The organism is Isoptericola sp. NPDC056618, assembly GCF_042792715.1.
GTDB classification, from domain to species: domain Bacteria; phylum Actinomycetota; class Actinomycetes; order Actinomycetales; family Cellulomonadaceae; genus Isoptericola; species Isoptericola nanjingensis.
The window spans coordinates 1-57671 of the sequence record NZ_JBHTVZ010000005.1 but is presented as its reverse complement, the minus strand read 5'-3'; the positions used below and the strand labels follow the sequence as shown (position 1 = coordinate 57671).

45 protein-coding genes and 1 tRNA gene (1 of these 46 running past the window's edge) are annotated in these 57671 nt (G+C 73.1%); 39 read left to right on the top strand and 7 right to left on the bottom strand.

Annotation, left to right across the window (positions count from 1 at the left end; translation table 11 throughout):
• The 20 genes from dop to pyk all read left to right on the top strand — a co-directional run.
• A protein-coding gene (gene dop / locus ACFQ8T_RS08905) for a depupylase/deamidase Dop (RefSeq protein WP_430546342.1) crosses the window boundary here: on the top strand, window positions 1-293 show its final stretch. The gene continues 1450 nt to the left of window position 1, outside the view; the window shows 293 of its 1743 coding nt (coding positions 1451-1743); the start codon falls outside the window, past its left edge; the stop codon is at window positions 291-293.
• A gap of 185 nt (window positions 294-478) precedes the next feature.
• Window positions 479-676 carry a ubiquitin-like protein Pup gene (locus ACFQ8T_RS08900; protein ID WP_079575068.1) on the top strand — a complete coding sequence of 66 codons (198 nt, stop codon included), beginning with the start codon at window positions 479-481 and terminating at the stop codon, window positions 674-676.
• 6 nt (window positions 677-682) lie between these two features.
• Window positions 683-1582 carry a proteasome subunit beta gene (gene prcB, locus ACFQ8T_RS08895; RefSeq protein WP_430546180.1) on the top strand — a complete coding sequence of 300 codons (900 nt, stop codon included), beginning with the start codon at window positions 683-685 and terminating at the stop codon, window positions 1580-1582.
• Window positions 1579-2301, top strand: coding sequence for a proteasome subunit alpha (gene prcA / locus ACFQ8T_RS08890; RefSeq protein WP_430546179.1), 723 nt, complete (start codon window positions 1579-1581; stop codon window positions 2299-2301). Before prcB ends, prcA begins: the two co-directional genes overlap by 4 nt.
• Before the next feature lie 94 nt (window positions 2302-2395).
• Window positions 2396-3757, top strand: coding sequence for a Pup--protein ligase (pafA, locus tag ACFQ8T_RS08885; protein WP_430546178.1), 1362 nt, complete (start codon window positions 2396-2398; stop codon window positions 3755-3757).
• Between the two features lie 81 nt (window positions 3758-3838).
• Window positions 3839-4852: an FKBP-type peptidyl-prolyl cis-trans isomerase gene (locus ACFQ8T_RS08880; protein WP_430546177.1), complete on the top strand. Its 1014-nt coding sequence runs from the start codon at window positions 3839-3841 to the stop codon at window positions 4850-4852.
• Window positions 4853-4859: 7 nt separating this feature from the next.
• Window positions 4860-5633, top strand: a complete 774-nt coding sequence (hisF, locus tag ACFQ8T_RS08875) for an imidazole glycerol phosphate synthase subunit HisF (protein WP_430546176.1) — start codon at window positions 4860-4862, stop codon at window positions 5631-5633.
• A gap of 106 nt (window positions 5634-5739) precedes the next feature.
• A complete protein-coding gene (locus ACFQ8T_RS08870) occupies window positions 5740-7569 on the top strand; it encodes an ABC transporter ATP-binding protein (protein WP_430546341.1) in 1830 nt (609 codons plus the stop codon).
• On the top strand, window positions 7566-9365 hold the full coding sequence (locus ACFQ8T_RS08865; protein ID WP_430546175.1) for an ABC transporter ATP-binding protein: 1800 nt from the start codon (window positions 7566-7568) through the stop codon (window positions 9363-9365). Before ACFQ8T_RS08870 ends, ACFQ8T_RS08865 begins: the two co-directional genes overlap by 4 nt.
• Before the next feature lie 69 nt (window positions 9366-9434).
• Entirely contained in the window at window positions 9435-9830 is a 396-nt protein-coding gene (gene hisI, locus ACFQ8T_RS08860) for a phosphoribosyl-AMP cyclohydrolase (protein ID WP_430546174.1), read from the top strand.
• 149 nt (window positions 9831-9979) lie between these two features.
• The gene (locus ACFQ8T_RS08855; protein ID WP_430546340.1) at window positions 9980-11533 is read left to right on the top strand and encodes an anthranilate synthase component I; all 1554 of its coding nucleotides are present in this window, start codon (window positions 9980-9982) and stop codon (window positions 11531-11533) included.
• A 37-nt stretch (window positions 11534-11570) separates the two neighbouring features.
• Entirely contained in the window at window positions 11571-12266 is a 696-nt protein-coding gene (locus tag ACFQ8T_RS08850) for a Trp biosynthesis-associated membrane protein (protein WP_430546173.1), read from the top strand.
• Window positions 12267-12307: 41 nt separating this feature from the next.
• Entirely contained in the window at window positions 12308-12586 is a 279-nt protein-coding gene (locus tag ACFQ8T_RS08845; protein WP_430546172.1) for an HGxxPAAW family protein, read from the top strand.
• 171 nt (window positions 12587-12757) lie between these two features.
• Entirely contained in the window at window positions 12758-13582 is an 825-nt protein-coding gene (gene trpC, locus ACFQ8T_RS08840) for an indole-3-glycerol phosphate synthase TrpC (protein WP_429763379.1), read from the top strand.
• A 155-nt stretch (window positions 13583-13737) separates the two neighbouring features.
• The gene (trpB, locus tag ACFQ8T_RS08835) at window positions 13738-15048 is read left to right on the top strand and encodes a tryptophan synthase subunit beta (RefSeq protein ID WP_430546171.1); all 1311 of its coding nucleotides are present in this window, start codon (window positions 13738-13740) and stop codon (window positions 15046-15048) included.
• Complete coding sequence (trpA, locus tag ACFQ8T_RS08830) at window positions 15045-15920, top strand: tryptophan synthase subunit alpha (RefSeq protein ID WP_430546170.1); 876 nt, start codon at window positions 15045-15047, stop codon at window positions 15918-15920. Before trpB ends, trpA begins: the two co-directional genes overlap by 4 nt.
• A complete protein-coding gene (gene lgt / locus ACFQ8T_RS08825) occupies window positions 15917-16996 on the top strand; it encodes a prolipoprotein diacylglyceryl transferase (RefSeq protein ID WP_430546169.1) in 1080 nt (359 codons plus the stop codon). The genes trpA and lgt overlap by 4 nt, the downstream gene beginning before the upstream one ends.
• Before the next feature lie 120 nt (window positions 16997-17116).
• Window positions 17117-21685 carry a glutamate synthase large subunit gene (gltB, locus tag ACFQ8T_RS08820; protein ID WP_430546168.1) on the top strand — a complete coding sequence of 1523 codons (4569 nt, stop codon included), beginning with the start codon at window positions 17117-17119 and terminating at the stop codon, window positions 21683-21685.
• Window positions 21678-23144: a glutamate synthase subunit beta gene (locus ACFQ8T_RS08815; protein WP_430546167.1), complete on the top strand. Its 1467-nt coding sequence runs from the start codon at window positions 21678-21680 to the stop codon at window positions 23142-23144. The genes gltB and ACFQ8T_RS08815 overlap by 8 nt, the downstream gene beginning before the upstream one ends.
• Window positions 23145-23238: 94 nt before the next feature.
• Window positions 23239-24663, top strand: coding sequence for a pyruvate kinase (gene pyk, locus ACFQ8T_RS08810; RefSeq protein ID WP_429763383.1), 1425 nt, complete (start codon window positions 23239-23241; stop codon window positions 24661-24663).
• 112 nt (window positions 24664-24775) lie between these two features.
• Here pyk and ACFQ8T_RS08805 read toward each other — a convergent pair whose 3' ends face one another.
• From ACFQ8T_RS08805 to ACFQ8T_RS08795, 3 genes are all read right to left on the bottom strand, one after another.
• Window positions 24776-26521 (bottom strand): serine hydrolase, encoded by a 1746-nt coding sequence (locus ACFQ8T_RS08805; RefSeq protein ID WP_430546166.1) that lies wholly within the window; start codon window positions 26519-26521, stop codon window positions 24776-24778.
• Complete coding sequence (locus tag ACFQ8T_RS08800; RefSeq protein WP_430546165.1) at window positions 26518-27891, bottom strand: exo-beta-N-acetylmuramidase NamZ domain-containing protein; 1374 nt, start codon at window positions 27889-27891, stop codon at window positions 26518-26520. Before ACFQ8T_RS08800 ends, ACFQ8T_RS08805 begins: the two co-directional genes overlap by 4 nt.
• Window positions 27892-28192: 301 nt before the next feature.
• Window positions 28193-28266, bottom strand: a tRNA-Leu gene (locus ACFQ8T_RS08795).
• A gap of 185 nt (window positions 28267-28451) precedes the next feature.
• On the opposite strand from ACFQ8T_RS08795, the gene ACFQ8T_RS08790 reads away from it, so the two are divergent.
• Both ACFQ8T_RS08790 and ACFQ8T_RS08785 read left to right on the top strand, forming a co-directional pair.
• Window positions 28452-29078 (top strand): ANTAR domain-containing response regulator, encoded by a 627-nt coding sequence (locus ACFQ8T_RS08790; RefSeq protein WP_429729957.1) that lies wholly within the window; start codon window positions 28452-28454, stop codon window positions 29076-29078.
• Between the two features lie 225 nt (window positions 29079-29303).
• Window positions 29304-30071 carry a GNAT family N-acetyltransferase gene (locus ACFQ8T_RS08785; protein WP_430546164.1) on the top strand — a complete coding sequence of 256 codons (768 nt, stop codon included), beginning with the start codon at window positions 29304-29306 and terminating at the stop codon, window positions 30069-30071.
• Between the two features lie 44 nt (window positions 30072-30115).
• Here the strand turns inward: ACFQ8T_RS08785 and ACFQ8T_RS08780 are convergent, their stop codons facing one another.
• Window positions 30116-30550, bottom strand: a complete 435-nt coding sequence (locus ACFQ8T_RS08780; RefSeq protein WP_430546163.1) for a hotdog fold thioesterase — start codon at window positions 30548-30550, stop codon at window positions 30116-30118.
• Here ACFQ8T_RS08780 and polA point away from each other — a divergent pair.
• Both polA and ACFQ8T_RS08770 read left to right on the top strand, forming a co-directional pair.
• Window positions 30549-33290 (top strand): DNA polymerase I, encoded by a 2742-nt coding sequence (polA, locus tag ACFQ8T_RS08775; RefSeq protein WP_430546162.1) that lies wholly within the window; start codon window positions 30549-30551, stop codon window positions 33288-33290. The genes ACFQ8T_RS08780 and polA overlap by 2 nt on opposite strands.
• 14 nt (window positions 33291-33304) lie before the next feature.
• Window positions 33305-33655: an SH3 domain-containing protein gene (locus ACFQ8T_RS08770; RefSeq protein WP_430546161.1), complete on the top strand. Its 351-nt coding sequence runs from the start codon at window positions 33305-33307 to the stop codon at window positions 33653-33655.
• An 18-nt stretch (window positions 33656-33673) separates the two neighbouring features.
• Here the strand turns inward: ACFQ8T_RS08770 and ACFQ8T_RS08765 are convergent, their stop codons facing one another.
• Window positions 33674-34495 (bottom strand): class I SAM-dependent methyltransferase, encoded by an 822-nt coding sequence (locus tag ACFQ8T_RS08765; protein ID WP_430546160.1) that lies wholly within the window; start codon window positions 34493-34495, stop codon window positions 33674-33676.
• Between the two features lie 194 nt (window positions 34496-34689).
• Here ACFQ8T_RS08765 and rpsA point away from each other — a divergent pair, with 194 nt between their 5' ends.
• On the top strand, window positions 34690-36171 hold the full coding sequence (gene rpsA / locus ACFQ8T_RS08760; RefSeq protein WP_429763389.1) for a 30S ribosomal protein S1: 1482 nt from the start codon (window positions 34690-34692) through the stop codon (window positions 36169-36171).
• Between the two features lie 104 nt (window positions 36172-36275).
• Here rpsA and ACFQ8T_RS08755 read toward each other — a convergent pair whose 3' ends face one another.
• Entirely contained in the window at window positions 36276-38159 is a 1884-nt protein-coding gene (locus ACFQ8T_RS08755; RefSeq protein ID WP_430546159.1) for an ABC transporter ATP-binding protein, read from the bottom strand.
• Between the two features lie 78 nt (window positions 38160-38237).
• Here ACFQ8T_RS08755 and coaE point away from each other — a divergent pair, with 78 nt between their 5' ends.
• The 4 genes from coaE (at window position 38238) to ACFQ8T_RS08735 (ending at window position 43415) form a co-directional block, all read left to right on the top strand.
• Entirely contained in the window at window positions 38238-38870 is a 633-nt protein-coding gene (gene coaE, locus ACFQ8T_RS08750) for a dephospho-CoA kinase (protein ID WP_430546158.1), read from the top strand.
• 78 nt (window positions 38871-38948) lie between these two features.
• Entirely contained in the window at window positions 38949-41063 is a 2115-nt protein-coding gene (gene uvrB, locus ACFQ8T_RS08745; RefSeq protein ID WP_430546157.1) for an excinuclease ABC subunit UvrB, read from the top strand.
• Between the two features lie 214 nt (window positions 41064-41277).
• Window positions 41278-42297, top strand: a complete 1020-nt coding sequence (locus tag ACFQ8T_RS08740; protein WP_430546156.1) for a TerC family protein — start codon at window positions 41278-41280, stop codon at window positions 42295-42297.
• Window positions 42294-43415: a TerC family protein gene (locus tag ACFQ8T_RS08735; RefSeq protein WP_430546155.1), complete on the top strand. Its 1122-nt coding sequence runs from the start codon at window positions 42294-42296 to the stop codon at window positions 43413-43415. The genes ACFQ8T_RS08740 and ACFQ8T_RS08735 overlap by 4 nt, the downstream gene beginning before the upstream one ends.
• 61 nt (window positions 43416-43476) lie before the next feature.
• Here the strand turns inward: ACFQ8T_RS08735 and ACFQ8T_RS08730 are convergent, their stop codons facing one another.
• On the bottom strand, window positions 43477-43773 hold the full coding sequence (locus tag ACFQ8T_RS08730) for a YciI family protein (protein WP_429763395.1): 297 nt from the start codon (window positions 43771-43773) through the stop codon (window positions 43477-43479).
• Between the two features lie 149 nt (window positions 43774-43922).
• On the opposite strand from ACFQ8T_RS08730, the gene uvrA reads away from it, so the two are divergent.
• The 10 genes from uvrA (at window position 43923) to gap (ending at window position 57606) form a co-directional block, all read left to right on the top strand.
• Window positions 43923-46937, top strand: coding sequence for an excinuclease ABC subunit UvrA (uvrA, locus tag ACFQ8T_RS08725; RefSeq protein WP_430546154.1), 3015 nt, complete (start codon window positions 43923-43925; stop codon window positions 46935-46937).
• Between the two features lie 17 nt (window positions 46938-46954).
• The gene (locus ACFQ8T_RS08720) at window positions 46955-47473 is read left to right on the top strand and encodes an OsmC family protein (RefSeq protein WP_430546153.1); all 519 of its coding nucleotides are present in this window, start codon (window positions 46955-46957) and stop codon (window positions 47471-47473) included.
• 258 nt (window positions 47474-47731) lie between these two features.
• Complete coding sequence (gene ngcE, locus ACFQ8T_RS08715) at window positions 47732-49177, top strand: N-acetylglucosamine/diacetylchitobiose ABC transporter substrate-binding protein (protein WP_430546152.1); 1446 nt, start codon at window positions 47732-47734, stop codon at window positions 49175-49177.
• The gene (locus ACFQ8T_RS08710; RefSeq protein WP_430546151.1) at window positions 49174-50196 is read left to right on the top strand and encodes a carbohydrate ABC transporter permease; all 1023 of its coding nucleotides are present in this window, start codon (window positions 49174-49176) and stop codon (window positions 50194-50196) included. The genes ngcE and ACFQ8T_RS08710 overlap by 4 nt, the downstream gene beginning before the upstream one ends.
• Entirely contained in the window at window positions 50193-51092 is a 900-nt protein-coding gene (locus ACFQ8T_RS08705) for a carbohydrate ABC transporter permease (RefSeq protein ID WP_430546150.1), read from the top strand. The genes ACFQ8T_RS08710 and ACFQ8T_RS08705 overlap by 4 nt, the downstream gene beginning before the upstream one ends.
• A gap of 69 nt (window positions 51093-51161) precedes the next feature.
• On the top strand, window positions 51162-53357 hold the full coding sequence (gene uvrC, locus ACFQ8T_RS08700) for an excinuclease ABC subunit UvrC (protein WP_430546149.1): 2196 nt from the start codon (window positions 51162-51164) through the stop codon (window positions 53355-53357).
• Complete coding sequence (gene rapZ, locus ACFQ8T_RS08695; RefSeq protein WP_430546148.1) at window positions 53354-54289, top strand: RNase adapter RapZ; 936 nt, start codon at window positions 53354-53356, stop codon at window positions 54287-54289. The genes uvrC and rapZ overlap by 4 nt, the downstream gene beginning before the upstream one ends.
• Window positions 54286-55254: a uridine diphosphate-N-acetylglucosamine-binding protein YvcK gene (gene yvcK, locus ACFQ8T_RS08690; protein ID WP_430546147.1), complete on the top strand. Its 969-nt coding sequence runs from the start codon at window positions 54286-54288 to the stop codon at window positions 55252-55254. The genes rapZ and yvcK overlap by 4 nt, the downstream gene beginning before the upstream one ends.
• 62 nt (window positions 55255-55316) lie before the next feature.
• Window positions 55317-56297 carry a DNA-binding protein WhiA gene (whiA, locus tag ACFQ8T_RS08685; protein ID WP_430546146.1) on the top strand — a complete coding sequence of 327 codons (981 nt, stop codon included), beginning with the start codon at window positions 55317-55319 and terminating at the stop codon, window positions 56295-56297.
• Between the two features lie 304 nt (window positions 56298-56601).
• A complete protein-coding gene (gene gap, locus ACFQ8T_RS08680; protein ID WP_430546145.1) occupies window positions 56602-57606 on the top strand; it encodes a type I glyceraldehyde-3-phosphate dehydrogenase in 1005 nt (334 codons plus the stop codon).
• Window positions 57607-57671 lie beyond the last annotated feature (65 nt).

Below are 57671 nucleotides of genomic sequence, written 5' to 3'. Positions count from 1 at the left end.
TCGCCTCGGGCGCCGTGGAGCGGCTCGTGGACGACGAGCGGGTCGCGGACGCGGTGCACCACGCCCCGGCGGACACGCGGGCCTGGTTCCGCGGCGAGGTGATGGCCCGGTACGCCGACCAGGTGTCGGCGGCGAGCTGGGACTCGGTGATCTTCGACGTCCCGGGGGCCGCGGCCCTGCAGCGGGTGCCGATGCTCGATCCCTCCCGCGGCACCCGCGCGCACATCGGCGCGCTCCTGGACGCCAGCCCGGACGCGGCGGCGCTGCTCAAGGGGCTGCGCGGCGACGGGTGACCGCCTGACCGGCGACGACGTCGTCCGGACCGTGCCCGGTCCGTGCACGGGGTGGAGTCGTTCAGCCCTGGGCGCAACCGGCGTGGACGTCGCCGCGCGGTGTCGGTCGCAGCGCATAGGCTGGCGTCGCGAGACTCTCCCGGAGCTCCTTGTCGGGGGCTCCGCAGCAGCGAAGGAGGCGGACCATGGCCGGTCAGGAACGGATCAACCCGCAGCACGAGGACCGCACGCCCGACGACGACGCGGACACCCCCGCCCCGGTCGCCCCGGCGGCGACCGAGCGCGACGCCGAGGTGGACGCCCTGCTGGAGGAGATCGACGAGGTCCTCGAGACGAACGCCGAGTCGTTCGTGCGGGGCTTCGTGCAGAAGGGCGGTCAGTGAGCGCCCATGACCCACGCTGACACCTCGGGACGGCTGCCGGACGCGTTCCTGCGCCCCGGCTCGTCCTCGTTCGTGGACTTCCTCGCGGGCCACGCGCCCGATCTGCTGCCCGGGCGTCGCGACGTCGGCGGCGCGAGCGCCGACGGGCTCGCCCCGCACGCCACCACCATCGTCGCGCTGACCTTCGGCACCGACGACGGCGGCCGCGGCGTGATCATGGCCGGCGACCGCCGGGCCACGGCGGGCAACCTCATCGCCAGCCGCGAGATGGAGAAGGTCTTCGCCGCCGACGCGTACTCGGTGGTCGGCATCGCGGGGTCCGCGGGCGTGGCGATCGAGCTCGTGCGGCTCTTCCAGCTCGAGCTGGAGCACTACGAGAAGATCGAGGGCTCCCTGCTCTCCCTCGACGGCAAGGCCAACCGCCTGTCGACGATGATCCGCGGCAACCTGCCCCTCGCCCTGCAAGGCCTGGCCGTCGTGCCGCTGTTCGCGGGCTACGACCTCGACCGCGGGTACGGGCGGCTGTTCAGCTACGACGTCACCGGCGGCCGGTACGAGGAGCACGACCACCACACGGTCGGCTCCGGCTCGGTGTTCGCGCGCGGCGCGCTGAAGAAGCTGTGGCGGCCCGGGCTCGACGCCGACGCGGCGGTCGGTGTCGCGGTCGAGGCGCTCTACGACGCGGCCGACGACGACAGCGCGACCGGCGGCCCCGACCCCGTGCGCCAGATCTGGCCCGTGGTGAACGTCGTGACCGCCGACGGCGTGCGCCGGGTGGCGGACGAAGAGCTCTCCGCGACGGTCGAGAGGATCGTCGACGAGCGCGGGGCCGCCCACCGGGCCGCCCACGGCGACCGCCCCGCCGGCGGTCCCCGGACCGGCAACCAGGGGGGTGCGCGCGCATGACGATGCCGTTCTACGTCTCGCCCGAGCAGCTGATGAAGGACCGGGCGGACTTCGCCCGCAAGGGCATCGCCCGTGGCCGGTCCGTCGTCGTGCTCGCGTACGAGGGCGGGATCGCGTTCGCCACGGAGAACCCGTCGCGAGCGCTGCACAAGATCTCGGAGATCTACGACCGCATCGCGTTCGCCGCGGTGGGCAAGTACAACGAGTTCGAGAACCTGCGGGTCGCCGGGGTCCGCTACGCCGACCTGCGCGGGTACTCCTACGACCGCACCGACGTCACCGCGCGCGGGCTGGCCAACGCCTACGCGCAGACGCTGGGCACGGTGTTCACCACCGAGTCCAAGCCGCTGGAGGTCGAGCTGGTCGTGGCGGAGGTGGGGGACAGCCCGGCTGCCGACCAGATCTACCGGCTGTCCTACGACGGCTCCGTCGCGGACGAGCACGGGCACGTCGTGATGGGCGGCCAGGCGGAGCAGCTGGGCGCGCGCGTCGGCGAGGCCTGGCACGAGGGGATGACGCTGCCGCAGGTGCTCGCGCTCGCGGTGCGCACCCTCGGCGCCGTGGGGTCGGACGGTTCCGTCGCCGCCGAGGGGGAGGAGCGCGAGATCGCGCCCGCCGGCCTCGAGGTGGCGGTGCTGGAGCGCGCGGGCCGGCGGCGGGCGTTCCGCCGGCTGCAGGGCGCGACGCTGGCCGGGCTGCTCGAGCAGCCCGGTGAGTGAGACTGGCGACTGAGACGGGCGAGCAGGTCGCACCGTAGTCGGGCACCAGGTGGGGCAGCAGGTCGGGCAGCAGGGCCGAGCGAGGGGAGACGTCGTGGACCGCAGGATCTTCGGTCTGGAGACCGAGTACGGGGTGACGTGCGCGGCGGACGACGGGCGCGGCCTGTCCGCGGACGAGGTGGCCCGCTACCTGTTCCGCAAGGTCGTGGCATGGGGGCGGAGCTCGAACGTCTTCCTGCGCAACGGCTCGCGCCTCTACCTCGACGTGGGGTCGCACCCCGAGTACGCGACGGCGGAGTGCGACGACGTGCACCAGCTCGTGGCGTACGACCGGGGCGGCGAGCGCATCCTCGAGGGGCTGGTGGCCGACGCGCAGCAGCGGCTGGAGCACGAGGGCCTGTCCGGCAAGGTGCACCTGTTCAAGAACAACACCGACTCCGCGGGCAACTCCTACGGCTGCCACGAGAACTACCTCGTGCGCCGGCAGGGCGACTTCTCGCGCCTCTCCGAGGTGCTCGTGCCGTTCCTCATCACCCGCCAGGTGCTCACGGGTGCGGGGAAGGTGCTCGCCACCCCGCGCGGCGCCGTCTACTGCCTGTCCCAGCGCGCCGACCACATCTGGGAGGCCGTCTCCAGCGCCACCACCCGCTCCCGGCCGATCATCAACACGCGCGACGAGCCGCACGCCGACGCGGAGAGCTACCGCCGCCTGCACGTCATCGTCGGTGACTCGTCGATGGCCGAGCCGACCACGATGCTCAAGGTGGGCGCCACGGACCTCGTGCTGCGCCTCGTCGAGGCGGGCGTGCCGATGCGCGACCTCACCCTCGAGAACCCCATCCGCGCGATCCGCGAGATCAGCCACGACCGCACAGGCCTGCACCCCGTCCAGCTCGCCAACGGCCGCACCGCCACCGCCGTCGACATCCAGTGGGAGTACTTCCACCGCGTGCGCGAGCACGTCGACGCGCACGCCGGCGCCACCCCCGTCGTCAAGCAGGTGCTGGACCTGTGGGAGCGCGGGCTGCGCGCGCTGGAGTCCCGCGACCTGTCCCTCGTGGACCGCGAGCTCGACTGGGTCATCAAGCTCAAGCTCATCGAGCGGTACCAGGCCAAGCACGACCTGCCGCTCGACGACCCCCGCATCGCGCGCCTCGACCTCGCCTACCACGACATCTCCCGCACCGAGGGGCTGTACAACCTGCTCGCCGCGCGCGGCATGGTGGAGCGCGTGGTCACCGACCTCGAGGTGTTCGAGTCGACGGCGGTGCCGCCGCCCACGACGCGCGCCAAGCTGCGGGGCGACTTCGTGCGCGCCGCGCAGGAGGCGCGCCGGGACTACACCGTGGACTGGGTGCACCTGAAGCTCAACGACCAGGCGCAGCGCACCGTGCTGTGCAAGGACCCGTTCAAGAGCGTGGACGAGCGCGTCGATCGGCTGATCGAGTCGATGTAGGTCGGGCGTGGGCGCGGCCGCTCGGAGGTCGGGCGCGGACCGCTGACCAGGGGTGAGCGGCGGGCGTGGCAGACTGTCGCGGTGCTCCGCCGTCTGACCCTTCTGATCTCGCTGCTGCTCGGTGGCGCGCTCGTGCTGGGCGGGTGCGGCTCGTCGCTGCTGGACGACCTGGGCAAGCGGCCGTCGTCCGCGCCGTCGGCGGCGCCCGTGCAGGTCTCGGGGGCGGTGGGGGAGCCGCCCGCGCTCGACTACGAGCAGCCGTACGACGTCGTGCAGGCGGGCGCGCGGACGGTGTGGCCCGGGTCGGGCGAGCCCGTGGTGGACGGCGAACCCGTGCTGCTGAACATGTACGCCGAGGACGGGCGCGACGGCACCGTCATCTCGAGCACGTACATCGACGCGCCGGGGTGGTACTCGATGTCGCCCGAGTCGCTCGGCTCGAACCTCTACGACACGCTGCGCGGCCAGAAGGTGGGGGCGCGGATGCTCCTGCTCGAGCAGGACGGCGACGTGCCCGTGATCCTCGTCGTCGACGTGCTGCCGACGCACGCCTCCGGCGCCGAGGTGAGCGCGGCGAAGGGACTCCCGACCGTCAAGCGCGGCGACGGCGGCGCACCGAGCGTGACCGTGCCGCGGAAGGCCGACGCGCCCGCCGACCTGCAGGTGCAGCCGCTGGTGCGGGGCACCGGGCCGCAGGTGCAGGTGGGGCAGGTCGTCACGATGCGGTTCACCGCCGTGCGGTGGAGCGACGGGCGGCAGTTCGACACGACGTGGACCGCCGGGACGCGGCCGCAGTCCGCGACGATCGGCATCGGCCAGCTCGTCGACGGCCTCGACCAGGGGCTGGTCGAGCAGACCGTGGGCTCGCAGGTGCTGCTCGTGGTCCCCCCGAGCCTCGGCTACGGTGGCACCAGCAGCGACCTCGCCGACGAGACCCTGGTCTACGTCGTGGACATCCTGGACGCGCACTTCCAGGTCACCGAGGACGAGTCGACCGGCAAGGGCAAGGGCGACGACGGCGGTGACCCGGAGCAGAAGTCCGGCACGGGCTCGGACGAGCCCGCCGGGAGCGACGACAGCAGCAAGGAAGGGTGAGTCCCGCATGTCCGTGGCCGTCCGCGTGATCCCGTGCCTCGACGTCGACGACGGTCGCGTCGTCAAGGGCGTCAACTTCACGAACCTGCGCGACGCGGGCGACCCCGTGGAGCTCGCGTCCCGGTACGACGGCGAGGGTGCCGACGAGGTGACCTTCCTGGACGTGTCCGCGTCGTCGGGCGGCCGCGACACGATGATCGACGTCGTGCGGCGGACCGCCGACCAGGTCTTCGTGCCCCTCACCGTGGGCGGCGGCGTGCGCTCGACGGAGGACGTCGACCGCCTGCTGCGCGCCGGCGCCGACAAGGTGGGCGTCAACACCGCCGCCATCGCGCGGCCCGAGCTGGTCGCGGAGATCGCGGCCCGCTTCGGTCGGCAGGTGCTGACCCTGTCGGTGGACGCCCGCCGCGTCACCGGCGAGACGGTGACCCCCTCGGGCTTCGAGGTCACGACCCACGGCGGTCGCCGCGGCACGGGCATCGACGCCGTCGAGTGGGCGGCGCGGGTCGCCCACCTGGGCGCGGGCGAGATCCTGCTGAACTCGATGGACGCCGACGGCACCACTGCGGGCTTCGACCTCGAGATGCTCGCCGCCGTGCGCGAGAAGGTCGACGTGCCGCTCGTGGCGTCGGGCGGCGCGGGGACCCCGGAGCACTTCGTCGCCGCGGCCCGCGCGGGCGCCGACGCGGTGCTCGCCGCGAGCGTCTTCCACTTCGGCGCGCTGACGGTCGGTCAGGTCAAGACGGCGCTGGCCGAGGCGGGCATCGAGGTGCGGAGGTGAGCGCGGGGTCGGTCGGGCGACTGGCTCGCCGGCCGTGAGCGGAGCCGTCACGACCGCGCTCACGGGGTCGAGGCTGCGCCGCTCGGCGGCGCTCGTGTGGCGCGGCATGCGCTCCGAGCCGCGCCTGTACGTGCTGGCCGTGGGCGCGTCCGCGGTGTTCGGCGCCGCCACCGTCGCGGTGAGCCGCGCCGTGGGCTGGGCCACGGACGCGGTCGTCGTCCCCGCGATCGCGGGCGACCCCGACGCGCGCTCGCGCATCTGGGTCGCCGGGCTCGTGCTCGCCGCGGTGGCGCTCACCCTCGCTCTCGGCGTCGCCGGTCGGCGCATCTGGGCCGGCTACGGGTTCGCGGCGATCCAGGCGCACCACCGGCGCGGGCTGTCCCGGCAGTACCTGCGCCTGCCCGTGTCGTGGCACCGCGCGCACCCCGCGGGCCGGCTGCTGTCCGCGGCGAGCGCCGACGTCGAGGCCGCCACCGGAGTCTTCAACCCCCTGCCCTTCGCGCTCGGCGTCGTGGTGATGATCGGGGTCGCCGCGGGGATGCTCCTCGCCGTCGACGTGTGGCTGGCCGTCGCCGCCCTGCTGGTCGTGCCCGCCGCGATCGCCGCGAACGTCGTCTTCCAGCGGCACATGACGCCCGCCGTGACGCGGGCGCAGCAGCTGCGGGCCGAGGTGGCCGACGTCGCGCACGAGTCCTTCGAGGGCGCGCTGCTCGTCACGTCGCTCGGCACCGCGGACCGCGAGGAGCGTCGGTTCGCCGAGCGTACGGACGCGTTGCGTGCCGCGAACGTGCGCGTCGGCACCGTCCGGGCCGTCTTCGACCCGGTCATCGAGCTGCTGCCCTCCCTCGGCACGCTGGCCGTGCTCGGCGTGGGCACCTGGCGCGCGGCCACCGGGGCCGTCGACGCGGGCGACGTCGTGACGGCGGCCTACCTGCTGACGGTCATGGCGGTGCCGGTGCGCGCGTTCGGCTGGGTGCTCGGCGAGCTGCCGCGCGCCCTCGTCGGCTACGACCGGATCGCGGGCATCCTCGACGCCCCGTCGACGCTGGTCCCGGGCACGCAGGCGCTCCCGCACGCGGCGGGCGGCCTGGCGGTGCGCCTCGAGGGCGTCGGCGTCGACGTCCCGGCGGCCGGCACGACGGTCACCCTGCTCGACGGCGTCGACCTCGACGTGGCGCCCGGGAGCACGGTCGCCGTCGTCGGGAGCACCGGCGCGGGCAAGACGACCCTCGTGTCGCTGCTGGCGCGCCTCAGCGACACGAGCCGCGGCCGGGTGCTGCTCGACGGCGCGGACGTCCGCGACCTCGCCGCGGGCGAGATCCCCGCCCAGGTGGCGCTCGTGACGCAGCAGACGTTCGTCTTCGAGGACACGGTCCGCGCCAACGTGACCCTCACCGACCCGGGCGACGACGGCGCCCCCGACGACGCCGAGGTCTGGGAGGCGCTGCGTGTCGCCCGCGTCGACGACGTCGCGCGCGCGCTGCCCGGCGGGCTCGACGCGCCCCTGGGCGAGCGAGGGGCCAACCTGTCCGGCGGGCAGCGGCAGCGGCTCGCCGTCGCGCGGGCGCTGGTCCGCCGGCCCCGGCTGCTCGTGCTCGACGACGCCACGTCCGCGGTGGACCCGCGCGTCGAGGCGGAGATCCTCGGCTCCCTCGCGTCGGCGCGCGGCGGCGGGGGCGACGCACCGGGCACGACCGTCGTCATGGTCGCCTACCGCATGTCGTCGGTGGCGCTCGCGGACGTCGTCGTGCACCTCGAGGGCGGCCGCGTCGTCGACGTCGGGCCGCACGCCGACCTGCTGGCCCGGGACCCGGGCTACCGCGCGCTCGCCACCGCGTACGAGCAGGAGACGGAGCGCCGGGCGCGCGAGCTCGCGGACGAGGCGGCCGCCGGGGAGCGGCTGCCGGGGGACGAGCAGCTGGAGGGGACACCGTGAGCACGACGCGCATCGCCGCCGCCAGCGAGTTGGGCGTCCTCGCCACGCTCCGCCGGGGCGTGCAGATCTCGCCGCAGATCGTCGACGGCCTGTGGCTCACCCTCGCGCTCGCCGTGCTGGCGGCCGCGGGGCGCGTCGTCGTGCCGGTCGCGGTGCAGCGCACGATCGACGACGGCATCCTTGCCGGAGGCGGGCCCGACGCCGGTCGGGTGGCGCTCCTGACCGGTCTCGCCGCGGGGGCGGTCGTCGTCGCGGGGCTGTGCACCGCGGTGGTCAACGTCCGCCTGTTCCGCCGGACGGAGGCCGGGCTCGCCGCGCTGCGGGTGCAGGCGTTCCGGCACGTGCACGACCTGTCCACCCTCGCGCAGGGCACCGAGCGCCGCGGCGCGCTCGTGTCCCGCGTCACCTCCGACGTCGACACGATCTCGCTGTTCGTCCAGTGGGGCGGCATCCAGCTCCTCGTGTCGACGCTGCAGGTGCTCGTGGCCACCGCGCTCATGGCCGTGTACTCGTGGCAGCTCACCCTGGTGGTCTGGGCGTGCTTCGTGCCGCTGTTCCTGGTGCTGCGCCGCGCGCAGGGCACGGTGAACCGCGCGTACGCGGCGGTGCGGCAGGCCGTCGGCGCGATGCTCGGCGCGATCTCGGAGGCGGTCGTGGGCGCGGAGACGGTGCGCGCGTACGGCGTGGCGGCGCGGACCGGACGCCGGGTCGACGCGGCCGTCGAGCACACCCGCGCCACGCAGGCTCGCGCCCAGCTCCTCGTCTCGTCGGTGTTCTCGAGCGGCGTGCTGGTCGCCAACCTGGTGCTCGCCGTCGTCGTGGTGGTGGGCACGCTGCTCGGCGTCGGCGGCGGCCTGACCGCGGGCCAGGTGGTCGCGTTCCTGTTCCTCGTGCAGCTCTTCACCGGCCCCGTGCAGCAGGCCACGGAGATCCTCAACGAGCTGCAGAACGCCGTCGCGGGCTGGCGGCGCGTGCTCGCGGTGCTCGAGACGCCCCTCGACGTCGCGGACGCCGACGACGCCACGGCGAGCCCGCGCGGCCCGGCCGCGGTGACGCTGCGCGGGGTGCGGTACGCCTACCCCGACGGGCCCGAGGTGCTGCACGGGGTGGACCTGGAGCTGCCCGCGCGCCGCAAGGTCGCCGTCGTCGGGCGGACGGGCTCGGGCAAGACCACCGTCGCGAAGCTGGTCGCCCGCCTCATGGACCCCACCGCCGGGGAGGTGCTGCTCGACGGCGTCGACCTGCGCCGGCTGACGCTCGCCTCGTTGCGCGAGCGCGTCGTGCTCGTGCCGCAGGAGGGCTTCCTGTTCGACGGGACGGTGGAGCAGAACGTCGCCTACGGGCTGCGCCCGGACCCGCCGTCCGACCCCGCCGAGACCCGGGCGCGGGTCACCGGGGCCGTGGACGCGCTCGGCCTCACCGACTGGGTGGCCGGGCTGCCGCAGGGCCTCGACACGCCCGTCGGCCAGCGCGGCGAGGCGCTGAGCGCGGGGGAGCGGCAGCTCGTCGCCATCGCGCGCGCCTACCTCGCGGCGCCCGACCTGCTGGTGCTGGACGAGGCCACGTCGGCCGTCGACCCCGCCGCCGAGGTGCGGATCGCCCGGGCGCTGGACTCGCTCACCTCCGGCCGGTCCACCATCACGATCGCCCACCGGCTCTCGACGGCGGAGGCCAGCGACCTCGTGGTCGTCGTCGACGACGGGCGCGTGGTCGAGGTCGGCGGGCACGCCGAGCTGGCGGCCGCGGGCGGCGTCTACGCGCGGATGCACGCGAGCTGGGTGGCACAGACCCGCTGACCGTCCGGGCCGGTGCGGGACTGCCGGACGGGGGCCCCGCGGCCCCGCCGGGCGTGGGAAGATGCACGGGTGCCCGACCTGACCGATGCCCCCGTGCCCGCGCTCGACCCGGGGGTCGCCGACCGGCTCAAGCGCGACGAGCACGGCCTCGTCGCCGCGATCGTCCAGCAGCACGACACGGGCGAGGTCCTCATGCTCGGCTGGATGGACGACGAGGCGCTGCGCCGCACGCTCACCGAAGGCCGCGTGACGTTCTGGAGCCGGTCGCGCGAGGAGTACTGGCGCAAGGGCGACACGTCCGGGCACGTGCAGCTCGTCCGCTCCGTCGCGCTGGACTGCGACGGCGACGCCCTGCTCGTGCGCGTCCACCAGGTCGGCGCCGCGTGCCACACCGGCACCCGCACCTGCTTCGAGGCGGGCGGCGACCTGGGCGCCGTCGTCGGCCCCGACGCGCCGGCCGCCTGATCCCGCCCCTCGTCCCTGCCGCCGGCACCGACGACGCACCCAGCCCAGCAGATCGACCCGACCAGCCCCGACCAGCCCGACGATCCTCAGGAGGACCGGTGACCACGCCCACCGTCGCGCAGCCCCACCCCGCCCCGCGCCCCGCCCCCGTGGCGGGCCCGTCGGAGCAGGACCTGGCGTGGGGCGCGACGTGGCCGGGGCTCGGCACGTTCCGCGCGCTGGCCGCCGACCGCCGCGTGATCCCCGTGGTGCGGCGCGTGCTGGCGGACGACGTCACCCCGGTCGGCCTGTACCGGACGCTCGGCCAGGACCGCCCGGGCACCTTCGTGCTCGAGTCGGCGGAGTCGTCCGGCGGCTGGTCGCGCTGGTCGTTCGTGGGCGTCGACTCGCGCGCCACGCTCACCGCGCAGGACGGCCGCGCCGTCTGGCACGGCGACGTCCCGGCGGGCATCCCGCGCGAGGGCGACGTCGTCGACGTGCTCGGCGCGGCGCTCGAGGCGCTGCGCACGCCGCCGATCGAGGGGCTGCCCCCGCTGACCGGCGGGCTCACGGGTGCGCTCGGCTGGGACGTCGTGCGGCACTGGGAGCCGACGCTCCCCGCGAACGCGCCCGACGAGCTCGGCGTTCCGGAGGTGGCCCTGAGCCTCGCGACCGACCTCGTGGCGGTCGACCACCACACGGGCTGCGCGTGGCTCATCGCCAACGCCATCAACGGCGACGGCACGGACGAGCGGGTCGACGAGGCCCACGCCGACGCCGTCGCCCGGCTCGACGCGATGCAGGCGCGGCTCGCCACTCCGGCGCCGCCGCAGCCCACCGTGCTGCGCAGCCCGGACGAGGTGGCCGAGCCCGCCCTGGAGTTCCGCTCCACGCGCGAGGAGTTCGAGTCCGCCGTCCGCACCGGGCAGGAGGCGATCCGCGACGGCGAGGTGTTCCAGGTCGTGCTGTCCCAGCGCCTCGGCCTGGACTGCCCGGCCGCGCCGCTGGACGTGTACCGCGCGCTGCGCACCATCAACCCGAGCCCGTACATGTACTACTTCCGGCTCACCGGCCCCGACGGGCGCGACTTCTCGGTCGTCGGCTCCAGCCCGGAGACGCTGGTGAAGGTGACCGACGGGCACGTGACCACGTACCCGATCGCCGGGTCGCGCCCGCGCGGGGCGACGGTCGAGGAGGACGTGGCGCTCGGCGAGGAGTTGCTCGCCGACCCGAAGGAGCGCGCCGAGCACCTCATGCTCGTCGACCTGTCGCGCAACGACCTCGTCAAGGTCTGCGAGCCGACGTCGGTCGAGGTGGTCGAGTTCATGGCCACCCGACGGTTCAGCCACATCATGCACCTGTGCTCCACCGTCGTCGGCCGCCTGCGGGCGGGCGCGACGGCGCTCGACACCCTGCGCGCGACGTTCCCCGCGGGCACCCTCTCGGGGGCGCCCAAGCCGCGGGCCGTCGCCCTGATCGACGAGCTGGAGCCCGCCTCCCGCGGGATCTACGGCGGCACCGTGGGCTACCTCGACTTCGGCGGCAACATGGACATGGCCATCGCGATCCGCACCGCGTGCATCCGCGACGGGCGGGCGTGGGTGCAGGCCGGCGGCGGCATCGTCGCCGACTCGGTGCCCGCGCTCGAGTACGAGGAGTCGCGCAACAAGGCCGCCGCGGCGGTACGCGCGGTGCAGCTGGCCGCACGGTTCCGGGCGCTCTGAGCACGGCACGGACAGCACGACGGACGGGCAGGCAGACATGGACGACGCAGCACGGACCACGCACGAGGGGCACGGCGGTCGCCCGCCGGGTCGCGGGCCGCTGCGCGCGCGGTCGCGGGCGGTGTGGTCGGTGGTGGGGGTCGGCGGGCTCACGCTCGCGACGGCCTCGCCCACCTGGGTGAGCACGACGGTGTCGACGGCCCTCGAGCCCACGGTGGACGTCGCGGTCGCCGGCACGACGGCGGCGCCGGCGGTCGGCGCGGCCGCGCTCGTCGTGGTGGCGGGCGGCGTCGCCCTCGCCATCGCGGGCCGCGTGGCGCGCTGGGTCGCGCTGGTCGTGGTCGCGCTCGCGGGCGCACTGGCCACCGCCTCGGCCGCGGCCGTGCTGCTCGACCCGGTCCCCGCCGCGACGTCGGGCGCGTCGGCGACCGCCGGCGTGACCGACCTCACGTCGCCCGTCGCCGTCGCCGTGTGGCCCTGGCTGACCGCGATGCTGGGCGTCGCGGCCGTGCTCGTCGCGGCGCTCGCGGCGGCCGGCGCACCCGCCTGGGGAGCCACCTCCGGGCGCCACGAGCGCGCCGACGCCGAACCCGGCACCGGCGACACGGACGGCACGGACCCCCGCAGCGGGTCGGCGCCGTCGGGGGACCACCCCGACGCGCCTGGTCAGCACGACCCCCATGACGCGTGGGACGCGCTCTCCCGGGGAACGGACCCGTCCGCGGACCGCTAGGCTGGACCGCGCACCACGTCACGAAAGGGCATCACATTCCAATGACCGACAACCGCAACGCCGAGGTCGCCTACCTGCCCCCGGCCGTCCCGCCCACGAACCACGGCCACACGACCGCCGCGTGGACGGCGATGATCGGCATCATGCTGGGCGTGGCCGTCGGCGCCGTCGGGATGCTGCCCCCGGTCCCGGACGCGGTGGTCTGGGTCGGCGCCGTGATCGTGGCCGCCTCGCTCGTGCTCGGCCTCGTGCTCCGCAACATGGGCCTCGGCCAGCCCAAGGACGGCGTGACGCCGCGCCGGGCCTCCTCCGGCCACTGAGCCCCTCCCGGCGGCGGCCACGACCGCCGGCCGGCGCGACGACGGCGCGCTCCCGACGAGGGGGCGCGCCGTCGTCGTCTCACGCTCGGAGACGTGTCCGGGCCGGTCCGCGGACGGGCCTACGATGGCAGGCAGACGTCGGTGCGGCGTCAGGGGACGGGGAGGCAGACCATGACGGTCCTGGAGGACATCGTCGCGGGGGTCCGTGAGGACCTCGCGGTGCGCCAGGCGCGGACGTCGCTCGACGAGCTCAAGGAGCGGGCGGCCCGCGTGCCGGGCGCGCTCGAGTGCTGCGGCCGGCTGCTCTCGGAGGATCGCGTCGCCGTGATCGCCGAGGTGAAGCGGTCGAGCCCCAGCAAGGGCGACCTCGCACCGATCTCCGACCCGGCCGCCCTGGCCGAGGAGTACGCCAGCGGCGGGGCCAGCGCGATCTCCGTGCTCACGGAGCAGCGCCGGTTCGGCGGCTCGCTCGCCGACCTGGACGCCGTCCGCGCCCGGGTGGACGTGCCGGTGCTGCGCAAGGACTTCGTCGTCACGCCGTACCAGGTGTGGGAGGCGCGGGCCCACGGGGCCGACCTCGTGCTGCTCATCGTCGCGGCCCTGGAGCAGACCGTGCTGACGTCCCTGATCGAGCGGGTGCACTCGCTCGGCATGACGGCGCTGGTCGAGGCCCACACCGACGACGAGGTGCGTCGCGCCCTCGACGCCGGGGCGCGCGTGGTGGGCGTGAACGCCCGCGACCTCAAGACGCTCGAGGTGGACCGCACGACCTTCGCGCGCCTCGCCCCGCTCATCCCCGACGACGTCGTCCGCGTCGCCGAGTCCGGCGTCCGCGGCCCGCACGACGTCCTCGACTACGCCCGGTCCGGCGCGCACGCCGTGCTGGTCGGCGAGGCGCTCGTGACCGACGGGGCCCCGCGCCGGTCGGTGGCCGACCTGGTCGCGGCCGGCCAGCACCCCGCGCTGTGGTCGGTCCGCCCGGCCGCCCAGCCGTAACCACCGCAGCACGTCACACGACCACGGCACAACACCACACGGCACACCATCCCGACGCGTCCTGGACGGCGGGCGGCGGAGGCCCGGGCGACCGGTACCCTCTGACGACCCCTCGTGCAGTCCGCCGTGGGGTGCCGACGAGAGACGGAGGACCCGTGCCCGACCAGCCCGTACGGGAGGCCCTGACCGAGACCCTGGCGCACCAGGTGCTCGGGCGGCTCGCGGACGTCGAAGGCCCGTACTTCGGCCAGTTCGGCGGCCGCTTCGTGCCCGAGGCCCTCATCGCCGCGCTCGACGAGCTCGAGACCGAGTACCGCAAGGCCCTCGGCGACCCGGCGTTCACCGACGAGCTGGCACGCCTGCACCGCGAGTACACGGGCCGCCCGTCGCCGCTCACCGAGGTGCCGCGGTTCGCGGAGCACTGCGGGGGCGCGGAGGCCGGCCACCGGGTGTTCCTCAAGCGCGAGGACCTCAACCACACCGGCTCGCACAAGATCAACAACGTCCTCGGCCAGGCGCTCCTGGTGAAGCGCATGGGCAAGACCCGCGTGATCGCCGAGACCGGCGCCGGGCAGCACGGCGTCGCCACGGCGACCGCGGCCGCCCTGCTCGACCTCGAGTGCGTCGTCTACATGGGCGAGGAGGACACGCAGCGCCAGGCCCTGAACGTCGCCCGGATGCGGCTGCTCGGTGCCGAGGTCGTGCCCGTGACCATCGGCTCGCGGACTCTCAAGGACGCCATCAACGAGGCGCTGCGCGACTGGGTCGCGAACGTCGAGAGCACGCACTACCTGCTCGGCACGGTCACGGGCCCGCACCCGTTCCCCGAGATGGTGCGCGAGTTCCACCGCATCATCGGCGAGGAGGCGCGCGAGCAGATCCTCGAGCGCACCGGCCGGCTGCCGGACGCCGTCGCAGCGTGCGTGGGCGGCGGGTCCAACGCGCTCGGCATCTTCAACGCCTTCCTCGACGACGAGGGCGTGTCCCTGCACGGCTTCGAGGCCGGGGGAGAGGGCGTCGAGTCCGGCCGCCACGCGGCCCGCTTCTCCGGCGGGGCCCCGGGCGTGCTGCACGGCGCCCGCTCGTACCTGCTGCAGGACGACGACGGCCAGACCCTGCCGAGCCACTCCGTCTCGGCGGGGCTGGACTACCCGAGCGTCGGGCCCGCGCACTCCTGGCTGCACGACCTCGGGCGGGCCACCTACGAGCCCGTGACGGACGACGAGGCCATGGAGGCCTTCCGCCTCCTGTGCCGCACCGAGGGGATCATCCCCGCGATCGAGTCCGCGCACGCGCTCGCCGGCGCCCTGCGCCTGGGGCGCGAGGCGGCGGAGGCAGGCCGGACCGGCCAGGTGATCCTCGTGAACCTGTCGGGTCGCGGAGACAAGGACGTGGCCACCGCGGCGCGGTGGTTCGGGCTCCTCGACGAGGACCAGACCGACGCCACGCCGGAGGGGGACCAGTGAGCGCCACGACCGACACCTCGCCCGCGGCGGCACCGTCCGCGAGGTCGACCACCGGCGCGCGCCTCGACGCCCTCCGGGCCGAGGGCCGTGCGGCCCTGGTCGGCTACCTGCCCGCCGGGTTCCCCGACGTCGAGCGCTCGATCGAGGCCGTCCTCGCGGCCGTGGACGCGGGCGCCGACGTCGTCGAGATCGGCGTGCCCTACACCGACCCGGTGATGGACGGCCCGGTGATCCAGCGTGCCGCGGAGGCGGCGCTCGCCGCCGGCACCCGGGTCCGCGACGTGCTGCGCGTCGTCGAGGCCGTCGCCGAGCACTCCGGCGGGCGCGTGCCCGCCCTCGTGATGACGTACTGGAACCCGGTGCTGCGGTACGGGGTGGACGCGTTCGCGCGCGACCTCGCCGCCGCCGGAGGAGCCGGCCTCATCACCCCCGACCTCATCCCCGACGAGGGGGGCGACTGGATCGCGGCGTCGCAGGAGCACGGCCTCGACCGCGTCTTCCTCGTCGCGCCGAGCTCCACGCCCGAGCGGCTGGCGCTCACGGCCCGCGCGTCGCGCGGCTTCGTCTACGCGGCGTCCACCATGGGCGTGACCGGCACCCGCGACTCGGTGGGCGACCGGGCCGAGCAGCTCGTCGCCGACACCCGCGCGGCGGGTGCCGACCACGTGTGCGTCGGGCTCGGCGTCTCGTCGGGCGCCCAGGCCGCCGAGGTGGGCCGGTTCGCCGACGGCGTCATCGTCGGCTCCGCGCTCGTGCGCCCGCTGCTGGCCGACCGTCCCTGGGTCGACCGGCTCGACGCGCTGCGGGCGACCGTGGCGGACCTCGCCGACGGCGTGCGCCGTGCCCGCGGGGGGCCGGGGGCGGGCGCGTGAGCGCGACCCTCCTGGCGTCGGCCGCGTCGGTGCAGGCAGCGATCCCGAGCCCGTCGCAGCACACGTGGTACCTCGGCCCGGTGCCGCTCCGCGCGTACGCGCTGGCCATCCTGGCCGGCATCGCCGTCGCGATCTGGATCACCACCAAGCGCTGGGTCGCCCGTGGCGGCGACCCGGACGACGTCCTGGACATCGCCTTCTGGGCGGTGCCGTTCGGCATCGTCGGCGGCAGGCTGTACCACGTGATCAGCACGCCCGAGCCGTACTGGGGCGAGGGCGGCGACCCCGTGCGCGCCCTGTACGTCTGGGAGGGCGGCCTCGGGATCTGGGGTGCGGTGGCGCTCGGCGCCGTCGGCGCCTGGATCGGCTGCCGCCGCAAGGGGGTGCGCCTGAGCTCGTTCGCGGACGCGCTGGCCCCCGGCCTGCTCGTCGCGCAGGCGGTGGGGCGCCTGGGCAACTGGTTCAACCAGGAGCTGTTCGGGGCGCCTACGACGCTGCCCTGGGGGCTCGAGGTCTCCCCGGGGGTGATCGAGCGGCTCAACGCGGACACCGGCACGGCGTTCGCGACGGGCACCCTGTTCCACCCCACGTTCCTGTACGAGCTGCTCTGGAACCTCGGGGCGGCCGCACTTCTCGTCTGGCTCGACCGCCGGTACAGGCTCGGTCATGGGCGGGTATTCTGGGCCTACGTCGCGCTCTACACTCTGGGCAGGGTGTGGATCGAGATGCTCCGCATCGACACCGCCGAGCACGTGCTCGGGCTGCGTCTGAACGTGTGGACGTCGATCGTCGTGGGCCTGGGTGCCCTCGTCGCCTTCGTCGTCATCGGCAGGCGCTACCCGGAACGTGAGGACGGGGTGGAGCTTCCCGGCCGCAGCCGCGACCGGCAGGGCACCGAGCAGACGACCGAGCCTGACATCGAGTCCGACACTGAGCTTGACACCATGAGCACCGCGCACGCCGGGGCCGCCGCAGGCGCCTCCGGCCGGGACGACGGCCGCGACAGCGGCGCCGGACCGCACCGTGCGGACGCGGGAGGACCCGGTCCCGACCAGGGACCGGCCGACCGCGCCTGAGGCGACTCCCACCGGGACACCACCCGGGCGGGGCCGCCTATGTTTCCGACGGGCCGACGATGTCCCGACCACCTTTGAGCATGACGCGCCCGCGTGCGGGCGTGCAGGAGGACGGTGTTGATGACCACGCCGCAGCATCGGGTCGCGCGGCCCTCGGCCCAGGGCCTCTACGACCCCGCGTCCGAGCACGACGCGTGCGGTGTCGCGTTCGTCGCGACCCTGCGCGGGACGCCCGGCCGCGACATCGTGGACGCGGGCCTGACCGCCCTGTTGAACCTCGACCACCGCGGAGCGGTCGGCGCGGAGGAGAACAGCGGGGACGGGGCCGGGATCCTCACGCAGATCCCGGACGCCTTCGTCCGTGACGTCGTCGCCGCCGAGCTCCCGCCCGCCGGGCACTACGCGATCGGCATGGCGTTCCTGCCCCAGGCCGTCGCCGAGGCCGACGCGGCCGCGCGCCGGTTCGAGGCGATCGCCGCGGAGGAGAAGCTCGACGTCCTCGCCTGGCGCGACGTGCCGGTCACGGCCGACCTCGTCGGCCCGACGGCGCGTGCCTCGATGCCCCTGTTCCGGCAGGTCGTCGTGGCGGACCCGTCGCGCGAGCTGTCGGGTCTCGAGCTCGACCGCCGCACCTACCGCCTGCGCAAGCGCGCGCAGAACGAGCTCGACCTGTTCCTCGCCTCGCTGTCGAGCCGCACCCTGACCTACAAGGGCATGCTCACGACGGCGCAGCTCGAGCCGTTCTTCCCGGACCTGAGCGACCCGCGCTACGCGTCCGAGATCGCGCTGGTCCACTCGCGGTTCTCCACGAACACCTTCCCGTCGTGGCCGCTGGCGCAGCCGTTCCGGCTCGTGGCGCACAACGGCGAGATCAACACGGTGCGCGGCAACCGCAACTGGATGGCCGCCCGCGAGAGCACCATGGCCAGCGAGGTGCTCGGCGACCTGAAGCCGCTGCTGCCCGTGTGCACGGAGGGGTCGAGCGACTCGGCCAGCTTCGACGAGGTGCTGGAGCTGCTGCACCTGTCCGGCCGCTCGCTGCCGCACGCCGTGCTGATGATGGTCCCGGAGGCGTGGGAGAACCACGCCGAGATGGACCCGGCCCGGCGGGCGTTCTACCAGTACCACGCGAACCTCATGGAGCCGTGGGACGGGCCCGCCTGCCTCACGTTCACCGACGGCACCCTCATCGGCGCGGTCCTCGACCGCAACGGCCTGCGGCCGGGCCGTTACTGGGTCACGGAGGACGGCCTCGTCGTGCTCGCGTCGGAGGCCGGGGTCCTGGACCTCGACCCCGCGACGATCGTGCGCAAGGGGCGCCTCGAGCCGGGGCGCATGTTCCTCGTCGACACGGCACAGGGCCGGATCGTGGAGGACGACGAGCTCAAGTCGCAGCTCGCCGCCCAGCGGCCGTACGGCGAGTGGATCGCCGGCAACACGATCACGCTGGACTCGCTGCCGGAGCGCGAGCACGTCGCGCACTCGCCCGCGTCCGTCCAGCGGCGGCAGCGCGCCTTCGGGTACACCACCGAGGAGCTGAAGATCCTCCTCACGCCGATGGCCGACACCGCCGCGGAGGCGCTCGGGGCCATGGGCTCGGACACGCCGATCGCCGTCCTGTCGAGCCGCCCCCGGCTGCTGTTCGACTACTTCACGCAGATGTTCGCCCAGGTGACGAACCCGCCGCTGGACTCGATCCGCGAGCAGCTCGTCACCGCGATCGACAGCACGATCGGCCCGGAGCCGAACCTCCTGGAGGAGGTCGCGAGCCACGCCCGCAAGCTCGACCTGCCGTTCCCCGTGCTCGACAACGACGAGCTCGCCAAGATCGTGCGCATCGACCGCGACCCGCGGCTGGAGGGCGAGTTCCGCGCCGGCATCGTGCGCGGCCTCTACGAGGTGTCCGGCGGCGGCAAGGCGCTGCAGGCCCGGCTCGAGGAGATCTTCACCCAGGTCGACGCGGACATCGCGGCGGGCGTGACGCACGTCGTGCTGTCCGACCGCGACTCCGACTCGGAGCTCGCGCCGATCCCGTCGCTGCTGCTGACCAGCGCCGTGCACCACCACCTGCTGCGGCAGGGCACGCGCACCCGGATCTCGCTGGTCGTGGAGGCCGGCGACGTGCGCGAGGTGCACCACGTCGCGCTCCTCATCGGCTACGGCGCGGCCGCGGTGAACCCGTACCTCGCCATGGAGACGGTGGAGGACCTCGCGCTGCGCGGCTACCTCGCCGTCACGCCGGAGGCGGCCGTCGCCAACCTCATCACCGCGCTCGGCAAGGGCGTGCTCAAGGTGATGAGCAAGATGGGCATCTCCACGATCATGTCCTACCGCGGCGCGCAGATCTTCGAGGCCGTCGGGCTCTCGCACGAGCTGGTCGAGGACTATTTCACCGGCACGACGAGCCGCCTGGCCGGCATCGGCCTGGACGTCATCGCGGCCGAGGTCGCGGCGCGGCACGCGGAGGCGTACCCGGCGTCGGGCAACCACGCGGCCCACCAGCGCCTGACCAGCGGCGGCGAGTACCAGTGGCGCCGGGACGGGGAGGAGCACCTCTTCGACCCCGAGACCGTCTTCCGGCTGCAGCACGCGACCCGCACCGGGCGGATGGACATCTTCCGCCAGTACACGCGCCGCGTGGACGAGCAGTCCCGCCGGCTCATGACGCTCCGGGGCCTGCTGCGCTTCACCCCGGACCGCGAGCCGGTGCCGATCGACGAGGTCGAGCCGGTCGAGGAGATCGTCAAGCGGTTCAACACCGGCGCGATGTCGTACGGGTCGATCTCCGCGGAGGCGCACGAGACGCTCGCGATCGCCATGAACCGCCTGGGCGGCCGGTCCAACACCGGCGAGGGCGGCGAGGACCCGGAGCGCCTGTACGACCCGGAGCGCCGCTCGCGGGTCAAGCAGATCGCGTCCGGCCGGTTCGGCGTGACGAGCGAGTACCTCACGAACGCCGACGACATCCAGATCAAGCTCGCCCAGGGCGCCAAGCCGGGCGAGGGCGGCCAGCTGCCCGGGCCCAAGGTGTACCCGTGGGTCGCCAAGACCCGGCACTCGACGCCCGGCGTGGGCCTCATCTCGCCGCCGCCGCACCACGACATCTACTCGATCGAGGACCTCGCGCAGCTCATCCACGACGCCAAGAACGCCAACCCGGCGGCGCGCGTGCACGTCAAGCTCGTCTCCGAGTTCGGCGTCGGCACCGTGGCGACGGGCGTGTCCAAGGCGCACGCGGACGTGGTGCTCATCTCGGGGCACGACGGCGGCACGGGCGCGAGCCCGCTGACGTCGCTCAAGCACGCGGGCACGCCCTGGGAGATCGGCCTCGCCGAGACCCAGCAGACGCTCGTGCTCAACAACCTGCGCGACCGCATCGTCGTGCAGGTGGACGGGCAGATGAAGACCGGTCGCGACGTCGTCGTGGCGGCGCTGCTCGGGGCCGAGGAGTTCGGCTTCGCCACGGCGCCGATGGTCGTCTCGGGCTGCGTCATGATGCGGGTCTGCCACCTGGACACCTGCCCGGTGGGCGTGGCGACGCAGAACCCGGAGCTGCGCAAGCGGTTCACGGGCAAGCCGGAGTTCGTCGTGAACTTCTTCGAGTTCATCGCGCAGGAGGTGCGCGAGCACCTCGCCTCGCTCGGCTTCCGCTCGATCGAGGAGGCCGTCGGGCACGTCGAGGCCCTCGACACGCGCAAGGCCGTCGACCACTGGAAGGCGCAGGGCCTGGACCTCGCGCCCGTGCTCGCCGCGCCCGAGGCGGCGCCGGGCACGACGCTGCACCAGGTGGCCACCCAGGACCACGGCCTGGCCAAGGCGCTGGACAACCAGCTGATCGAGAAGGCACGCCCCGCGCTCGAGGACGCGCTCCCCGTGCGGATCGAGGCGCCGGTCCGGAACGTCAACCGCACGGTCGGCACGATGCTCGGCCACGAGGTGACCAAGCGGTACCGCGGTGCCGGGCTGCCCGACGACACGATCGACGTGACGCTCACGGGCTCCGCCGGCCAGTCGCTCGGCGCGTTCCTGCCGCGCGGCGTCACGCTGCGCCTGTACGGCGACGCCAACGACTACGTCGGCAAGGGCCTGTCGGGCGGCCGGATCGTCGTGCGCCCCGACCGGTCGGCGGTGCTCGAGGGCGCCGCGAACGTCGTGGCGGGCAACGTCATCGGCTACGGCGCGACGTCGGGCGAGATCCTGCTCCGGGGCCGCGTGGGCGAGCGCTTCGCCGTGCGCAACTCCGGCGCGACGCTGGTGACCGAGGGCGTGGGCGACCACGGCTGCGAGTACATGACCGGCGGGACCGTGCTGGTGCTCGGCCCCACGGGCCGCAACTTCGGCGCCGGCATGTCGGGCGGCGTGGCGTACGTGCTCAACCTGCGCGACGTCGCGATGAACATCCAGGCGGTGAAGAGCGGCGAGCTCGAGGTGGGCGCGCTGGACGACGCCGACTGGGACCGCGTGCGCGGCCTGCTGGAACGGCACCTGGCGGAGACCGGCTCGCCCGTGGCGGCCGAGCTCCTCGGGGACGACGGCGCCCGGGCCCGCTTCTCGCGGGTCCTGCCCGCGGGCTGGGCCCGCGTGCGCGCCGCGCTGGCCGACGCCGAGGCCGCAGGGAAGACGCTGGGCGAGGGCGACGACTTCGACCCGGCGATGTGGGAGCAGATCATGGAGGTGGCGCGTGGCTGACCCCCGCGGATTCCTGAAGGTGCGGGAGCGCGAGCTCCCGCCGAACCGCCCCGTCGAGGTGCGGCTGCGTGACTGGAAGGACACGCACGCCCACCGCGAGGACGGGCAGCCGTTCCTCAAGGAGCAGGCGGGCCGCTGCATGGACTGCGGCATCCCGTTCTGCCACCAGGGCTGCCCGCTGGGGAACCTCATCCCCGAGTGGAACGACCTGGTGTGGCGCGACCAGTGGGCCGACGCGATCGAGCGCCTGCACGCGACCAACAACTTCCCGGAGTTCACCGGACGCGTCTGCCCGGCACCGTGCGAGACGAGCTGCGTGCTGGGCATCAACCAGCCCGCGGTGACGATCAAGAACGTCGAGGTCTCGATCATCGACGAGGCGTTCGAGCGTGGCCTGGTGACGCCGCAGGTGCCCCAGCGGCTCACGGGCTCGACCGTGGCCGTCGTCGGGTCGGGCCCGGCGGGCCTGGCCGCCGCCCAGCAGCTCACGCGCGCCGGCCACACGGTCGTCGTGTACGAGCGCGACGACGCGATCGGCGGGCTGCTGCGCTACGGCATCCCCGACTTCAAGCTCGAGAAGCTGCACATCGACCGGCGGCTCGAGCAGATGGAGGCCGAGGGCACCCGCTTCCGCCCGGGCGTCGCCATCGGCCGCGACATCACCTGGGACGCGCTGCGCCGCCGGTTCGACGCCGTGGTCCTGGCCACCGGCGCCACGGTGCCGCGCGAGCTCGCGATGCCGGGCCGCGACCTCGGCGGCGTGCACTTCGCGATGGACTTCCTCACCCCGGCGAACAAGGCCGCGGCGGGGAACCCCGTCGACGGCGCGCCGTCGGCCGCGGGCAAGCACGTCGTGATCATCGGCGGCGGCGACACCGGCTCGGACTGCCTCGGCACGTCGCTGCGGCAGGGCGCGGCCAGCGTCACGACCCTGGCGATCGGCAAGAAGCCGCCGCTCGAGCGGCCGGCGAGCCAGCCGTGGCCGACCGACCCGATCGTCTTCGAGGTCTCGACGTCCCACGAGGAGGGCGGGGAGCGCAGCTACCTGGCCTCGACGGTAGAGTTCGTGGGCGGCGAGGACGGGAACGTCCGGGCCCTGAAGGTCGCCGAGACCGAGTACCTGCCGGACGGCCGGCGGGTGCCCAAGGAGGGCACCGAGCGGGAGATCCCGGCGGACCTGGTCCTCATCGCGATGGGGTTCACCGGCCCGGAGACCGACGAGCTGGTGACCCAGACCGGCGCGGAGCTCACGACGCGCGGGCTGGTGCGGCGCGGCGACGACTACGCCACCAGCCTGCCCGGCGTGTACGCGACGGGTGACGCGGGCCGCGGGCAGTCGCTGATCGTCTGGGCGATCGCCGAGGGCCGCGCGACGGCGGCCGCCGTGGACGCCTACCTGCAGGGCAGCTCCGAGCTGCCCGCGCCGGTCGGCCCGCGGACGGTCGCGCTGCGAGGATAAGAAGAACAACGACGAAGCAGTACCCGGGTGCCGTTCGGGCACCCGGGCCCCGCCCCGGCTCGCGCCGGGGCGGATCGACGACGAGGCTGGAGACATGCGCAGAGCGAAGATCGTGTGCACCATCGGACCCGCGACGGCGTCCCCGACCAAGCTCCGTGAGCTGGTCGACGCGGGCATGGACGTGGCCCGGATCAACCGGAGCCACGGAGAGCAGGCGGAGCACGAGGCCGTCTACCACGGTGTCCGAGAGGCGGCGAAGGAGTCCGGCCGCAACGTCGCAGTCCTCGTCGACCTCCAGGGCCCGAAGATCCGGCTCGGCCGGTTCGCGGGCGACCAGAAGCACTACCTCAACGAGGGTGACACGTTCACCATCACCACCGAGGACGTGGAGGGCACCAAGGAGCTCGTCTCGACGACCCACAAGGGTCTGGCGGGCGACGCCCGCGTCGGCGACCCGCTCCTCATCGACGACGGCAAGGTGCGCGTGCGCGTCACCGCCGTCGAGGGCCCGCGCGTCGTCACGACCGTCGAGGTCGCCGGCCCGGTCTCGAACAACAAGGGCATCAACCTCCCCGGCGTCGCGGTCTCCGTGCCGGCGCTGTCGGAGAAGGACACCGACGACCTGCGCTGGGCGCTGCGCATGGGCGCGGACATCATCGCGCTGTCGTTCGTGCGGTCCGCCAAGGACTACGACGACGTCGCGGCGATCATGGCGGAGGAGGGCCGCACGGTCCCCGTCGTCGCCAAGATCGAGAAGCCGCAGGCGGTGGAGAACCTGGAGGAGGTCGTCGCGGCCTTCGACGGCTTCATGGTGGCGCGCGGCGACCTCGCCGTGGAGATGCCGCTGGAGCAGGTCCCGCTGGTGCAGAAGCGCATCGTCGAGCTGGCCCGCCGCAACGCGAAGCCCGTCATCGTCGCCACGCAGGTGCTGGAGTCGATGACCACGAGCCCGACGCCGACGCGCGCCGAGGCCTCCGACTGCGCCAACGCGGTGCTCGACGGCGCCGACGCGGTCATGCTCTCGGGCGAGACCAGCGTGGGCGACTACCCGATCATCACAGTCCAGACGATGGCCCGGATCATCGAGGCGACCGAGGAGATGGGTCGCGAGCGCATCGCCCCCCTGGGCTCCTCGCCGCACACCCGCGGCGGCGTCATCACCCGTGCGGCCGCCGAGATCGGCGAGACGCTCGGGGTCAAGTACCTCGTGACGTTCACGCAGTCGGGCGACTCGGCCAAGCGCATGTCGCGCCTGCGCTCGGGCATCCCGCTGCTGGCCTTCACGCCGGAGGAGAGCGTGCGCAACGTCCTCGCGCTCACCTGGGGCACCACCACCTACCAGGTGCCGAAGGTCGACAGCGTCGACGCGATGGTCGGCCAGGTGGACTCCACGCTGCGCGCCAACGGGCTCGCCGAGCCCGGCGACCGCGTCGTGATCGTCTCCGGCGCCCCGGTGGGCGTGCCCGGCACGACGAACTCGATCCTCGTGCACCAGGTCGGCAGCCACTCCGACGTCTGATCGCACCTGCGCGAGGCGGCTCCGTCTCGCGCCGGCACGCCGGGGGCGTGCGGCAGGTTCTGCCTGCCGCACGCCCCCGGCGTCGTCGTACCCGGCGTTCCCGGGCGGGGGCTTAGCGGCTCACGAGGCGCCAGCCGTCGGGCCGGAACGCCTCGGGCGTCGCCTCGCCGTCCAGCAGGAGGGAGCCGGGGGCGCGGGCGACGACGTCGTCGACCAGGACGCCGCGGCCGAGGTAGAGCGGGTCGGTCACGACGCGCCAGCGCAGCTCCAGGTCGCCCGGAGGCAGCTGTGCCCGGGCCTGCGTCCAGCGCCGCGTGCCCGAGCCCGACGCCGTGCCGTCGGGGTGCTCGGCCGGGCCGCGGTCCCGCACGGTGAAGGGCAGCGGCGCCCAGGTCGTCCCGCCGTCGGCGGAGGTCTCCAGGTGCAGCAGGTCGGTCTCCTCCGTGTCGAGGTAGAGGTCGAACGCCAGGCGGCCCCCGCTCGCGGGCACGTCGAGCGAGGCGGTGAGCGTCGACGTCGTGGCGTTCTCGTCGCCCGAGAACCAGGCGTCCGCGCCGCGCCGGGGCTCGATCCCCTGGGCGCGGGCCAGGCCGCTCGCCCACTCGCGCCGCGCCGGGTTGATGCTGCCCGAGTCGCGCGACGGGTGCACGCGGTTGGTCAGCAGGATCGCGAACGAGTGCGTGTCGAAGTCGATGACGATCGACGTGCCCGTGTACCCGGTGTGCCCGGCCGTGCGCGGCCCCGACATCGCGTCCATGTACCACCGCTGGTCGAGCTCGAAGCCGAGCCCGTGGGCGTCCCCGGGGAAGGCGCCGTTGAGGTCGGTGACCATGAGGCGCACCGACGCGGGGGACAGGATGCGGGCCTTGCCGTACCGGCCGCCGTTGAGCAGGGCCTGGGACAGGATCGCCAGGTCCCCGGCCGTCGAGAACACGCCGGCGTGCCCGGCGACCCCGCCCAGGGACCAGGCGTTCTCGTCGTGCACCTCGCCCCGGACGACGCCGCGCGGCGGGCTGGCCTGGTACTCCGTCGCCGCCGTACGTTCCACGGCGGTCGGGTTGTACCCGGTGTCCGTCATCCCGAGCGGATCGGTGATCCGGTCGGCCACGACCTGGTCGAGCGGCGCGCCCCGCAGGCGCTCGACGAGCACGCCGAGGCTGATGAGGTTGAGGTCGCTGTACAGGTAGCGCGTCCCCGGCGGCGCGTCGAGGGGCTGCGCCATCACCGCGGCGATCCGGGACTCCGGGTCGGGGTAGGCGCTCCACAGCGGCAGCCACGACACGAAGCCCGAGGTGTGGGTGAGCAGCTGTCGCACGGTCACCTCCTCCTTGCCGCCGGCGGCGAACTCGGGGAGGTAGGTGGCGAGCGGCTCGTCGAGCGCGACGCGGCCCTCCTGGACCAGCTGGACGACCGCGATCGAGGTGAACAGCTTCGACACCGAGGCGAGGTCGAAGATGGTCTCCTCACGCATCGGCACGCGCTCGTCGGTGGGCAGGGCGACGCCCTCGTCGCCGTAGGCGACGGCCCAGCCGCTGGCGTCGGTGCGCACGACCTTCCCCTGGTACCCCATGAGGCCGACGGCCCCCGGGTAGAGCGGGTAGGCCGCCGAGCCCACCGGCACCTCGTGCGCGCGGACCTGCGCGACGGCCTCCTCGATCGGCGCCGGGTCGAGCCCGACGTCCGCCGGGTCGGCCGCGGCGAGCGTGGTCGACGGCGGCATGAAGCCCACCGCGGGCCCGCGCGGGTCGGCGGACGCCGAGGTGGCGTGGACGAGCGGGACCGCGACCAGGCCTGCCGCGAGCACGGCCGCGGTCGCCACGCGGCCCTGGCGCGGCCTGCGTCGCAGGGCGGCGCTCACGACCGCGGCCCGCGGTAGATCAGGTACTGCTGACGACGCCGGTCGAAGTCCGCCAGCTCGTCGAGCCACGCGCCGACGACGTCGTCGGTGGTGGCCCCCGCGTCGATCTGCTGCCGCAGGCGCGGCGAGCCGGTGAGCTTGTCGATCCAGAAGGGCCGCTCGGGGTCCCACGCGTCCTCGCGCCAGGCGAACTCGGGGTACAGGGATGCCGCCGCCACGAGCATCGCGACCCCGGTGCGCACCGGGTCGAACCGGGCCGGGTCGTCGACGGTGACCTGGACGCCGCCGCACACGGTGCCGGCGTGCTTGTTGAAGGTCGGGTTGAAGTACGCCTCCCGGAACAGGACGCCCGGCAGGCCGGCGTCCGTGAGGGCGGCCGCCCAGCGGTGGTCGACGTACGGCGCGCCGATCAGCTCGAAGGGGCGGGTGGTGCCTCGCCCCTCGGACAGGTTCGTCCCCTCGAACATGCAGGTCCCGGGGTAGGCGAGGGCCGTGTCCGGGGTCGGCATGTTCGGGCTGGGCATGACGAAGTCGAGCCCGGTGCCCGCGAAGGTCACGTCGCGCCGCCAGCCGGCGACCTCGACGACGTCGAGCCGGTCCAGGCGCGCGCCGACGACGTCGGGCAGGAACTCGCCGTCGAAGAACCGGGCGAGCTCCCCGACGGTCATGCCGTGGGCCTGCACGATCTCCTTGGCCCCGACGCCCGACGTGAACCCGGCGGTCATCATCGGGCCGCGTGCCGTGCCACCCACCGGGTTGGGCCGGTCGAGCACGACGAAGCGGGAGCCCGTCGCGACGGCGGCCTGCATCGCCGTCCACATCGTCCAGATGTACGTGTAGAAGCGGGCGCCGACGTCCTGGATGTCGAAGACGACGGTCTCCACCTCCGCGGCCCGGAACATCTCGGTCATCTTCGTGACGCCGGCCCCGTAGGCGTCGTAGACGGTCAGCCCGGTGCGCTCGTCGACGAACGTGCCCTCCGAGCCGCCGGCCTGGGCCGTCCCGCGGAAGCCGTGCTCGGGGCCGAAGACCCCGACGAGGTCGACGGCGCCGGACTCGTGCATCTCGTCGACGACGTTGCGCAGGCTGCGCAGCACGCCGGTGGGGTTGGTGATCACGCCGACCCGGTCGCCCGCGAGGACCGACCAGCCGTCGGCGTGCGCGCGGTCGGCACCGGGGACGACGGGGCGGGCGGGGAGCCCGGCGGACGCCGGGGCCGCGGCACGGCGGGGCGCCGCCTGCGCGGCAGCCGCCGCGAACGGGACGCTCGCCGCGCCCAGGAGACTGCCGGTGAGGAGGTGGCGCCGGTCGAACCGTGGTCCCCGTGGTTCCCGTGGGGTGGGTCCGACGGCGGTGTGGTCGTCGCGCATCGTCAGGTGGTCCTTCCTGCCTCGTGCTGCTGCAGGGCGACCCGTGGACCGCTTCGTCGCGGTCGGTGGCCGTGGCCGGTCGTCCTGCCAGGGGGCGCGCCGGCGTCGTCGCCGTCGCGATGGGGTCGTCGCCCCCCGCCTCGTTGCGGAGGAGCGGCGACGCCGGACACGTGCGGAGCGGTCAAGGGTTGCCCCGAAGGGACTTGATCCTGAAAGTTACCGACACGGCGGGACGGCGGCAAGGGATCGCGCCGGAGTCCGGGTCGTGGGGTGGCGTGGGGGCGTCGCGCGGACGCGGAGGTGCCCCGGGTGGGATTCGAACCCACACTGGATCGGGTTTGAGCCGATTGCCTCTGCCGGTTGGGCTACCGGGGCGCGCGGCCCATCCAACCACGCGCGCGGGGCGGCGACCGAACCGTCCGACCGCCGGTCGGCGGGCCGCGCCGTCGCACTCGTCACACCCGGCACGGGACGCGGCGCCCCCGCGCGACCACTAGGATGGACGGGTGACCGACGAGAAGCCCCACGACGCGAAGCCCGAGGCGACGGTGCCGCTCGACCTGCCGCCCCTGATCGACCAGGAGCCCGAGGCCCCGAAGACGCCGGAGCGACCCGCGCGTCGCGCGGTCGTCGTCGAGGACGAGGCGCTCATCCGGATGGACGTCGTCGAGACGCTCCGCGAGGCGGGCTTCGACGTCGTCGGCGAGGCGGGCGACGGCGAGACCGCGGTGCGGCTCGCCACCGAGCTCAAGCCCGACGTCGTCGTCATGGACGTCAAGATGCCCGAGCTGGACGGCATCTCGGCGGCCGAGCGGATCGGCAAGGCGCACGCCGCCCCGGTCGTCCTGCTCACGGCGTTCTCCCAGACCGAGCTCGTCGAGCGGGCGCGCGACGCCGGCGCGATGGCCTACGTCGTCAAGCCCTTCACGCCGGCGGACCTGCTCCCGGCGGTGGAGATCGCGATCTCCCGCTACCAGCAGATCGGGGCGCTCGAGGCCGAGGTCGCCGACCTCACCGAGCGGTTCGAGACCCGCAAGCGCGTGGACCGCGCGAAGGGCCTCCTCATGACCAAGATGGGTCTGAGCGAGCCGGAGTCCTTCCGCTGGATCCAGAAGACGTCGATGGACCGTCGCCTCACGATGCGCGAGGTCGCGGACGCCGTCATCGAGCAGGTCGGCGGAGCCTGATCCGCACCACGGTGGCCCGGTCGCAGGAGGAGTCCTGCGACCGGGCCACTGCCCATTGTGCGAGGGCGACGGGGTCGCTATCGTCGCCTGGGTGTCGTGACCAATCTGTGATATTCATGCTTCAACGACCGTGACCCCGGGGCTGCCGGGGCGGCCCTCGGGATCGGGGTGGGAAGGCTCCCACCCCGCCCGGGACGGGGACGGTCATTCGTCGAGGAGGTGCCGATGCGTGCAGCGGTCGAGGTCCGGCCGGTCGAGCAGGACGACATGGTCGACGTCGCGCGCCTCGCGGAGCGTGCCGTCGAGGAGTCGCCGTCGGCCGCGCAGGGAACCCCCTCGGACGCCTCTCGCCTCCTGGAGCACCTGAGCGTGCTGCTGGGTGCGGGCGGGCAGGTGCTCGTCGCGAGCCACGAGGGCGAGATCTGCGGGTTCGCCGTGCTGCGCGTCATCGACCCGCTGCTGTTCGCGACGACCACGAGCCTGTACGTCGACGCCGTCTTCGTCAGCCCGTCCGCCCGCCGCCGCGGCGTCGGGCACGCGCTCCTCGCGGCCGCGGCCGCCGTCGCGGGGGAGCGGGGCGCCGAGAACGTCTACTGCGCGCCGGCCCCGGGCGCCCGCGGCATGCACCGCTTCCTCGCCCGGCTGGGCTTCGCCCCCACGTCGGGGCACCGCGTGGTCGCCACGGCGACGCTGCAGCGCCGGCTGGTCCAGGAGAACCCCCGCGGGACGCGCACGGCGGCCCGGGCGGGGCGCCGCGAGGCGACCCGCGCGGCGATCGAGGATCTCGTCGCCCGTCGGCGCCGGGCGCGGGCCGCGGGTCTGCCCACCGGCCCGGTCGACCTGCGCGCCTTCCAGGCCGAGCGGGACGCCGCGCTGCGCGCGGCCGCCGAGCGCGCCGCCGACCGCGGCGAGGGCGTGGAGGGCCCGGACGGCGTGACCTCCCTGGATGTCGCGACGCGGCACGACGCGGCGAGCGAGTCCGTCCCCTCCTGACCGGCCCGTCGGGCTTCCACGGCCCGCGCGGCGCCCGTCCGCTCTCAGCGGGCGTCGAGGATCATGCAGGTGAGCCGCGCGGTGCAGACGCGCCGACCGTCGTCGTCGGTGACGACGATCTCGTACGCGGCGGTCGACCGCCCCAGGTGCAGGGCCGTGGCCACGCCGTGGACGCTCCCGGACCGCGCACCGCGGTGGTGGGTCGCGTTGAGCTCCAGGCCGACCGCGGCGCGCGCCGGTCCCGCGTGCTGCTGCGCGGCGACGGAGGCGAGCGTCTCCGCGAGCGACGCCGTCGCGCCGCCGTGCAGCAACCCTGCCGGCTGGGTGTTCCCGGCCACCGGCATGGTGCCGGCGGTGCGCTCGGCGGCCACCTCCGTGAGCCGGATCCCGAGACGTTCGATGAGCGTGCCCCGCGCGGCGGCGGCCCACTCCTCGAGGGTGCGGGGGAAGCGGGGCGCGTCGGCGGTGGTGTCAGACATGGGCGATAGGTTGGCACCCGTGACGACCTCCGCGCGAACCGGGACCCGCCCACGCCTCCTGCTGATCGACGGCCACTCCATGGCGTACCGAGCGTTCTTCGCGCTGCCGGACACGCTGGTGACGTCCAGCGGCCAGGTGACGAACGCCGTCTACGGCTTCACCTCGATGCTGACGAACCTGCTGCGCGACGAGCAGCCGACGCACGCCGCCGTCGCGTTCGACGCCGGCCGCGTGACGTTCCGCACCGAGCGGTTCCCCGAGTACAAGGGCAACCGCGACGCGACCCCCGAGGTGTTCCGCGGGCAGGTGCCGCTCATCAAGGAGGTCCTCGAGGCGCTGCGCGTCCCCGCGCTGCAGCGGGAGGGCATCGAGGCCGACGACATCCTCGCCACGCTCGCCCGCGAGGGCCGCGAGGCCGGGTTCGACGTGCTGGTCTGCTCGGGCGACCGGGACTCGCTGCAGCTCGTCACCGAGGACGTGACGGTGCTCTACCCGAAGCGCGGCGTGTCGGAGCTCGCGCGGATGACCCCCGAGGCCGTCGCCGAGAAGTACGGCGTGCCGCCGGAGCAGTACCCCGACCTCGCGGCCCTCGTGGGCGAGTCGAGCGACAACCTGCCGGGTGTGCCCGGCGTCGGCCCCAAGACGGCGGCCAAGTGGGTCACGACCTACGGCGGCCTCGAGCCGCTGCTCGAGCACGTCGACGAGCTCAAGGGCAAGGCGGCGGGGAACCTGCGGGAGGCCGTCGAGCAGGTGCGGCTCAACCGCGAGCTCAACCGGCTCCTGGACGACGTGGAGCTGCCGCTCGCGGTGGCCGACCTGGGCCTGGCCGGGTTCGACCGCGAGGCCGTGCACCGGGTCTCCGACACGCTGCAGTTCGGCGCGCTGCGCGACCGGCTGCTCGCCGCGGACCCGTCCGCGGAGCCCGCCCAGGCGGCCGAGGTCGCGGGCGTCCAGGTCGCGCTCGCGGCGCTCGGGCCGGGCGGGCTCGGTGCGTGGCTGGCCGCACGCTCCGGCCGTCCTCTCGGGCTCGAGGTCACGGGGACCCCGACGCCCGGGGCGGGGGACGCCTGGGACGTCGCGCTCGCCGACGACCACGACGGGGAGACCGCCGCGGCTGTCGTCGACCTGGCCGACGTGACGCCGGAGGACGAGCGCGCCCTCGCGACGTGGCTCGCCGACCCGGCGGCGCCGAAGGTCGTGCACGGTGCCAAGGCCGCCTGGCACGAGCTGGCCGGGCGCGGTCTCGACCTGCAGGGCGTCTCCTTCGACACCGAGCTCGCGGCCTACCTCTGCTACCCCGACCAGCGCGGCTACGACCTCGCCGACCTCACGGTGCGCCTGCTCGGGCGGGAGCTGTCCGCGGGGGAGGCGCCCGACGCCGCCGGGCAGGGCGCCCTCGACCTCGCGCTCGACGGCGGCGACGAGGACCCCCGGGCGCGGCAGGCGGCCGTGCGCGCGGCCGCCGTGGTCGACCTGGCCCAGGCGCTGTCCGGGCAGCTCGAGGACCGCGGCGCCGCCGGGCTGCTCACGGACCTGGAGCTGCCGCTCACGGTCGTGCTCGGCCGGATGGAGTCCACGGGCATCGCGGCGGACGTCGAGTACCTCACGGAGCTCGAGAAGCAGTTCGCGTCGATGGTGGCCGACGCGGCCGCGGACGCCTACGACGTGATCGGCCGGCAGGTGAACCTCGGCAGCCCGAAGCAGCTGCAGGAGGTGCTGTTCGACCAGCTCGGGATGCCCAAGACCAAGAAGATCAAGACGGGCTACACCACGGACGCCGCGTCCCTGCAGGACCTGTACGTCAAGACGGAGCACCCGTTCCTGGAGCACCTGCTGGCGCACCGCGACGCGACGAGGCTGCGCTCGACGGTCGAGGGGCTGCTGAAGTCCGTGGCGCCCGACGGGCGGATCCACACCACCTTCCAGCAGACGATCGCCGCCACGGGCCGGCTGAGCTCCACCGACCCGAACCTGCAGAACATCCCGATCCGGACGGAGGAGGGACGGCGCATCCGCCGGGCCTTCCGCGTCGGCGAGGGCTACGAGACGCTGCTCACCGCGGACTACAGCCAGATCGAGATGCGCATCATGGCGCACCTGTCGGGGGACGAGGGGTTGATCGAGGCCTTCCGCTCCGGCGAGGACCTGCACCGCTATGTCGGTTCCCGGGTGTTCGAGGTGGCGCCCGAGGACGTCACGCCGGAGATGCGCTCGAAGATCAAGGCGATGAGCTACGGGCTCGCGTACGGGCTGAGCGCCTTCGGGCTGTCGCAGCAGCTCACGATCCCGACCGGCGAGGCGCAGTCGCTGATGGACGACTACTTCACCCGCTTCGGCGGGGTGCGCGACTACCTCACGGGGGTGGTCGAGGAGGCCCGCGCCACCGGCTACACCGCGACGATCCTGGGGCGCCGCCGCTACCTCCCCGACCTCACGAGCGACAACCGGCAGCGGCGGCAGATGGCCGAGCGCATGGCGCTCAACGCCCCGATCCAGGGCAGCGCCGCCGACATCATCAAGGTCGCGATGCTCGGCGTGCAGCGCGAGCTGGACGAGCGGGGCCTCGCGTCGCGGCTGCTGCTCCAGGTGCACGACGAGCTGGTGGTCGAGGTGGCGCCGGGGGAGCGCGAGGCGGCGGAGGACGTGCTGCGCTCGCAGATGGGCTCCGCGGTGGAGCTGGACGTGCCGCTGGACGTCTCCGTCGGCGCGGGGGCGACCTGGCACGACGCCGGGCACTGACGGGGAGGACGGCGATGGATCTCGGTCCCGCCCGCGTGGTCGCCGATCACGAGATCCCGTCCCGTGCGCCGCTCCGCGTCGCGCCGGGGGACGCGGTGCGGGTGGGCGACCGCGACGACACCTGGCCCGCGTTCGTGTTCGTCACGTCGGGCGACGGCGGCAGCGGGTGGGTGCCCGCGCGGCACCTGGACGACGCCCGTCCGGTGGCGGTGGTCCGCGAGGCGTACGACACCCAGGAGCTCGCGGTCGCCGCGGGCGAGGCCGTCGAGGTCACCGCCGACGACCCGGGGTCCGGGTGGAGCTGGTGCGTCGCGCGGGACGGCCGCGCCGGCTGGGTGCCGCACCGGGCCCTCGGGCCCGCCTGAGCCGGTCGGGCCCTCGGGTCAGTCCTTGGTCGTGACGAAGACCGCGGTGCCGGGCAGCACGGCGCCGCGCTCCGGGCTCCAACCGCCCCACGTCGCGGAGTTCCAGCCCGGCCACTCGGGCTCGACGACGTCGCGCAGGCGCAGGCCGGCGGCGGCGACGTCGCGCACGTGGTCGCCGACCGTGCGGTGGTACTCGGCGTAGCGCACGTCGCCCTGGTCGTCGGTCTCGACGTAGGGACGGCGGTCGAAGTAGGAGCGGTGCACGGTGAGGCCCAGGGTGGTGGGGTCGTCGGGGAACGCCCAGCGCACGGGGTGCGTCACGGAGAACACCCACCGGCCGCCCGGCCTCAGCACTCGGGCCGCCTCGGCGTGCACGCGCTCCGCGTCCGCGACGAACGGGATGGCCCCGTACGAGGTGAACGCGACGTCCACGGAGCCGGAGGCGACGGGGAGCGACCTGGCGTCGGCCTGCACCAGCGGCACCGGCGTGGCGGTGGCGGCGTTGAGCCGTGCCGCGCCGGCCAGCATGCGCGCGGAGACGTCGGTGGCCAGGACCCGGGCCCCTCGGCCGACCAGCCAGCGCGAGCAGTGTGCCGCCCCGGCGCCGATCTCGAGGACCCGGGCGCCGTCGACGTCGCCGAGCAGGCCGGCCTCCGCCTCGGTGAGCCCCTCCGGGCCCCAGCGGAAGCCCGCGTCGCCGAGGAACGTGCCGTGCTCGGCGAGGTACTCGTCGGCGTTCTCGTCCCACCACCCCCGCGCGGCAGCGTTCCCCGCCTCGTCGGGGACGTCGTCGTACCCCGCGTGCGCGACGGGACGGGGCGCGGGAGGATGGTGGCTCACCCGGCCATCGTGGCACGGGGTCCGCGTTGACCCCTCGCCGCACCGTCGATAGGATTGTCGGCGGTGCAGTGCGCCTGAGGACGTCTCGGGGTTCGGACCGCTGTCGTGCGGACCGGTCCCCGCGTCGATGCCCGGGTGCTCGCGCCACAGACCCTGTCCGCACTACGTCCTGTCCGCATCGGAGCATCTACTCAATGACCATCTCCACCACGAAGTCCGCCCCGCAGGTTGCCGTCAACGACATCGGCACCGAAGAGGACTTCCTTGCCGCCGTCGACGCCACCATCAAGTACTTCAACGATGGTGACATCGTGGAAGGCACGATCGTCAAGGTCGACCGCGACGAGGTCCTTCTTGACATCGGTTACAAGACGGAGGGCGTGATCCCGTCCCGGGAGCTCTCCATCAAGCACGACGTGGACCCGGGCGAGGTCGTCGCCGTGGGCGACGCCGTCGAGGCTCTCGTCCTCCAGAAGGAGGACAAGGAGGGTCGCCTGATCCTGTCCAAGAAGCGCGCCCAGTACGAGCGCGCCTGGGGCACGATCGAGAAGATCAAGGAGGAGGACGGCGTCGTCACCGGCACCGTCATCGAGGTCGTCAAGGGCGGCCTCATCCTCGACATCGGTCTTCGTGGCTTCCTCCCCGCCTCCCTCGTGGAGATGCGTCGCGTCCGCGACCTCGCGCCGTACGTCGGCAAGGAGATCGAGGCCAAGATCATCGAGCTCGACAAGAACCGCAACAACGTGGTCCTGTCGCGCCGTGCCTGGCTCGAGCAGACGCAGTCCGAGGTCCGCTCCACCTTCCTGCAGACGCTGCAGAAGGGCCAGGTGCGCCCCGGTGTCGTCTCCTCGATCGTCAACTTCGGTGCGTTCGTGGACCTGGGCGGCGTCGACGGCCTGGTGCACGTCTCCGAGCTGTCCTGGAAGCACATCGACCACCCGTCCGAGGTCGTCGAGGTGGGCCAGGAGGTCACCGTCGAGGTGCTCGACGTCGACCACGACCGCGAGCGCGTCTCCCTGTCGCTGAAGGCGACGCAGGAGGACCCGTGGCAGACCTTCGCCCGCACGCACGCCATCGGCCAGGTCGTGCCCGGCAAGGTCACGAAGCTCGTGCCGTTCGGTGCGTTCGTCCGCGTCGAGGACGGCATCGAGGGCCTGGTGCACATCTCCGAGCTGGCCGTCCGCCACGTCGAGCTGCCCGAGCAGGTCGTCAGCGTCGGTGCCGAGGTGTTCGTCAAGGTCATCGACATCGACCTCGAGCGTCGCCGCATCTCGCTGTCGCTCAAGCAGGCCAACGAGGGCATGGACCCGGAGTCCGAGGACTTCGACCCCGCGCTCTACGGCATGGCTGCCGAGTACGACGAGAACGGCGAGTACAAGTACCCCGAGGGCTTCGACCCGGAGACCAACGAGTGGCTCGAGGGCTTCGAGACGCAGCGCGAGGCCTGGGAGGCGGAGTACGCCAAGGCGCACGCCCGCTGGGAGTCGCACCGCGAGCAGGTCCGTGCGGCCATCGCGGCGGACGCCGACGCGGCCGTCAACGACGCTGTCCCGAGCGGCAGCTCGAGCAGCTCGTCCTCGTCCTACTCGTCGGCCCCGCCGGCGCAGGAGGCCGCGGGCACGCTCGCCTCGGACGAGGCGCTCGCCGCGCTCCGCGAGAAGCTCACGGGTAACTGATCGGCGACTGACACCGGGTCGTCCGCGACCCACCGGTAGCCCACGGCGGCCCGTCACCCCTCGGGGTGGCGGGCCGCCGTCGTGCGTGGCCGGAGGGTGCGCGTCTACTGGGCGGGCGTCGCGCCGGCGTCCGCGAACTGCGTCGCGTACAGCTCGGCATAGAGCCCGCCCGCGGCGAGCAGCTCGGCGTGCGTGCCGGTCTCCACCACGCGGCCCTCGGCGAGGACGACGATCGTGTCCGCCGCCCGGACGGTCGACAGCCGGTGCGCGATGACGAGGGACGTGCGTCCCGCCAGCGCCTGGTCGAGCGCCGCCTGGACGGCGGCCTCGGACTCCGAGTCCAGGTGGGCGGTCGCCTCGTCGAGCACGACGACGTCGGGCGCCCTGAGCAGCAGCCGCGCGATGGCGAGCCGCTGCCGCTCCCCGCCGGAGAGGCGATAGCCGCGGTCGCCGACCACGGTGTCGACGCCCTCGGGCAGTCGGGCCACCAGGTCCCAGATGCGGGCCTGGCGCAGTGCCTGCTCGAGATCGTCGTCCGTCGCGTCGGGGCGGGCGAAGCGGAGGTTCGCGGCCACGGTGTCGTGGAACAGGTGTGCCTCCTGCGAGACGACGCCCACCGTGCCGCGCAGCGACGCGGCGGTGACGTCGCGGAGGTCCGCGCCGGCGATCCGCACGGCGCCGGACGTGGGGTCGTACAGGCGCGAGACGAGCTGGGAGACGGTCGTCTTGCCGGCCCCGGAGGGCCCGACGAGCGCGACCATCGCGCCGGCGGGCACGGAGAACGACACGTCACGCAGCGTGTCCCCGGTGGGGTCGGAGCGCAGGGTCGCGACCGACTCCAGGGACGCGAGCGAGACCTCGTCGGCGCGCGGGTACCGGAACGTCACGTGGTCGAGCTCGACGGACGCACCCCGGGAGGCCACCGCCGCGCGCAGGTCGGCGGCGCCGGGCTTCTCGGCGAGCGCCGGCTCGAGGTCGAGCACCTCGAGCACCCGCTCGAAGCTGACCAGCGCGGTCATCACGTCGACCTGCACGTTGGACATCGCCGAGAGGGGCCCGTAGAGACGACTGAGGTAGGCGGTGAGCGCGACGACGGTCCCGACCGTGAGCTCGCCCGCGATCGCCTGCAGCCCGCCCAGGCCGTAGACGACGGCGATGGCCAGGGACGCGAGCGTCGTCAGGCCGACGCGGAACCAGGTGCCGAGCAGCGCCGTGCGGACACCGAGGTCGCGCAGCCTGCGCACCTGGGCCGCGTACCGCGCGCTCTCCGCCTCCGGGTCGCCGAACACCTTGACCAGGTGCGCGCCGGCGACGTTGAACCGTTCGTTCATCATCTGCCCGGCGTCCGCGTTGAGGTCGTACCCGGTGCGCGCCAGGCCGGCGAGGCGGCGCCCGAACCAGCGGGCGGGCAGCACGAACGCGGGGACGAGCACCAGGGACACCAGGGTGAGCTGCCACGACATGGCGAGCATCGCCGCGAGGGTGAAGGCGATCGTCAGCCCGTTGGAGACGACGGTCTGCAGCGTCGACGTGAAGGCCTGCTGCGCGCCGAGCACGTCGCCGTTGAGCCGCTGCACGAGCGCGCCGGTGCGCGCGCGGGCGAAGAAGGCGAGCGGCATCGTCTGGACGTGGTCGAAGACGGCGGACCGCAGGTCCAGGATCAGGCCCTCGCCCACGCGCGACGACAACCAGCGCTCCGCCACGGCCAGCGCGGCCGTGACGATCGCGATCGACGCCGCGGCGGCGGCCATGGCCAGCACGAGCCCGCGGTCGCCGGTCGCGATGCCGTCGTCGATGAGACGGCGGAACAGCAGCGGTGTGACGGCGCCGGCGGCCGCGCTGAGCACCAGCAGCCCGACGAACGCCGCGAGCTGCGCCCGGTACGGGCGGGCGAAGCCGAGGATGCGTCGGAGCGTCGGCCCCGCGAGCCGGCGGTCCTTCACGGTCGCGTCGTTCAGGTACGACCGCATCATGGGTCCGCCCGCCATGGCACCTCCCGGCCCGCCCCGGCCCGGTGCCGCTGGGCGTTCATGGCGGGAAGCCTACGCCGGGGGCAGGATGGGCCCATGCTTCGCATCGGCCTCACGGGCGGCATCGCCGCAGGGAAGTCCGTCGTCACGCGCCGCCTCGCCGAGCTGGGTGCCGTCGTGATCGATCACGACGTCCTCGCCCGGGAGGTGGTGGAGCCCGGGACGGTCGGGCTCGAGGAGGTCGTCGCGGCCTTCGGCGACGGCGTCCTCGCGGCGGACGGCTCCCTCGACCGGCCCGCGCTCGGGCGTCTCGTGTTCGACGACGCGACGGCACGGGCGCGCCTCGAGGGCATCCTGCACCCGGAGATCCGCCGTCTCGCGGCCGAGCGCGAGGCGCTCGCCGGGGCCGCGGACGATCGTGCCGTCGTGGTCCACGACATCCCCCTGCTCGTCGAGACGGGCCAGGCGGACCACTTCCACCTGCTGGTGGTCGTGCACGCCCCGGCGGACCAGCGCGTCGATCGGCTGGTGGGCGGGCGCGGCCTCGACGACGCGTCCGCGCGGGCGCGCGTCGGGGCGCAGGCGACGGACGAGGCACGGACCGCCGTCGCGGACGTCGTGCTGGACGGCACGGGCACGGAGGACGGGCTGCGCGAGCAGGTCGACGCGCTCTGGCAGCGGCTGTGCGCGGAGGTGGACGAGGAGTCCGCCGCGGCGTCCGAGGCCTGACGCCGCGGCGGTGCGCCCTCGGCCGTCGCGCCGGCGGGCTCACCGGTGGGTGTCGGAGGCGCGCCGTACGGTGGTGCCATGCGACCCGTGACCGACCTCCAGCGTGCGGTGGCCCCCTTCGAGGTGGTGTCCGACTACGAACCCTCGGGAGACCAGCCCACCGCCATCGCGGACCTCACGTCCCGGGTGCAGGCGGGGGAGAAGGACGTCGTCCTGCTCGGCGCGACCGGCACCGGCAAGAGCGCGACGACCGCGTGGCTCATCGAGAAGCTGCAGCGGCCCACGCTCGTCATGGCGCCCAACAAGACGCTCGCCGCGCAGCTGGCCACGGAGTTCCGCGAGCTGCTGCCGAACAACGCGGTCGAGTACTTCGTCTCGTACTACGACTACTACCAGCCCGAGGCGTACATCGCGCAGACGGACACCTACATCGAGAAGGACTCGTCGATCAACGACGAGGTGGAGCGACTGCGGCACTCGGCGACGTCGTCGCTGCTGACCCGGCGCGACGTCGTGGTCGTGGCATCGGTGTCGTGCATCTACGGCCTGGGTACCCCGCAGGAGTACGTCGACCGGATGGTGCGGCTCGACGTCGGGGACGTGGTCGACCGCGACGACATGCTCCGCCGGTTCGTGCAGATGCAGTACACGCGCAACGACATGGCGTTCACGCGCGGCACGTTCCGCGTGCGCGGCGACACGGTGGAGATCATCCCCGTGTACGAGGAGCTCGCCGTCCGCATCGAGATGTTCGGCGACGAGATCGAGTCGATCCAGACGCTGCACCCGCTCACGGGCGAGGTCCTCCGCAACGAGCAGAGCGTCTACCTCTTCCCGGCCACGCACTACGTCGCGGGCCCGGAGCGGATGGAGCGGGCGATCGGCGGCATCGAGGCCGAGCTCACGGACCGCCTGGCGGACCTCGAGCGGCAGAACAAGCTGCTGGAGGCGCAGCGGCTGCGGATGCGCACCACGTACGACATCGAGATGATGCGCCAGATCGGCACGTGCAGCGGCATCGAGAACTACTCGCGGCACATCGACGGCCGCGAGCAGGGGTCGCCGCCGAACACGCTGCTCGACTACTTCCCCGAGGACTTCCTGCTCGTCATCGACGAGTCGCACCAGACCGTGCCCCAGATCGGCGCGATGTTCGAGGGGGACATGTCCCGCAAGCGGTCGCTCGTGGAGCACGGGTTCCGCCTGCCGAGCGCGATGGACAACCGGCCGCTGCGCTGGGAGGAGTTCGTCGAGCGGATCGGGCAGACGGTCTACCTGTCCGCGACCCCGGGCGACTACGAGCTCTCCATGTCCGACGGCGTGGTGGAGCAGGTCATCCGGCCCACCGGCCTGGTGGACCCGCAGGTGGTCGTCAAGCCGACCACCGGCCAGATCGACGACCTGCTGCACGAGATCCGCGAGCGCGTCGAGAAGGACGAGCGGGTGCTCGTCACGACGCTCACCAAGAAGATGGCCGAGGACCTCACCGACTACTTCCTCGAGAAGGACGTGCGGGTGCGGTACCTGCACTCCGAGGTCGACACGCTGCGCCGCGTCGAGCTGCTCCGCGAGCTGCGGCTGGGGGAGTACGACGTGCTGGTCGGCATCAACCTGCTGCGCGAGGGCCTGGACCTGCCCGAGGTCTCCCTGGTGGCGATCCTCGACGCCGACAAGGAGGGCTTCCTGCGCTCCGAGCGGTCGCTCATCCAGACGATCGGGCGTGCGGCACGCAACGTCACCGGCCAGGTGCACATGTACGCGGACAAGATCACGCCGGCCATGCGGTACGCCCTCGACGAGACGGACCGCCGCCGCGCGAAGCAGGTGGCGTACAACGAGGAGCACGGGATCGACCCGCAGCCGCTGCGCAAGAAGATCGCGGACGTCACCGACATGCTCGCCCGCGAGGACATCGACACGCAGGAGCTGCTGTCCGGCGGGTACCGCAAGGCTCCCGCGTCCGCGCAGGGCAAGGGCCGCGCGCCCGTGCCGGGCTCGCCGAAGGAGGGCGCCACCACCGGCAACCGGCTCGCCGGCGCCGCTGCGGGCGAGCTCGCGGAGCTCATCCAGGAGCTCAGCGACCAGATGCACGCCGCCGCCGCGGAGCTGCAGTTCGAGGTCGCGGCCCGGCTCCGCGACGAGATCGGCGGGCTGAAGAAGGAGCTGCGGCAGATGCAGGCCGCGACGGCCTGAGCGGGGCGGGGCCCGGTCGTGACATGCGCGGATGGCGGGTCCGGGGTCTCATGTAAGGTGTGCGGGTTGGAGGGGAGTACCCCGCCCACGGTGAGGTCGTCATCACGTCAGGCACAGATGCCGGACCGGCCTCGTCGGCCCGGACGCCAGGCTCGTAGCCGCTCCGGGTGGGGAAGACCTCCGGTGCTCAGTGCTACGTACCGGAGGAGTTTCCATGGATGTGCCCGTCTGGGTCTGGATCGTCACCGTCGGCGTGATCCTCGCGATGCTCGCGGTCGACTACGTCGGCCACGTGCGCACCCCGCACGCCCCCACGCTGCGCGAGTCGGCCACGTGGTCCCTGGCCTACGTCGCGGTCGCGGTCGTGTTCGGCGTGATCGTCTGGGTCGTGTGGGGCGGGACGTACGGCGGCGAGTACTTCGCCGGGTACATCACGGAGAAGTCGCTCAGTGTCGACAACCTGTTCGTCTTCGTCCTGATCATGACGAGCTTCCGGGTGCCCCGGGAGTACCAGCAGCGCGTGCTCCTCATCGGCATCACGATCGCGCTGGTGCTGCGCACGGTGTTCATCATCGCCGGCGCCGCGATCATCGCGAACTTCGCCTGGGTCTTCTACATCTTCGGTGCGTTCCTCATCTGGACCGCGATCGCCCAGGCCCGCTCGGGCACGGGGCACGACGAGGAGTGGAACGAGAACGGCGTCCTGCGGCTGACCCGCCGCCTCTTCCCGACGACGGACACGTACGTCGGCGACAAGATGACCGCGAAGATCGACGGCAAGCGGTACATCACGCCGATGCTCATCGTCATGGTCGCGATCGGCAGCGCCGACCTGCTGTTCGCGGTCGACTCGATCCCCGCCATCTTCGGTCTCACGCAGGAGACGTACCTCGTCTTCGCGGCCAACGCGTTCTCCCTGCTCGGCCTGCGGCAGCTCTACTTCCTCGTGGACGGCCTCCTGGACCGCCTCGTCTACCTCAACTACGGCCTCGCGGCGATCCTCGGCTTCATCGGTGTCAAGCTGGTGATCCACGCCCTGCACACCAACGAGCTGCCGTTCATCAACGGCGGGCAGCACGTCGAGGCGATCCCCGAGATCTCGACGACGCTGTCCCTCAGCTTCATCGTGGTGGTGCTCGCCGTCACGACGATCGCCTCCCTGGCGCGCGACCGGCGTGACCGTCGGGCCCGTGCCACGGCCTCGCCGACACCCACCTCCGAAGGAGACGCATGATCCACGAGCTGCCGGTCTGGTTCGAGTGGGCGTCGCTCGCGGCGCTGATCGTCCTGCTCGCCGTCGACCTCGCCATCGTCGGCAGGCGCCCCCACGTGCCGAGCATGAAGGAGAGCGGCCTGTGGGTCGGCTTCTACGTCGCCCTGGCGCTGGTGTTCGGGCTGATCGTGCTCGCGGTGGGCGGCACCGCCCCCGCCGGGGAGTTCTACGCCGGCTGGCTCACGGAGTACTCCCTGAGCGTGGACAACCTGTTCGTCTTCGTCATCATCATGTCGCGGTTCGCGGTGCCGAAGCGGCACCAGCAGATGGTGCTGATGGTCGGCATCATCATCGCGCTGGTGCTGCGCGGGGCGTTCATCCTCGCGGGGGCGGCGATCCTCGAGCAGTTCGTGTGGGTCTTCTACCTCTTCGGCGCGTTCCTCATCTACACGGCGGTCAAGCTCGTGGCGGGGGGCGACGACGAGGAGGAGTTCAAGGAGAACGTCGCGATCCGCCTGCTCCGCCGCGTGCTGCCGGTGAGCCAGGAGTACGACGGCGCGAAGGTGCGCACGGTGGTCGACGGCAAGAAGCTGTTCACCCCGATGCTCGTGGTGTTCGTCGCGATCGGCTCCACGGACCTGCTGTTCGCGCTCGACTCGATCCCCGCGATCTTCGGGCTGACGAAGGACCCGTTCATCGTCTTCACCGCGAACATCTTCGCCCTCATGGGCCTGCGGCAGCTCTACTTCCTGCTCGGCGGCCTGCTCGAGCGGCTGGTGTACCTGCCGATCGCCCTGGCGGTCATCCTCGGGTTCATCGGCGTCAAGCTCATCCTCGAGGCGCTGCACACCAACACGCTCCCGTTCATCAACGGGGGCGAGCACGTCGCCTGGGCGCCCGAGATCCCGATCTGGCTGTCCCTCGCCGTGATCCTCGGCTCGATCGCGATCGCGACCGTCGCGAGCCTGGCGAAGACGCGGCGGACCGCCGCGGTCGCCGCGAAGGACGCGGCGCCGGCGGGCGCGGCGGACGCAGCGGGTGCGGCGTCGTCGACGACGGCGGCACCGGAGACGCAGGACGTGGCGTCGGAGCCCGGATCCGCTCCCGCATCCTCCGGGCCGGAGTCCTCGGGCCGCTGACGACACGAGCGCACAGGCCCCGGACGGCACGCCGTTCGGGGCCTGTGCGCGTCGTCCGGCGTCAGGCGGCGAACCCGCCGATCACGGGCACGAACTCCCGCGCCGCGCGGTGCGCGACCAGACCCTCGCGCCGCATGGGGTCGGCCGCGAGCAGCTCGAGCGCGCCGGTCGCGTCGTCGGCCTCGACGACCAGGAGCGCGCCGCCGGGCTCGCCGTCCGGCGTCGCGGGCAGCGGGCCGGACACGCGCAGCGTGCCGCTCTCGTGCAGGCCACGGAGGAACTCCCGGTGCTCCGGTCGGACCTCCGCGAGGCGGTCGGGGTCGGTGACGTAGACGTACGTGACGGCGTAGACGGACATGGCCGTATCCAAGCACCCCGTGCGGTCGCGGGCCGGGGGAGTCCGGGAGCGGGTCAGGCGGCCGGGTGTGACCGGTCAGGCACGCGAAAAGGCCCCGAAAGGTATAGAACGCCTGTACGAATGTCGGCGTCCCGACGTAAGATGCCCGGGTGAGCAACCGCCTCGTCATCTCCGGCGCCCGCGAGCACAATCTGCGCAACATCGAGCTCGATCTCCCGCGCGACGAGCTGATCGTCTTCACCGGGCTGTCGGGCTCGGGGAAGTCCTCCCTGGCGTTCGACACGATCTTCGCCGAGGGGCAGCGTCGCTACGTGGAGTCGCTCTCCGCGTACGCCCGCCAGTTCCTCGGCCAGATGGACAAGCCCGACGTCGACTTCATCGAGGGCCTGTCGCCCGCGGTGTCGATCGACCAGAAGTCGACCAACCGCAACCCGCGGTCGACGGTCGGCACGATCACCGAGGTCTACGACTACCTGCGCCTGCTCTTCGCCCGCGCGGGGACGCAGCACTGCCCCGTGTGCGGCGAGCCGGTCCGCTCGCAGACGCCGCAGCAGATCGTCGACAAGCTCCTCGAGCTGCCGGAGGGCACGCGCTACCAGGTGCTCGCACCCGTCGTGCGCGGGCGCAAGGGCGAGTACGCCGACCTGTTCGCCGAGCTGCAGACGCAGGGTTTCGCCCGCGCGCGGGTCGACGGCGAGGTGGTGCAGCTGACCAGCCCGCCCACGCTCGAGAAGAAGCTCAAGCACGACATCGAGGTCGTCGTCGACCGCCTCGTGTCGCGCGACGGCGTCCAGCGCCGGCTCACCGACTCGGTGGAGACCGCGCTGCGCCTCGCGGGCGGCCTGGTCATGGTGGAGCTCGTCGACGCCGACATCGACGACGTCGACCGGGTGCGCAAGTTCTCGGAGAAGCGGGCGTGCCCCAACGACCACCCGCTCGCGCTCGACGAGATCGAGCCGCGCACGTTCTCCTTCAACGCCCCGTACGGCGCGTGCCCGGAGTGCACCGGCATCGGCTTCCGCCTCGAGGTCGACGCCGACCTCGTCGTGCCGGACGAGGAGAGGACCCTGCGCGACGGTGCCGTGGTGCCGTGGGCGCAGACGTCGTCGGAGTACTTCGAGCGGGTGCTCACCGCGCTGGCGGAGGAGATGAGCTTCTCCATGGACGTGCCGTGGCGCGCGCTGCCGCAGCGCGCCCGTGACGCGATCCTGTTCGGCCGCAACCACCAGGTGCACGTGCGGTACAAGAACCGGTGGGGCCGCGAGCGGCAGTACTCCACCGGCTTCGAGGGCGCGGTGACCTTCCTGGAGCGGCGGCACCGGGAGACCGAGTCCGACTGGTCGAAGGAGAAGTACGAGGCCTACATGCGCGAGGTCCCGTGCCCCGTGTGCTCGGGGGCACGGCTCAAGCCCGAGGTCCTCGCGGTCACCGTCGGCGGCAAGTCGATCTGGGACGTGTGCAGGCTGCCGATCGACCAGGCCAAGACCTTCCTCGACGGGCTCGAGCTGGGCGAGCGCGAGCGCGCGATCGCGGCAGAGGTCCTCAAGGAGATCCACGCCCGGCTCGGCTTCCTCGTCGACGTGGGCCTGCACTACCTGTCGCTCGAGCGTCCGGCGGGCACCCTGTCCGGCGGCGAGGCCCAGCGCATCCGGCTCGCCACCCAGATCGGCTCCGGCCTCGTCGGCGTGCTGTACGTGCTCGACGAGCCCTCGATCGGCCTGCACCAGCGCGACAACCGCCGCCTCATCGAGACGCTGACCCGCCTGCGGGACCTCGGCAACACGCTGATCGTCGTCGAGCACGACGAGGACACGATCCGCGCGGCAGACTGGATCGTCGACGTCGGCCCCGGCGCGGGCGAGCACGGCGGCCGCGTCGTGCACTCGGGCGACTATGCCGGGCTCCTCGAGGCCGAGGGCTCGATGACCGGCGCCTACCTCTCCGGGCGGCGCAGCATCGCGCTGCCCGCGGAGCGTCGCGCGACCGACCCCGGCCGGAAGGTCACGGTCGTCGGCGCCCGGGAGAACAACCTGCGGGGGATCGACGTGTCCTTCCCGCTCGGCGTGCTCACGGCGGTCACGGGCGTCTCGGGGTCCGGCAAGTCGACGCTGGTCAACTCGATCCTGCACACCGTGCTCGCGAACGAGCTCAACGGCGCGCGCCAGGTGGCGGGCCGGCACACCCGGGTCACGGGCGTGGACCAGCTCGACAAGGTGGTGCACGTCGACCAGGGGCCGATCGGGCGCACGCCGCGCTCCAACCCGGCCACCTACACGGGCGTGTGGGACCGGATCCGCAAGATCTTCGCGGAGACCGAGGAGGCGAAGGTCCGCGGCTACGGGCCGGGCCGCTTCTCCTTCAACGTCAAGGGCGGGCGCTGCGAGGCGTGCGCGGGCGACGGCACGCTGAAGATCGAGATGAACTTCCTGCCCGACGTCTACGTGCCGTGCGAGGTGTGCCACGGCGCGCGGTACAACCGCGAGACCCTCGAGGTGCACTTCAAGGGCAAGACGGTCGCGGACGTGCTGGACATGCCGATCGAGGAGGCCGCGGAGTTCTTCGCCGCGTTCCCCGCGATCTCGCGCTACCTCACCACGCTGGTCGAGGTGGGTCTCGGCTACGTCCGCCTCGGGCAGCCGGCGCCGACGCTCTCGGGCGGCGAGGCGCAGCGGGTCAAGCTTGCGAGCGAGCTGCAGAAGCGCTCCACGGGTCGCACGATCTACGTCCTGGACGAGCCGACCACGGGCCTGCACTTCGAGGACATCCGCAAGCTGCTCGGCGTGCTGCAGTCGCTGGTGGAGAAGGGCAACACCGTCCTCGTCATCGAGCACAACCTCGACGTCATCAAGAGCGCCGACTGGATCGTCGACATGGGGCCGGAGGGCGGCTCCGGCGGCGGGACGGTCGTGGCGGAGGGCACGCCCGAGGACGTCGCGCAGGTCGCGGCGAGCCACACGGGCCAGTTCCTCGCGCCGATCCTCCAGGAGCACCCGCCCGTGCCGACGGCGACCCCTGCCGGCCGGGCGAGGTCCGCCGCCGCGACCTCGGCGTCGTCGGCGCCGCGTGCGCGGAGCTCGGCGAAGGGCACGACGAAGGGTTCGGGGAAGGCGACGACGAAGGGGAAGACCGCGTCGAAGCGTCCCGGTAAGCGCAGCGCCGCCTGACGTCCTAGCGTGTGGCCATGGGAGCGCACCACAACTACGCCGTGACCGTCGCCTGGCCCGATGCTGCCGAGGCCGGGGCCTCCGACCCCGGTGGCGGTCCGGGCACGACGTCCTACACGTCGTACTCCCGGGACCACACGGTCCTGGTCTCGGGCAAGCCGCCGCTGCTCGGGAGCGCCGACCCGGCGTTCCGTGGTGACCCGGCGCGGCACAACCCGGAGGAGCTGTTCGTCGCGAGCCTCGCGCAGTGCCACATGCTGTGGTTCCTCCACCTGGCCGCCGAGCACGGCCTGGTGGTCCGCGAGTACGTGGACGACACGACCGGCACGATGCGGGTGGAGTCCCGGGGCGAGGGGCAGTTCACCGACGTCACGCTGCGACCCCGGGTGACCGTCGACGCGGGCCCGCAGGCGACGGACGAGGCCGTGGCGGAGCTCCACCACCGCGCGCACGCCCTGTGCTTCATCGCACGGTCGGTCAACTTCGCGGTCATCGTCGAGCCGGCGCCCGTGCGGCTCGCGGCACCCGCCTCGTAAGGGGCCACCCGCACCCGAGCGGGTGATCTATACCAGTCCGGTCACACTGTCGTGTGGGCGGTTGACGTGGCGACCGCGCGTGAATATTTTCCACTCCATCCCCGTGGTGGATGGGAGATATTTCCGTGAGCGGTGCGGAACCCGCCGCAACGCCTCACGGTGCGAGACGAGGAGGTCGGCGCAGGGCCTGAGCGGGCAGAGCAGCACGGTTGACGGGGCGTCGAGCGACGCACCCTGACACGAAGGGCATCAACGACGATGACCAGCAACTTCACCACTGACCAGAGCAACATCACCCCCCAGCCCTCCCGCCGGTCGGTGCTCCGCGCCGTGATGTACACGGCCGCCGCCGTCCCGTTCGGCCTCCCGCTCGCGGCATGCGCCACGGGCGGTGGCGGCGGCGAGGCGACCACGAGCGCCGCGACCGGCGGCTCCACGGACGCGAAGAACCCGTTCGGCATGGCCGAGAACACCACGGTCGACGCCGTGATCTTCGACGGCGGCTACGGCGTCGACTACGTCGAGTTCGCCGGGAAGGTCCTCGCCGGCCTGCACGCCGGATCGACCGTCAAGGTCTCGCCCTCGACGCAGATCGCCACGGAGCTGCAGCCGCGGTTCGTCGGCGGCAACCCGCCCGACCTGGTGGACAACTCGGGCGCCCAGTCGATCGGGTTCAACACGATCCTCGACCAGCTCGAGGACCTCACCGACATCATCGACGCGCCCAACGTCGAGGGCACGACCATCCGCGACACCCTGTACGAGGGCGTCCTCGCCCCGGGCACCTACGGGGACAAGTTCGCGGCGCTCAACTACGTGCTCACCGTCTACGGCGTCTGGTACTCGGGCAGCCTCTTCGACAAGAACGGCTGGACGCCGCCCGCCACGTGGGAGGAGGCCAAGGCCCTCGGCGCGGAGGCGAAGAAGGCCGGCAAGTACCTCTTCCTGTGGGGCACCGAGGCCGCGACGTACTACCAGACCCTCGCGATCGAGTCGGCCATCAAGGAGGGCGGCGACGAGGTCCGGCTGGCGCTCGAGAACCTCGAGCCGGACTGCTGGTCCAACGACTCGCTCCAGGCGACCTTCACGATCATGAAGGAGATCATCGACGCCGGGTACTTCAAGCCCGGCGGGTCGGGCACGCAGTTCACCGCGGCCCAGGCGCAGTGGAGCAACAAGCAGGAGGCGCTGCTCTACCCGTCGGGCTCCTGGATCGAGAACGAGATGAAGGACCAGACGGCGTCCGACTTCCAGATGAAGGGCGTCCCGAGCTTCTCGGTCACCGCGAGCCCGGCGATGCCCGCCACGGCGCTGCACTCGACCGCCGGCGAGCCGTTCATCGTGCCGTCGCAGGCCAAGAGCGTCGCGGGCGGCAAGGAGCTGCTGCGGGTCATGCTCTCGAAGGAGGCCGCGACGAACTTCTCCAAGACGAAGCTGGCCCCGACGATCGTGAAGGACATCGTCCCCGCCGACGGGTTCGGGTCGACGGCGCTGGTGTCGCAGACCGAGATGCTCAGCGCGGCCGGGACCGACATCTTCACGTTCAACTTCGTCAACACGTACGGCATGAACCAGGAGCAGCTCCCGATCTGGAACTCCTTCCTCGACGGCAAGAAGTCGGTGGCGGACCTCACCAAGGAGCTGCAGGCGATCACGGACCGTATCGCGAACGACGACACGATCGACAAGATCGAGGTGTCATGACCGCCATCCCCGGCGCCGGGCAGGTCCTGCCCGCCGGCGAGGGAGCTCCTGCGGGGCCCGGGCGCGGGCCCCGCAGGGGGCGGCTGGGCGGGTGGTCGTTCGACACCGTGAGCTTCTTCGTCGTCTTCCTCGGTCTCCCGCTCGCGCTCTTCCTGGTCTTCGTGATCTGGCCGTTCGTCCAGGCCGCGTTCTACGCCCTCACCAACTGGTCGGGCTTCACGACCGAGTTCGACGTCGTGGGCCTGGCGAACTTCACGACGCTGCTGCAGGACCCGCGGTTCGTCAACGCCGTCGGGAACAGCGTGATGTTCGGCCTGTTCATCCCGCTCATCACCATCGTCATCGCGCTGACGTTCGCGATCCTCATCACGGTGGGCGGAGCGGGGAGGGGACAGGTCCGGGGCGTCCGCGGGTCGGGCTTCTACCGGGTCGTGTCCCTCTTCCCGTACGTGATCCCGGCGATCGCCGTCGGCATCATGTGGCGCCTGATCCTCGACCCGAGCAACGGTCTGGTCAACGGCATCCTCACGGGGCTGGGGCTCGACCGGTTCCAGTCGTTCGCGTGGCTGGGGAACGTGGGCACGGCGATGCCCGTGACGATGTTCGTGGTGGTGTGGGGCTTCGTCGGCTTCTACATGCTGCTCTTCATCGCGGCGATCAAGGGCGTCCCGTCGGAGATCTACGAGGCTGCGCGGATCGACGGCGCCGGGCGGTGGCGGACCTCGTGGTCCATCACGCTGCCGCTCATCCGGGACAACGTGCAGACCGCCTACATCTACCTGGGGATCATCGCGCTCGACCTGTTCGTGTACGTGCAGGCGCTCAACCCGCAGGGCGGCCCCGACAACTCGACGCTCGTGATGTCCCAGCAGCTGTTCCGCACGGCGTTCACGGAGGGGAAGTTCGGCTACGCCAGCGCGATGGGCGTGGCGATGGCGATCGTGACCCTGGTGTTCGCCGCGCTGGTGTTCACCGTGAACCGCCTCGCCGGCGGCCGGAGCGAGAGGGGCCGGGGATGACCGCCCACGCCGAGGCGGTGCCGCGCGCGGCACGTGCCGTCCCACGGACCCGGGCCGCACGCGCGGCGGGCGGCGACCGCCTCGCCGCCGGGGTCTCGCACACCGTCCTCGTGATCTGGTGCATCCTCGTCATCGCACCGATGGTCTGGGTGCTCATCGGCTCCTTCAAGACGAGCGCGGAGATCTTCGCGTCGCCGTTCTCGTTGCCGGAGCACTGGTCGTTCACGAACTACGAGAACGCGTGGGTCGACGCCCAGATCGGCCGTGCCTTCGTGAACACGATCATCGTGGTGGGGTCCGCGCTGGTGCTCGTGATGCTCCTGGGGGCGATGTGCGCCTACGTGCTCGCCCGGTTCGAGTTCCCCGGGCGGCGGGCCATCTACTACCTCATGCTGGCGGGCCTGACGTTCCCCGTCTTCCTCGCGATCGTCCCGCTGTTCTTCGTGCTCCAGAACGCCGCCCTGCTCGGCACGCTGCCGGGGCTGATCGTGGTGTACGTGGCGTTCGCGCTGCCCTTCACGGTGTTCTTCCTCTACGCGTTCTTCCGAGGGCTGCCGGACGACATCGCCGAGGCCGCGGCGATCGACGGGGCGGGGAACTGGCGGACCTTCTTCCAGGTGATGCTGCCCATGGCGAGACCCGGCATGGCGTCGGTGGCGATCTTCAACTTCCTGGGCCTGTGGAACCAGTTCATCCTGCCGATCGCGCTGAACCCCGAGCAGCAGAACTACGTGCTGTCCCAGCGGCTGGCCGCGTTCGTGTCGTCGGCGGGGTACGCCGTGGACTTCGGCGCGATGTTCGCGGCGGTGGTCGTGACGATCGTGCCGGTGCTCATCGCCTACCTGATCTTCCAGCGCCAGCTCCAGGGGTCCGTCACGGCGGGGACGATGAAGTAGCGGCCGCCGGCCCCCGGGGCCGCCCACCGCGGCGCCGGGGGCGTCGGTGGCCTGACCTAGGCTGACGGCATGGCCGACCCAGCGACCTACCGCCCGAAGCCGGGGGAGATCCCCACGTCACCCGGCGTCTACCGGTTCCGCGACGCGCACGGCCGCGTGATCTACGTGGGCAAGGCGAAGAACCTCCGGGCGCGGCTGTCGAACTACTTCCAGGACGTCGCCCACCTGCACCACCGCACGCAGAGCATGGTGACCACGGCGGCGTCGGTGGAGTGGACGGTGGTGGGCACCGAGGTCGAGGCCCTGGCGCTCGAGTACTCGTGGATCAAGGAGTACGACCCGCGGTTCAACGTGAAGTACCGCGACGACAAGTCGTACCCGTACCTCGCGGTGACCATGGCGGAGGAGGTGCCGCGCGCCCAGGTGATGCGCGGGGCCAAGCGCCCCGGCACGCGGTACTTCGGGCCGTACGGCCACGCCTGGGCGATCCGCGAGACCCTCGACCTCCTGCTGCGGGTCTTCCCGATCCGCACCTGCTCGGCCGGCGTGTACCGCCGTGCCCACCAGACGGGCCGACCGTGCCTGCTGGGCTACATCGACAAGTGCTCGGCGCCCTGCGTCGGTCGGATCACCGTCGACGACCACAAGCAGCTGGCGCAGGACTTCTGCGACTTCATGGCCGGCGACACGCAGCGGTTCGAGCGGCGCCTCACCGCGCGGATGAACGAGGCCGCCGCGTCCATGGAGTACGAGCAGGCCGCCCGGCTGCGCGACGACATCCAGGCGCTGCGCCGGGCCACGGAGAAGAACGCCGTCGTGCTCCCCGACGCGACCGACGCCGACATCTTCGCGCTCGCGGGCGACGAGCTCGAGGCCGCCGTCCAGGTGTTCCACGTGCGCGGCGGACGCATCCGCGGGCAGCGCGGCTGGGTCGTGGAGAAGGTCGAGGACGTCACGGACGCGGAGCTCGTGGAGCACCTGCTGCAGCAGGTGTACGGCGCCGTCGAGGACGCGCGCACGGCGGCGGAGGAGGCCGACCTCGACGTCGAGGGACGCGCGGCGGCACGCCGCGAGGCGCGCGACGCCGTCCCGCGCGAGGTGCTGGTCCCGGTGCTTCCCCCCGACCCGGCGCAGATGACGGCCTGGCTGACGGGGCTGCGCGGTGCTCGCGTGGAGCTGCGGGTGCCGCAGCGCGGCGACAAGCGCGAGCTCGCCGCCACGGTCAGGGCCAACGCGGAGCACGCTCTCGCGCTGCACCGCACCCGCCGTGCCGGCGACCTCACCACCCGCAGCCAGGCGCTCCGCGAGATCCAGGAGGCGCTGGGCCTCGAGTCGGCGCCCCTGCGCATCGAGTGCTACGACGTCTCGCACACCCAGGGCACCTACCAGTCCGCGTCGATGGTCGTCTTCGAGGACGGGCTGCCGCGCAAGAGCGAGTACCGCACCTTCTCGGTCCGGGGTCCCGAGGGTGACGGGGCGCGGGACGACACGGCAGCCATGCACGAGGTCATCACCCGCCGGTTCCGCCGCTACCTGGCCGACCGGCTGGCGTCGGGCGAGGTGGAGCTCGACGACAGCGACGAGGACGGGCGCCCGCCCCAGGTCGCCCGCCCTCGGTCGGGCGAGGTTCCCGCAGAGCAGGCGAGGGAGGCGGGGGAGCGCAAGCGGTTCGCCTACCCGCCCAACCTCGTCGTGGTCGACGGCGGCCCGCCCCAGGTGGCGGCGGCCCAGCGCGCCCTGGACGAGCTGGGGGTCACCGACGTCGCGCTGTGCGGGCTCGCGAAGCGGCTCGAGGAGGTGTGGCTCCCCGGTGAGGACTACCCGGTGATCCTGCAGCGCTCCTCCGAGGCGTTGTACCTGCTCCAGCGGGTGCGCGACGAGGCGCACCGGCGCGCCATCACGGCGCACCGGCAGCGCCGGAGCAAGGGGATGATGACCTCGGCGCTCGACGAGGTGCCGGGCCTCGGACCGGCGCGGCGCAAGGCGCTGCTGAGCACGTTCGGCTCGGTCAAGAAGCTGCGCGCGGCGAGCGTCGACGAGATCGCCCAGGTGCGCGGCATGGGTCGCCGCACCGCCGAGGCCGTCGTCGCGGCGCTCGGCGGCGGCCCCGGCGCCGCAGGGAGCTCCGACGCGTCGGAGCCCGCCACCCGCGCCGACGTCACCTCAGCCGGCGCCGCCGACGACAGCTCGGCCGACGCCACCGCCGACCGGAGCAGCGCGCCGACCAGCCAGGACGCGGCGGGCCCTGGCATGCTGGGCGCATGAGCGAGCCGGACCCCATCACCGTCCCGCAGGGCATCCCCGAGATCGAGGCCACGACCCCCGCCCCGGAGCAGTCCGAGCCGGAGGTGCTGATCATCACCGGCATGTCGGGCGCCGGCCGCTCGCGTGCCGCGGGCGTCCTCGAGGACCTCGACTGGTTCGTGGTCGACAACCTGCCGCCGATGATGATCGTGCCGCTCGTCGACCTCATGACCCGGGCGGGCTCGTCCGTGGAGCGGCTCGCGGTCGTGGTCGACGTGCGCGGGCGGGAGTACTTCGCCGAGCTCACCCGGGTCCTGCAGCACCTGCGCGACGCCGGGGTGAACTACCGGATCCTGTTCCTCGACGCGCGCGACGAGACCCTGGTGCGGCGCTACGAGAGCGTCCGCCGACCGCACCCCCTGCAGGGCGAGGGGCGGATCCTCGACGGCATCGGCGAGGAGCGCCGCGCGCTCGCGTCGATCGCCGAGCGCGCCGACGTCGTCATCGACACGTCGGAGCTGTCGGTGCACGACCTCGCGCGCGAGGTGCGCGCCGCCATCGCGGACGGCGCCCCCGACGCGCTGCGCGTGAACGTGCTCGCGTTCGGCTTCAAGTACGGCATCCCCCTCGACGCCGACCACGTCGTGGACGTCCGTTTCCTGGCGAACCCGTACTGGATCACCGAGCTGCGTCACCTCACGGGCCGCGACGCCCCGGTGCGGGAGTACGTGCTCGCCCGGCCCGGGGCGCGGGAGTTCGTGGACCGGTACGTGGCCGCGCTCGAGCCGGTCCTCGCCGGCTACCTGGCCGAGGAGAAGCGGTACGTGACGATCGCGGTGGGGTGCACCGGGGGGAAGCACCGCTCGGTCGCGATCGCGGGCGAGATCGCCCAGCGGCTGCGGGACGCGGGCCAGCGGGTCTCCCTCACCGCGCGCGACCTGGGGAAGGAGTGACGACGCCGGTCGCGAGCCCGGGGGCGCCGGCGGTGACGGCGCTCGGGGGAGGGCACGGGCTGTTCGCGAGCCTGTCCGCGCTGCGTCTGATGTCCGACCGGCTGACCGCCGTCGTGACCGTCGCGGACGACGGTGGGTCGTCGGGCCGCCTGCGTGACGAGCTCGACGTGCTGCCGCCCGGCGACCTCCGGATGGCGCTCGCGGCGCTGTGCGACGACTCCGAGTGGGGCCGCACCTGGAGCGACCTGCTGCAGCACCGGTTCGTGTCGGGCGGCAGCCTGGACAAGCACGCCATGGGCAACCTCCTGATCGTCGCGCTGTGGGAGCTGCTCGGTGACACGGTGACGGGGCTCGACTGGGTCGGCCGGCTGCTCGGCGCGCGGGGGCGCGTGCTGCCCATGGCGTCGGTGCCCCTCGTGGTCGAGGCGGACGTGCGCCGCGACGGCGTCGCGACGCTCGACACCGTCGTCGGGCAGAGCCGTGTCGCCGTGTCCGAGGGGCGGATCGAGCAGCTGCGGCTGGTGCCGGCGGACCCGCCGGCGTGCCCGGAGGCGGTGGAGGCGGTCCGCACCGCGGACTGGGTCGTGCTGGGCCCGGGATCCTGGTACTCGTCGGTGCTGGTGCACCTGCTGGTGCCGGAGCTCGCGAAGGCCTTGCACGAGACCGACGCGCGGGTGTGCGTGACTCTCAACCTGGCCGCCGAGCGCGGCGAGACCCAGGGGCTCACCGCGACCGACCACCTCGAGGCGTTGTTCCGGCACGCGCCCGGGCTGCGCGTGGACGCGGTGCTGGCCGACCCGTCCGCCGTCGAGGACGTCGACGAGCTCGCCGACGCCGCCCAGGCGATGGGTGCGCGGCTGCTCATGCGGCAGGTCCGTCGCGGCGACGGGACGGCGCGCCACGACCCGCTGCGCCTGGCGGCGGCCTATCGCGACGTGTTCGAGGGCGTCTACGGGGACGTGTGACGGGTCCCGGTGGGGCTCCGCCGACGGCTCAGGGTGCTTGCCTCGCGTGGCAGGATGACGCCATGGCGCTGACGGCAGAGGTGAAGGACGAGCTCGCGCGGATCAAGGTGACCCGGACGTCGTGCCGCAAGGCGGAGGTCTCGGCGACGCTGCGGTTCTCCGGCGGGCTGCACATCATCTCGGGCCGCGTGGTGATCGAGGCGGAGCTGGACGACGAGGCGGCCGCGGCGAGGCTGCGGCAGTCGATCACGGAGCTCTACGGGCACACGAGCGACCTGATCGTGGTGCAGGCCGGGGGCCTGCGCAAGAACAACCGGTACGTGGTGCGCGTGGTGCGCGACGGCGAGTCTCTCGCCCGCCAGACGGGCCTGCTGGACTCCCGGGGGCGGCCGGTGCGCGGTCTCGCCCCGGAGGTCGTGTCGGCGGGAGTCGTGGAGGCGGAGGCGGTGTGGCGTGGTGCGTTCCTCGCGCACGGGTCGCTCACGGAGCCGGGCCGTTCCATGGCGCTGGAGGTCACGTGCCCCGGGCCCGAGGCGGCGCTCGCCCTGGTCGGCGCCGCGCGGCGCCTGGGCGTGCAGGCGAAGTCGCGAGAGGTGCGGGGCGTGGACCGCGTCGTGGTGCGCGACGGCGAGGCGATCGGGGAGATCCTGCGCCGGATGGGCGCGGTGCGCACCCGCGAGATCTGGGAGGAGCGGCGCGCGCGCCGCGAGGTGCGCGGCACCGCCAACCGGCTCGCGAACTTCGACGACGCGAACCTGCGGCGGTCGGCGCGCGCCGCCGTCGCGGCGGGCGCACGGGTGCAGCGCGCCTTCGAGATCCTGGGCGAGGACGTGCCCGAGCACCTGCGGCAGGCGGGGGAGCTGCGCCTGGCGCACAAGCAGGCGTCGCTGGAGGAGCTCGGGCAGCTGGCCGACCCGCCGCTGTCCAAGGACGCGGTCGCGGGCCGGATCCGGCGCCTCCTGTCGACGGCGGACAAGCGGGCCATCGACGTCGGGATCCCGGACACCGAGGCCGGCCTGAGCCCGGAGCTGCTGGACCTCTGACGCCGTCGCGCGCCCGGGCGTCCGCCGTCCGCCGGTCGCCGGCCGTGGCCGGCGAGCCGCGGCGTCCATATGGTCAGACCACATGTCTCACGAGGCCGTCGAGGGTCAGCGGCACCGCGGTTTCGGGTATAGGCTCATTCCGTCAGGTGACGACGACGTGACCCGAGGCTGACCGCCCGGTGGAAGAACGTCGGGTGGTTCCGGGGTCACGACGTGAATCATCAGCACGCCCCTCGCGGCGTGCGGAAGTCGGCATCAACCGTGTGCGTCGGGATCTCACCGGCGCGCCCTGAGGAGGGCAATCGTGACCATCCGCGTCGGGATCAACGGCTTCGGTCGGATCGGACGGAACTTCTACCGCGCTCTCGTGGAGTCGGGTGCGGACATCGAGGTCGTCGGCGTCAACGACCTGACCGACAACAAGACTCTGGCCCACCTGCTCAAGTACGACACGGTGCTGGGCCGCTTCCCGAAGTCGGTCGACTTCGACGACGACAACATCATCGTCGACGGCCAGAAGATCCGTGCGCTCGCCGAGCGCGACCCCGCGAACCTCCCCTGGGGCGAGCTGGGCGCGGACATCGTCATCGAGTCCACCGGCTTCTTCACCGACGCCACCAAGGCCAAGGCGCACATCGACGCCGGCGCCAAGAAGGTCATCATCTCCGCCCCGGCGAAGAACGAGGACGCGACCTTCGTCATGGGTGTGAACAACGACCAGTACGACCCGGCCGCGCACCACATCATCTCGAACGCGTCCTGCACGACGAACTGCCTCGCGCCGCTCGCCAAGGCCCTCAACGACTCGATCGGCATCGAGCGCGGCCTCATGACGACGATCCACGCGTACACCGGCGACCAGAACCTGCAGGACGGCCCGCACAAGGACCTCCGCCGCGCCCGCGCCGCCGCGCAGAACATCGTGCCGACCACCACGGGTGCCGCCAAGGCCGTCGCCCTGGTGCTCCCGGAGCTCAAGGGCAAGCTCGACGGCTACGCCCTGCGCGTCCCGGTCATCACCGGCTCGGCCACGGACCTCACCTTCGAGGCCCCCAAGGAGGTCACGGTCGAGGAGGTCAACGCCGCGGTCAAGGCCGCCGCCGAGGGTCCCCTCAAGGGCGTGCTCGAGTACGTCGAGGACGACATCGTCTCGACGGACATCGTCACCAACCCGCACCAGAGCATCTACGACGCGAAGCTCACCAAGGTGATCGGCAACCAGGTCAAGGTCGTCTCCTGGTACGACAACGAGTGGGGCTACTCCAACTCCCTCGTGTCGCTGACGGTCTTCGTCGGCGAGAAGCTCTGACGACTCCGGCGCCCGACACCGCTCGAGCGTGAGTCACGACGTCCGCGTGCGCGCCGAACTCCCGC

What these genes read in the sequence shown, in the direction of transcription:
- ACFQ8T_RS08780 (WP_430546163.1), bottom strand. Translation starts at nt 30,550, where the DNA reads ATGTCTGACACCACCGCCGACGCGCCCCGCTTCCCCCGCACCCTCGAG.
- gltB (WP_430546168.1), top strand. Translation starts at nt 17,117, where the DNA reads ATGACCACGCCGCAGCATCGGGTCGCGCGGCCCTCGGCCCAGGGCCTC.
- ACFQ8T_RS08730 (WP_429763395.1), bottom strand. Translation starts at nt 43,773, where the DNA reads ATGTCCGTCTACGCCGTCACGTACGTCTACGTCACCGACCCCGACCGC.
- ACFQ8T_RS08705 (WP_430546150.1), top strand. Translation starts at nt 50,193, where the DNA reads ATGACCGCCCACGCCGAGGCGGTGCCGCGCGCGGCACGTGCCGTCCCA.
- coaE (WP_430546158.1), top strand. Translation starts at nt 38,238, where the DNA reads ATGCTTCGCATCGGCCTCACGGGCGGCATCGCCGCAGGGAAGTCCGTC.
- ACFQ8T_RS08710 (WP_430546151.1), top strand. Translation starts at nt 49,174, where the DNA reads ATGACCGCCATCCCCGGCGCCGGGCAGGTCCTGCCCGCCGGCGAGGGA.
- ACFQ8T_RS08800 (WP_430546165.1), bottom strand. Translation starts at nt 27,891, where the DNA reads ATGCGCGACGACCACACCGCCGTCGGACCCACCCCACGGGAACCACGG.
- ACFQ8T_RS08845 (WP_430546172.1), top strand. Translation starts at nt 12,308, where the DNA reads ATGACCGACAACCGCAACGCCGAGGTCGCCTACCTGCCCCCGGCCGTC.
- ACFQ8T_RS08785 (WP_430546164.1), top strand. Translation starts at nt 29,304, where the DNA reads ATGCGTGCAGCGGTCGAGGTCCGGCCGGTCGAGCAGGACGACATGGTC.
- rpsA (WP_429763389.1), top strand. Translation starts at nt 34,690, where the DNA reads ATGACCATCTCCACCACGAAGTCCGCCCCGCAGGTTGCCGTCAACGAC.
- whiA (WP_430546146.1), top strand. Translation starts at nt 55,317, where the DNA reads ATGGCGCTGACGGCAGAGGTGAAGGACGAGCTCGCGCGGATCAAGGTG.
- ACFQ8T_RS08740 (WP_430546156.1), top strand. Translation starts at nt 41,278, where the DNA reads ATGGATGTGCCCGTCTGGGTCTGGATCGTCACCGTCGGCGTGATCCTC.
- ACFQ8T_RS08850 (WP_430546173.1), top strand. Translation starts at nt 11,571, where the DNA reads ATGGACGACGCAGCACGGACCACGCACGAGGGGCACGGCGGTCGCCCG.
- uvrC (WP_430546149.1), top strand. Translation starts at nt 51,162, where the DNA reads ATGGCCGACCCAGCGACCTACCGCCCGAAGCCGGGGGAGATCCCCACG.
- uvrB (WP_430546157.1), top strand. Translation starts at nt 38,949, where the DNA reads ATGCGACCCGTGACCGACCTCCAGCGTGCGGTGGCCCCCTTCGAGGTG.
- ngcE (WP_430546152.1), top strand. Translation starts at nt 47,732, where the DNA reads ATGACCAGCAACTTCACCACTGACCAGAGCAACATCACCCCCCAGCCC.
- prcB (WP_430546180.1), top strand. Translation starts at nt 683, where the DNA reads ATGACCCACGCTGACACCTCGGGACGGCTGCCGGACGCGTTCCTGCGC.
- ACFQ8T_RS08870 (WP_430546341.1), top strand. Translation starts at nt 5,740, where the DNA reads ATGCGCTCCGAGCCGCGCCTGTACGTGCTGGCCGTGGGCGCGTCCGCG.
- prcA (WP_430546179.1), top strand. Translation starts at nt 1,579, where the DNA reads ATGACGATGCCGTTCTACGTCTCGCCCGAGCAGCTGATGAAGGACCGG.
- ACFQ8T_RS08755 (WP_430546159.1), bottom strand. Translation starts at nt 38,159, where the DNA reads ATGGCGGGCGGACCCATGATGCGGTCGTACCTGAACGACGCGACCGTG.
- polA (WP_430546162.1), top strand. Translation starts at nt 30,549, where the DNA reads ATGGGCGATAGGTTGGCACCCGTGACGACCTCCGCGCGAACCGGGACC.
- hisF (WP_430546176.1), top strand. Translation starts at nt 4,860, where the DNA reads ATGTCCGTGGCCGTCCGCGTGATCCCGTGCCTCGACGTCGACGACGGT.
- ACFQ8T_RS08770 (WP_430546161.1), top strand. Translation starts at nt 33,305, where the DNA reads ATGGATCTCGGTCCCGCCCGCGTGGTCGCCGATCACGAGATCCCGTCC.
- ACFQ8T_RS08900 (WP_079575068.1), top strand. Translation starts at nt 479, where the DNA reads ATGGCCGGTCAGGAACGGATCAACCCGCAGCACGAGGACCGCACGCCC.
- ACFQ8T_RS08720 (WP_430546153.1), top strand. Translation starts at nt 46,955, where the DNA reads ATGGGAGCGCACCACAACTACGCCGTGACCGTCGCCTGGCCCGATGCT.
- pyk (WP_429763383.1), top strand. Translation starts at nt 23,239, where the DNA reads ATGCGCAGAGCGAAGATCGTGTGCACCATCGGACCCGCGACGGCGTCC.
- ACFQ8T_RS08735 (WP_430546155.1), top strand. Translation starts at nt 42,294, where the DNA reads ATGATCCACGAGCTGCCGGTCTGGTTCGAGTGGGCGTCGCTCGCGGCG.
- trpC (WP_429763379.1), top strand. Translation starts at nt 12,758, where the DNA reads ATGACGGTCCTGGAGGACATCGTCGCGGGGGTCCGTGAGGACCTCGCG.
- rapZ (WP_430546148.1), top strand. Translation starts at nt 53,354, where the DNA reads ATGAGCGAGCCGGACCCCATCACCGTCCCGCAGGGCATCCCCGAGATC.